55 protein-coding genes (2 of these 55 running past the window's edge) are annotated in these 55,337 nt (G+C 69.2%); 26 read left to right on the top strand and 29 right to left on the bottom strand.

Annotated features, from left to right (window positions below; translation table 11 throughout):
• A protein-coding gene (locus JOD51_RS10820; protein WP_204608275.1) for an NADP-dependent oxidoreductase crosses the window boundary here: on the top strand, window positions 1-113 show its final stretch. It extends 820 nt beyond the left edge of the window; 113 of the gene's 933 nt are visible here — the last part of the coding sequence; the start codon falls outside the window, past its left edge; it ends in the stop codon at window positions 111-113.
• Window positions 114-215: 102 nt separating this feature from the next.
• Here the strand turns inward: JOD51_RS10820 and JOD51_RS10815 are convergent, their stop codons facing one another.
• The 5 genes from JOD51_RS10815 to JOD51_RS10795 form a co-directional block, all read right to left on the bottom strand.
• Window positions 216-2,639 carry an AAA family ATPase gene (locus JOD51_RS10815; RefSeq protein ID WP_204608273.1) on the bottom strand — a complete coding sequence of 808 codons (2,424 nt, stop codon included), beginning with the start codon at window positions 2,637-2,639 and terminating at the stop codon, window positions 216-218.
• A 129-nt stretch (window positions 2,640-2,768) separates the two neighbouring features.
• Entirely contained in the window at window positions 2,769-3,395 is a 627-nt protein-coding gene (locus JOD51_RS10810; protein ID WP_204608271.1) for a response regulator transcription factor, read from the bottom strand.
• Complete coding sequence (locus JOD51_RS10805; protein ID WP_204608269.1) at window positions 3,392-4,642, bottom strand: sensor histidine kinase; 1,251 nt, start codon at window positions 4,640-4,642, stop codon at window positions 3,392-3,394. Before JOD51_RS10805 ends, JOD51_RS10810 begins: the two co-directional genes overlap by 4 nt.
• A 74-nt stretch (window positions 4,643-4,716) precedes the next feature.
• Complete coding sequence (locus JOD51_RS10800; RefSeq protein ID WP_204608267.1) at window positions 4,717-5,556, bottom strand: ABC transporter permease; 840 nt, start codon at window positions 5,554-5,556, stop codon at window positions 4,717-4,719.
• Complete coding sequence (locus JOD51_RS10795) at window positions 5,553-6,395, bottom strand: ABC transporter ATP-binding protein (RefSeq protein WP_204608265.1); 843 nt, start codon at window positions 6,393-6,395, stop codon at window positions 5,553-5,555. The genes JOD51_RS10800 and JOD51_RS10795 overlap by 4 nt, the downstream gene beginning before the upstream one ends.
• Window positions 6,396-6,571: 176 nt before the next feature.
• Here JOD51_RS10795 and JOD51_RS10790 point away from each other — a divergent pair, with 176 nt between their 5' ends.
• From JOD51_RS10790 to JOD51_RS10775, 4 genes are all read left to right on the top strand, one after another.
• Window positions 6,572-6,949, top strand: a complete 378-nt coding sequence (locus tag JOD51_RS10790; RefSeq protein ID WP_204608264.1) for a lactococcin 972 family bacteriocin — start codon at window positions 6,572-6,574, stop codon at window positions 6,947-6,949.
• Window positions 6,946-8,865 (top strand): bacteriocin-associated integral membrane family protein, encoded by a 1,920-nt coding sequence (locus JOD51_RS10785; protein WP_204608262.1) that lies wholly within the window; start codon window positions 6,946-6,948, stop codon window positions 8,863-8,865. Before JOD51_RS10790 ends, JOD51_RS10785 begins: the two co-directional genes overlap by 4 nt.
• The gene (locus JOD51_RS10780; protein WP_204608260.1) at window positions 8,862-9,524 is read left to right on the top strand and encodes an ABC transporter ATP-binding protein; all 663 of its coding nucleotides are present in this window, start codon (window positions 8,862-8,864) and stop codon (window positions 9,522-9,524) included. The genes JOD51_RS10785 and JOD51_RS10780 overlap by 4 nt, the downstream gene beginning before the upstream one ends.
• 98 nt (window positions 9,525-9,622) lie before the next feature.
• Window positions 9,623-10,894: an exonuclease domain-containing protein gene (locus tag JOD51_RS10775; protein ID WP_204608258.1), complete on the top strand. Its 1,272-nt coding sequence runs from the start codon at window positions 9,623-9,625 to the stop codon at window positions 10,892-10,894.
• A gap of 11 nt (window positions 10,895-10,905) precedes the next feature.
• Here the strand turns inward: JOD51_RS10775 and JOD51_RS10770 are convergent, their stop codons facing one another.
• On the bottom strand, window positions 10,906-13,599 hold the full coding sequence (locus tag JOD51_RS10770; RefSeq protein ID WP_204608256.1) for a DEAD/DEAH box helicase: 2,694 nt from the start codon (window positions 13,597-13,599) through the stop codon (window positions 10,906-10,908).
• A gap of 383 nt (window positions 13,600-13,982) precedes the next feature.
• On the opposite strand from JOD51_RS10770, the gene JOD51_RS10765 reads away from it, so the two are divergent.
• From JOD51_RS10765 to JOD51_RS10745, 5 genes are all read left to right on the top strand, one after another.
• The gene (locus JOD51_RS10765; RefSeq protein ID WP_204608255.1) at window positions 13,983-15,245 is read left to right on the top strand and encodes a hypothetical protein; all 1,263 of its coding nucleotides are present in this window, start codon (window positions 13,983-13,985) and stop codon (window positions 15,243-15,245) included.
• 122 nt (window positions 15,246-15,367) lie between these two features.
• Window positions 15,368-16,930 carry an ATP-binding protein gene (locus JOD51_RS10760; RefSeq protein WP_204608254.1) on the top strand — a complete coding sequence of 521 codons (1,563 nt, stop codon included), beginning with the start codon at window positions 15,368-15,370 and terminating at the stop codon, window positions 16,928-16,930.
• Window positions 16,927-17,592 carry a hypothetical protein gene (locus JOD51_RS10755; protein WP_204608253.1) on the top strand — a complete coding sequence of 222 codons (666 nt, stop codon included), beginning with the start codon at window positions 16,927-16,929 and terminating at the stop codon, window positions 17,590-17,592. Before JOD51_RS10760 ends, JOD51_RS10755 begins: the two co-directional genes overlap by 4 nt.
• 101 nt (window positions 17,593-17,693) lie before the next feature.
• Window positions 17,694-19,148 (top strand): Z1 domain-containing protein, encoded by a 1,455-nt coding sequence (locus JOD51_RS10750; RefSeq protein WP_204608252.1) that lies wholly within the window; start codon window positions 17,694-17,696, stop codon window positions 19,146-19,148.
• The gene (locus JOD51_RS10745) at window positions 19,148-20,122 is read left to right on the top strand and encodes a PD-(D/E)XK motif protein (RefSeq protein WP_204608251.1); all 975 of its coding nucleotides are present in this window, start codon (window positions 19,148-19,150) and stop codon (window positions 20,120-20,122) included. Before JOD51_RS10750 ends, JOD51_RS10745 begins: the two co-directional genes overlap by 1 nt.
• Before the next feature lie 317 nt (window positions 20,123-20,439).
• Here JOD51_RS10745 and JOD51_RS10740 read toward each other — a convergent pair whose 3' ends face one another.
• Window positions 20,440-21,819 (bottom strand): DNA cytosine methyltransferase, encoded by a 1,380-nt coding sequence (locus JOD51_RS10740; protein WP_204608250.1) that lies wholly within the window; start codon window positions 21,817-21,819, stop codon window positions 20,440-20,442.
• Between the two features lie 236 nt (window positions 21,820-22,055).
• The gene (locus tag JOD51_RS10735) at window positions 22,056-22,700 is read right to left on the bottom strand and encodes an NUDIX hydrolase (protein WP_259557254.1); all 645 of its coding nucleotides are present in this window, start codon (window positions 22,698-22,700) and stop codon (window positions 22,056-22,058) included.
• A 94-nt stretch (window positions 22,701-22,794) separates the two neighbouring features.
• Here JOD51_RS10735 and JOD51_RS10730 point away from each other — a divergent pair, with 94 nt between their 5' ends.
• On the top strand, window positions 22,795-23,742 hold the full coding sequence (locus JOD51_RS10730; protein ID WP_204608248.1) for an ADP-ribosylglycohydrolase family protein: 948 nt from the start codon (window positions 22,795-22,797) through the stop codon (window positions 23,740-23,742).
• 58 nt (window positions 23,743-23,800) lie between these two features.
• On the opposite strand, the gene JOD51_RS10725 is transcribed toward JOD51_RS10730, so the two are convergent.
• The 3 genes from JOD51_RS10725 to JOD51_RS10715 all read right to left on the bottom strand — a co-directional run bounded on the left by JOD51_RS10725 (window position 23,801) and on the right by JOD51_RS10715 (window position 25,447).
• Entirely contained in the window at window positions 23,801-24,433 is a 633-nt protein-coding gene (locus JOD51_RS10725; RefSeq protein WP_204608247.1) for a uracil-DNA glycosylase, read from the bottom strand.
• Between the two features lie 73 nt (window positions 24,434-24,506).
• Complete coding sequence (locus JOD51_RS10720) at window positions 24,507-24,986, bottom strand: DUF4395 domain-containing protein (RefSeq protein WP_204608246.1); 480 nt, start codon at window positions 24,984-24,986, stop codon at window positions 24,507-24,509.
• Window positions 24,983-25,447 carry a thioredoxin family protein gene (locus JOD51_RS10715; RefSeq protein WP_204608245.1) on the bottom strand — a complete coding sequence of 155 codons (465 nt, stop codon included), beginning with the start codon at window positions 25,445-25,447 and terminating at the stop codon, window positions 24,983-24,985. Before JOD51_RS10715 ends, JOD51_RS10720 begins: the two co-directional genes overlap by 4 nt.
• A gap of 134 nt (window positions 25,448-25,581) precedes the next feature.
• Between JOD51_RS10715 and JOD51_RS10710 the strand changes: the two genes are divergently transcribed.
• Both JOD51_RS10710 and JOD51_RS10705 read left to right on the top strand, forming a co-directional pair.
• Entirely contained in the window at window positions 25,582-25,911 is a 330-nt protein-coding gene (locus JOD51_RS10710; RefSeq protein ID WP_204608244.1) for a hypothetical protein, read from the top strand.
• A 4-nt stretch (window positions 25,912-25,915) separates the two neighbouring features.
• Window positions 25,916-26,395: a hypothetical protein gene (locus JOD51_RS10705; RefSeq protein ID WP_204608243.1), complete on the top strand. Its 480-nt coding sequence runs from the start codon at window positions 25,916-25,918 to the stop codon at window positions 26,393-26,395.
• A gap of 42 nt (window positions 26,396-26,437) precedes the next feature.
• On the opposite strand, the gene JOD51_RS10700 is transcribed toward JOD51_RS10705, so the two are convergent.
• Window positions 26,438-27,001 (bottom strand): hypothetical protein, encoded by a 564-nt coding sequence (locus JOD51_RS10700; protein WP_204608242.1) that lies wholly within the window; start codon window positions 26,999-27,001, stop codon window positions 26,438-26,440.
• A 135-nt stretch (window positions 27,002-27,136) separates the two neighbouring features.
• Here JOD51_RS10700 and JOD51_RS10695 point away from each other — a divergent pair, with 135 nt between their 5' ends.
• Complete coding sequence (locus tag JOD51_RS10695; protein WP_239539844.1) at window positions 27,137-27,361, top strand: DUF1653 domain-containing protein; 225 nt, start codon at window positions 27,137-27,139, stop codon at window positions 27,359-27,361.
• 11 nt (window positions 27,362-27,372) lie between these two features.
• Here the strand turns inward: JOD51_RS10695 and JOD51_RS10690 are convergent, their stop codons facing one another.
• Window positions 27,373-27,936, bottom strand: a complete 564-nt coding sequence (locus JOD51_RS10690) for an excalibur calcium-binding domain-containing protein (protein WP_204608241.1) — start codon at window positions 27,934-27,936, stop codon at window positions 27,373-27,375.
• A 169-nt stretch (window positions 27,937-28,105) separates the two neighbouring features.
• Between JOD51_RS10690 and JOD51_RS10685 the strand changes: the two genes are divergently transcribed.
• Together JOD51_RS10685 and JOD51_RS10680 are read left to right on the top strand one after the other, a co-directional pair.
• Window positions 28,106-31,591 (top strand): TM0106 family RecB-like putative nuclease, encoded by a 3,486-nt coding sequence (locus JOD51_RS10685; RefSeq protein WP_259557248.1) that lies wholly within the window; start codon window positions 28,106-28,108, stop codon window positions 31,589-31,591.
• A gap of 82 nt (window positions 31,592-31,673) precedes the next feature.
• A complete protein-coding gene (locus JOD51_RS10680; protein WP_204608239.1) occupies window positions 31,674-32,516 on the top strand; it encodes a hypothetical protein in 843 nt (280 codons plus the stop codon).
• A gap of 31 nt (window positions 32,517-32,547) precedes the next feature.
• Here JOD51_RS10680 and JOD51_RS10675 read toward each other — a convergent pair whose 3' ends face one another.
• The 4 genes from JOD51_RS10675 to JOD51_RS10660 all read right to left on the bottom strand — a co-directional run bounded on the left by JOD51_RS10675 (window position 32,548) and on the right by JOD51_RS10660 (window position 35,426).
• Entirely contained in the window at window positions 32,548-33,201 is a 654-nt protein-coding gene (locus tag JOD51_RS10675; protein ID WP_204608238.1) for a GOLPH3/VPS74 family protein, read from the bottom strand.
• Window positions 33,202-33,203: 2 nt separating this feature from the next.
• Window positions 33,204-33,632, bottom strand: coding sequence for an SseB family protein (locus tag JOD51_RS10670; protein WP_204608237.1), 429 nt, complete (start codon window positions 33,630-33,632; stop codon window positions 33,204-33,206).
• 86 nt (window positions 33,633-33,718) lie between these two features.
• Window positions 33,719-34,489, bottom strand: coding sequence for a GOLPH3/VPS74 family protein (locus tag JOD51_RS10665; RefSeq protein WP_204608236.1), 771 nt, complete (start codon window positions 34,487-34,489; stop codon window positions 33,719-33,721).
• A gap of 118 nt (window positions 34,490-34,607) precedes the next feature.
• A complete protein-coding gene (locus JOD51_RS10660; protein ID WP_204608235.1) occupies window positions 34,608-35,426 on the bottom strand; it encodes an SDR family oxidoreductase in 819 nt (272 codons plus the stop codon).
• A 214-nt stretch (window positions 35,427-35,640) separates the two neighbouring features.
• On the opposite strand from JOD51_RS10660, the gene JOD51_RS10655 reads away from it, so the two are divergent.
• Window positions 35,641-36,039: a hypothetical protein gene (locus tag JOD51_RS10655; RefSeq protein WP_204608234.1), complete on the top strand. Its 399-nt coding sequence runs from the start codon at window positions 35,641-35,643 to the stop codon at window positions 36,037-36,039.
• An 89-nt stretch (window positions 36,040-36,128) separates the two neighbouring features.
• On the opposite strand, the gene JOD51_RS10650 is transcribed toward JOD51_RS10655, so the two are convergent.
• Window positions 36,129-36,935, bottom strand: a complete 807-nt coding sequence (locus JOD51_RS10650) for an HNH endonuclease family protein (protein WP_204608233.1) — start codon at window positions 36,933-36,935, stop codon at window positions 36,129-36,131.
• A 101-nt stretch (window positions 36,936-37,036) separates the two neighbouring features.
• Here JOD51_RS10650 and JOD51_RS10645 point away from each other — a divergent pair, with 101 nt between their 5' ends.
• Window positions 37,037-37,816 carry an aldo/keto reductase gene (locus JOD51_RS10645; RefSeq protein ID WP_204608232.1) on the top strand — a complete coding sequence of 260 codons (780 nt, stop codon included), beginning with the start codon at window positions 37,037-37,039 and terminating at the stop codon, window positions 37,814-37,816.
• A 110-nt stretch (window positions 37,817-37,926) separates the two neighbouring features.
• On the opposite strand, the gene JOD51_RS10640 is transcribed toward JOD51_RS10645, so the two are convergent.
• Window positions 37,927-41,235, bottom strand: coding sequence for a DEAD/DEAH box helicase (locus JOD51_RS10640; protein WP_204608231.1), 3,309 nt, complete (start codon window positions 41,233-41,235; stop codon window positions 37,927-37,929).
• A gap of 104 nt (window positions 41,236-41,339) precedes the next feature.
• On the opposite strand from JOD51_RS10640, the gene JOD51_RS10635 reads away from it, so the two are divergent.
• Entirely contained in the window at window positions 41,340-41,783 is a 444-nt protein-coding gene (locus JOD51_RS10635; RefSeq protein ID WP_239539842.1) for a BLUF domain-containing protein, read from the top strand.
• 325 nt (window positions 41,784-42,108) lie between these two features.
• A complete protein-coding gene (locus JOD51_RS17110) occupies window positions 42,109-42,762 on the top strand; it encodes a M15 family metallopeptidase (protein ID WP_239539841.1) in 654 nt (217 codons plus the stop codon).
• A 108-nt stretch (window positions 42,763-42,870) separates the two neighbouring features.
• Here the strand turns inward: JOD51_RS17110 and JOD51_RS10625 are convergent, their stop codons facing one another.
• Both JOD51_RS10625 and JOD51_RS10620 read right to left on the bottom strand, forming a co-directional pair.
• Window positions 42,871-44,289, bottom strand: a complete 1,419-nt coding sequence (locus JOD51_RS10625) for an amino acid permease (protein WP_204608229.1) — start codon at window positions 44,287-44,289, stop codon at window positions 42,871-42,873.
• A gap of 109 nt (window positions 44,290-44,398) precedes the next feature.
• On the bottom strand, window positions 44,399-44,734 hold the full coding sequence (locus JOD51_RS10620) for a hypothetical protein (RefSeq protein WP_204608228.1): 336 nt from the start codon (window positions 44,732-44,734) through the stop codon (window positions 44,399-44,401).
• Between the two features lie 102 nt (window positions 44,735-44,836).
• On the opposite strand from JOD51_RS10620, the gene JOD51_RS10615 reads away from it, so the two are divergent.
• Together JOD51_RS10615 and JOD51_RS10610 are read left to right on the top strand one after the other, a co-directional pair.
• Entirely contained in the window at window positions 44,837-45,265 is a 429-nt protein-coding gene (locus tag JOD51_RS10615) for a DUF6264 family protein (protein WP_204608227.1), read from the top strand.
• A gap of 92 nt (window positions 45,266-45,357) precedes the next feature.
• Window positions 45,358-45,798: a hypothetical protein gene (locus tag JOD51_RS10610; protein WP_204608226.1), complete on the top strand. Its 441-nt coding sequence runs from the start codon at window positions 45,358-45,360 to the stop codon at window positions 45,796-45,798.
• Between the two features lie 42 nt (window positions 45,799-45,840).
• Here the strand turns inward: JOD51_RS10610 and JOD51_RS10605 are convergent, their stop codons facing one another.
• Entirely contained in the window at window positions 45,841-46,461 is a 621-nt protein-coding gene (locus JOD51_RS10605) for a hypothetical protein (protein WP_204608225.1), read from the bottom strand.
• Window positions 46,462-46,631: 170 nt separating this feature from the next.
• On the opposite strand from JOD51_RS10605, the gene JOD51_RS10600 reads away from it, so the two are divergent.
• Window positions 46,632-47,600, top strand: a complete 969-nt coding sequence (locus tag JOD51_RS10600) for an ADP-ribosylglycohydrolase family protein (protein ID WP_204608224.1) — start codon at window positions 46,632-46,634, stop codon at window positions 47,598-47,600.
• A 126-nt stretch (window positions 47,601-47,726) separates the two neighbouring features.
• Here JOD51_RS10600 and JOD51_RS10595 read toward each other — a convergent pair whose 3' ends face one another.
• Window positions 47,727-49,187, bottom strand: a complete 1,461-nt coding sequence (locus JOD51_RS10595; protein WP_204608223.1) for an APC family permease — start codon at window positions 49,185-49,187, stop codon at window positions 47,727-47,729.
• Between the two features lie 96 nt (window positions 49,188-49,283).
• Here JOD51_RS10595 and JOD51_RS10590 point away from each other — a divergent pair, with 96 nt between their 5' ends.
• Entirely contained in the window at window positions 49,284-49,718 is a 435-nt protein-coding gene (locus JOD51_RS10590) for a DUF6892 domain-containing protein (RefSeq protein WP_204608222.1), read from the top strand.
• Window positions 49,719-49,774: 56 nt separating this feature from the next.
• Here JOD51_RS10590 and JOD51_RS10585 read toward each other — a convergent pair whose 3' ends face one another.
• From JOD51_RS10585 to JOD51_RS10575, 3 genes are read right to left on the bottom strand one after another with little or no spacing between them, the layout of a single operon-like run.
• Complete coding sequence (locus JOD51_RS10585) at window positions 49,775-50,416, bottom strand: uracil-DNA glycosylase (RefSeq protein ID WP_204608221.1); 642 nt, start codon at window positions 50,414-50,416, stop codon at window positions 49,775-49,777.
• Window positions 50,417-50,427: 11 nt separating this feature from the next.
• Window positions 50,428-51,627 carry a glycosyltransferase gene (locus tag JOD51_RS10580; protein WP_204608220.1) on the bottom strand — a complete coding sequence of 400 codons (1,200 nt, stop codon included), beginning with the start codon at window positions 51,625-51,627 and terminating at the stop codon, window positions 50,428-50,430.
• Window positions 51,628-51,636: 9 nt separating this feature from the next.
• Window positions 51,637-52,470: a DUF429 domain-containing protein gene (locus JOD51_RS10575; protein WP_204608219.1), complete on the bottom strand. Its 834-nt coding sequence runs from the start codon at window positions 52,468-52,470 to the stop codon at window positions 51,637-51,639.
• A 113-nt stretch (window positions 52,471-52,583) separates the two neighbouring features.
• On the opposite strand from JOD51_RS10575, the gene ligD reads away from it, so the two are divergent.
• Entirely contained in the window at window positions 52,584-53,603 is a 1,020-nt protein-coding gene (ligD, locus tag JOD51_RS10570) for a non-homologous end-joining DNA ligase (RefSeq protein WP_204608218.1), read from the top strand.
• A gap of 19 nt (window positions 53,604-53,622) precedes the next feature.
• On the opposite strand, the gene JOD51_RS10565 is transcribed toward ligD, so the two are convergent.
• From JOD51_RS10565 to JOD51_RS10555, 3 genes are all read right to left on the bottom strand, one after another.
• Window positions 53,623-53,772, bottom strand: a complete 150-nt coding sequence (locus JOD51_RS10565; RefSeq protein ID WP_204608217.1) for a hypothetical protein — start codon at window positions 53,770-53,772, stop codon at window positions 53,623-53,625.
• Window positions 53,769-53,930, bottom strand: coding sequence for a hypothetical protein (locus JOD51_RS10560; RefSeq protein WP_204608216.1), 162 nt, complete (start codon window positions 53,928-53,930; stop codon window positions 53,769-53,771). Before JOD51_RS10560 ends, JOD51_RS10565 begins: the two co-directional genes overlap by 4 nt.
• Before the next feature lie 143 nt (window positions 53,931-54,073).
• Complete coding sequence (locus tag JOD51_RS10555) at window positions 54,074-55,120, bottom strand: ATP-dependent DNA ligase (protein ID WP_204608215.1); 1,047 nt, start codon at window positions 55,118-55,120, stop codon at window positions 54,074-54,076.
• 116 nt (window positions 55,121-55,236) lie between these two features.
• On the opposite strand from JOD51_RS10555, the gene JOD51_RS10550 reads away from it, so the two are divergent.
• Window positions 55,237-55,337 carry the start of an MBL fold metallo-hydrolase gene (locus JOD51_RS10550; protein WP_204608214.1) on the top strand. The gene runs 919 nt beyond the window's last position, so only the first 101 of its 1,020 coding nucleotides appear in the window; it begins with the start codon at window positions 55,237-55,239; the stop codon falls past the right edge of the window.

Raw genomic sequence — 55,337 nt, 5'->3', positions numbered from 1 at the left:
GCGGAACGATCGTCCCGCGTGTGGCCGAGGTGCTCCCGGCGTCCCGGGCCACCGAGGCGCACGAGCGTCTCGAAGCGGGCGGGACCCGCGGGCGCTTCGTGCTCACCTGGTGACCGCCAGGTGACGGACGTCATCACCTGACGCACGTCACCACCTGACGGACGGGAGGCCCGGGACCAGCTGGTCCCGGGCCTCCCGTCCGGTGTGTGGGCCGGTCAGTGGCCGAGTTCGGCGCGCAGGTAGGGAGCCGTGCGGCTGTCCGGGGACGCCGCGACCTCTGCCGGTGTGCCCGCCGCGACGACCTGACCGCCGGCGTCACCGCCGGACGGGCCCATGTCGATGACGTGGTCGGCCGCGGCGACCACGGACATCGAGTGCTCCACGACGACGACCGTGTTGCCCGCGTCGGTGAGTTGCGACAGCTGTTCGGTGAGGCGCTCGACGTCGGCGGGGTGCAGACCGGTGGTCGGCTCGTCGAGGACGTAGAGCGTGTGACCGGAGCGGGCACGCTGGAGTTCGGTGGCGAGCTTGATGCGCTGGGCCTCGCCGCCGGACAGCTCCGGTGCGGGCTGGCCGAGTCGCAGGTAGCCGAGACCGACCTGGCCGAGGGCCTCGAGTGCGCGGGCGGCGGCCGGGATCGGGGCGAGGAACGGGGTGGCTTCGTCGACGGTCATGCCGAGGACGTCGGCGATGGTCGAGCCGTTCCAACGGACCTCGAGCGTCTCGTCGTTGTACCGGGAGCCGTGGCACTCCGGGCAGGGCGCCCAGCTCCCCGGCAGGAACAGCAGTTCCACGGAGACGGACCCCTCGCCCTGGCAGACCTCGCACCGGCCGCCGGCGACGTTGAACGAGAACCGTCCGGCCGTCCAACCGCGGGCCTTCGCGTCGTCGGTCGCCGCGAACGCCGTCCGGACCGCGTCGAAGAGCCCGGTGTACGTGGCGAGGTTCGACCGGGGCGTCCGACCGATCGGCTTCTGGTCGACCTCCACCACGCGGCTGACCGTCGGGTGGTCGGCCGCCAGGGCGGGCAGTACTCCGCCGACCAGTGAGGACTTGCCGGAGCCGGAGACGCCGGTGACCGCGGTGAAGACGCCGAGCGGCAGGTCGACGTCGAGCCCCCGGAGGTTGTGGCGGGTGACGTCGCGCAGTGCCAGGGTGCCGATCGGCGTCCGGGTGGGGCGGGCCTCCCGGTCGGTGCCCCGCGGCTGCAGGAAGCGGCGTGTGACCGACGCCTCGACGTCGGCGAGGCCGTCGACCGGGCCGCTGTACAGGACGGTGCCGCCGGCCGTGCCGGCGCCGGGTCCGACGTCGACGATCCAGTCCGCCTGGCGGACGATGCGCATGTCGTGCTCGACGACGAAGACGCTGTTGCCGCTGGCGCGGAGGTCCTCCAGGACCTGGATCAACGGCTCGGCGTCGGCGGGATGCAGGCCCGCGCTCGGCTCGTCGAGGACGTACACGACACCGAACAGGCCGCTCCGCAGCTGGGTCGCGATCCGGAGACGCTGCATCTCGCCGGGGGAGAGCGTCGGCGTCGCACGGTCGAGGCTCAGGTAGCCGAGGCCGAGACCGGTGAGGACCTCGACACGGCCGAGCAGGTCACGGGCGATGGCGACGGCGACCTCGGTGCGCTCACCCGAGGTGGTGCGTGAGGTGGCGGCGGCAGCGTCGGTCAGCTCGGCCGTGGGGCGGAGGACCGCGGCGACGTCGGACAGCGGCAGGGCGTTGAGATCGGCGATCGTCATCCCGCCGAACGTCACCGCGAGCGCCGCCCGCGTCAGCCCCGAGCCACCGCACAGCGTGCACGGACCCGACTCGACGAACTGCAGGACCTTCTTCCGCTGCGACTCACTCTGCGAGTCGGCGAGGGTGTGCAGGACGAACTGGCGCGCGCTCCAGAACTTCCCCTTGTACGGCTTCGCGACCCGGTCGCGCTTCGGCTGCACCTGGACGACCGGCTGCTCCTCCGTGAACAGCAGCCAGTCACGGTCCGCCTGCGGCAGCTCACGCCAGGGCCGCTCGATGTCGTAGCCCAGGCCGGCCGTCACGTCACGCAGGTTCTTGCCCTGCCAAGCGCCCGGCCACGCCGTGATCGCGCCGTCGCGGATGCTCAACGACGGGTCGTGGACGGCGGAGGCTTCGGTCACCTCGTGCGCGACACCCAACCCGTGGCAGCGCGGGCACGCCCCGGCGACGGTGTTCGGCGAGAACGAGTCCGAGTACAGCTGCTCGGCACCATCCGGGTACGTTCCGGCGCGGGAGTACAGCATGCGGGTCGAGTTGCTCAGCGTCGTGAGCGTCCCCACCGTCGACCGGGAGCTCGGGGCACCGCGGCGCTGCTGCAGGGCCACAGCCGGGGGCAGGCCCGTGATCGACTCGACGTGCGGGGTCGACCCCTGCGCGATGAGACGACGGGCGTAGGGGGCGACGGACTCCAGGAAGCGGCGCTGCGCCTCGGCGAACACCGTGCCGAACGCCAGCGAGGACTTGCCCGAGCCGGAGATCCCCGTGAAGGCGACGATCCGGTCGCGGGGGATGTCGACGTCGACGTCGCGGAGGTTGTTCTCGCGGGCGCCGCGGACGCGGATGAAGCCGTCGCTCGTGGCAGTGGGGTCGAGGGTCGTACGTGGTGCGGGCATCTCTTCGAGCGTAGGCGGGTCGGGGCGGTTCGGTCACGCGGTCGGGTGGTGAGCGAGACGAGCGGGCAGCCCGTCGTGGCCCGTGCAGCTCCCAGGCGCAGAGTTCCGCCGCTGCGTCCCGCCGTCGGGTCAGGCGAGCAGACCCAGCTCCATCGCGCGGGTCACGGCGCGGGTGCGGTCGTTCACGCCGAGCTTCTCGAACACGTGGCCGAGGTGCGTCTTCACGGTCGTCTCGCTGAGGAACAGCACGCGGCCGATCCCCGGGTTGCTGTTGCCCTGGGCGACCAGGCGCAGGACCTCGAGTTCGCGCGGGGTCAGCGACGGCCCGGCCGGTGTCGTCCCCACCGCGCGTCGGACCAGTGCCGCAGCCGCCGAGGGAGCGAGGGCCGTCTCACCCCGAGCGGTCGCCCGGACCCCGGCGAGGATCTCGGACTCTGGGGCGGCCTTGAGCAGGTATCCGGTGGCTCCGGCCTCGATGGCGGCGAGGATCTGGTCGTCGGACTCGTAGGTGGTGAGGATCAGCACGCGGACCTCAGGTGCGGTGGCGAGGATCTCCGCCGTCGCCGCGTCGCCGTCGAGCACCGGCATCCGCAGGTCCATCAGCACGACGTCCGGCCGCTCCGCCAGCACGATCGACACCGCCGCGGCGCCGTCAGCGGCCTGCCCGACGACCTGGATGTCGTCTGCCGCCTGCAACAGCGCGACGATGCCGGACCGGACGATCGGGTGGTCGTCGGCCACCACGACGCGGATCATCGGGACACCACCGGCGCGGTTGCGGTTGCGGCTGCGTGCGGTCCGGCCGGGAGGCTCGGTGCGGCTCCGGCAGGCTTCGGTGCGCCGGTCGGCAGAGTCGCCGTGACGGTCGTCCCGCTGCCGGGGGTGCTGGCGATGACGCAGGTCCCTCCCGCGAGGGCGAGCCGCTCACGCAGTCCGCGCAGGCCGTGCCCACCGGTCGGCACCGCCGGGTCGAAGCCGACACCGTCGTCGGCGATCCGCAGCACCGTCTGGTCCGGCTCGTGCAGCAGCGTGACCGTCACCTCGGCCGAGGCAGCGTGGGCGCGGACGTTCGACAGGGCCTCTTGTGCGACCCGGAGCAGGACCACCTGGGCGTCACGGTCGAGGGTGCCGTCGGCAGCGGTGACCGTTACCGGGGTCCCGGTCTCGCGGGTGTGGCGCTCGCCGAGGCGGTGGAGTGCTCCGGCCAGGCTGTCGCGCGTGGTGCCGGCCGACCCCGCGGCGACGAGCACGCGGGACTCTTCGAGCGCGGCGCGGGCGGACTCCTCGAGCACGGTCAACCGTTCGTCGAGGGCGTCGGGGCGATCGTCGGCAAGGTCGTTGCGGGCGCGCTCGGTGAGCATCACGATGCCGGCGAGGTTCTGCGCCACGGTGTCGTGGATCTCGCGGGCCAGGCGCTCCCGTTCGCTGGCGATGCCCGCGGCCCGGTTGGCGTCGGCGAGGGACTGCTGCGCGGCGCGGAGGTCCTCCACGAGCTGCCGTCGTTCTTCCGACAGCGCGGCGACGCTGGAGATCCAACCGCCCATCGCGCAGGATCCGATGACGCTGATGCCCTCGATGAGGAGCGTCGACACCAGGGCGTCCGGACCGCCCGACACCATCAGACCCACCGCGCTGAGCACACCGACGGCGACGGTGAGCAGGACCGCTGTCCGGGTGCGATCGACCTGACACCACACCAGCGGGAACAGGATGCACTGCACGAACGCGGTGCTCGGCGCGACCGCGGGCAGGACGAGGGCGGCGACGAGCACGAGCGGCAGGAACGCTGCAGCCATCCGCGGTTCGTCGTACCCGAGACGTCCGTAGGCCGCGTAGGCGACGACCAGGACGGCGATCACCAGGTACGCCGGCCAGCGGCTGGTCCACGGCGACCAGCCGAACACGGCGATCACGAGCGTCAGCGCCATCGTGGCAGCGAAGAACACGTGCAACCACCGGTTGCGCACCCACGTGGGGGTGGTCGTGACCTCTGCTGCTCGCATGCCCACAGCCTCCCACCTCCGCACGCCGATCCGAGAGTTCTCCACAGGCCGTACTCCACGAGGCGACATCGGCGTCAGCCGTCCTCGCGGTTCCAGCGGAAGGTGACTCGGCACGCCACCAGGCCGAGGACCAGCCACGCTGCCAGGACGAGCGCTCCGAGACCGAGGTGCCACGAGCCTCCCGGCTCACCCGTCTCGAACGTGCTGGGCAGGAACACGGACCGCATGCCGGACGCCATCCAGCGCAGGGGGAAGACGGACGCGACGTCCTGCAACCAGGTCGGCAGCTGCATGAAGGGCAGGTAGACGCCGGAGACGAACTGCAGGACCAGCACGATCGGGACGATCGTCGCGGTCGCGCGGCGCCCCTCGCGGGGCAGGGCCGAGATCGCGATGCCGAGCACGCTGCTCGTCGCGATGCCCAGGAGGAACACGCCGGCGAACGTGCCCCAGCGGCTCAGGTCCGTCGGGAGTGTCACCCCGAACAGGAGGCTCGCCACGGCCAGCAGGATCGCCGTCTGCACCAGCGTGGTCACCAGGACCATCCCGATCTTGCCGACGAAGTACGACATCACGGGAAGGGGCGTGCCGCCGAGGCGCTTGAGCGTGCCGTCGCTGCGTTCGCCGGCGATGTCGACACCGAGCGCCTGCACGCCGGAGAGCAGGATGCCCGTCGCGACGAGGCCGGGCAGGTAGTAGGTGGCGTAGTCGACGCTCGCCGGGCCGGCCTGGATGGCATCGGCGCTCGCGAAGGCGACCGAGAACAGCGCCAGCATGACGACGGGGAACAGGAACGTGAAGAAGACGGAGTCGGGGGCGCGGAAGTACGACCGGACCTCGTACCGGACGCGGGCTGTGGCGATGCGGGCCGTGCCGATGGGTGCAGTGCTCGTGCGTGCGGTGCTGGTGCTCATGCGTCGGCCCCCACCATCTCGAGGTAGACGTCCTCGAGGGACGGGCGGATGACCTCCAGGTCGTGCATCGGCGTGACCGTGCTCCGGACCAGGTGCTGCGGATCGGTCGTGCGTTCCTCGTGCCGGAGCCCGTCGTCGTCACGCCACCGGACCCGGGGTGTCCGGGCCTCGGCGCCGCCGAGCTCGTCGATCGGGGCCAGCGCGCGGAGCTCACCGTTCGCGATCACCGCCGCCCGGTCCGCCAGGTGCGCCGCCTCGTCCAGGTAGTGCGTCGTCAGCAGGATGGTCGTGCCCTCGCGCTTGATGCCGTTGACCAGGTCCCAGAACTGACGCCGGGCCTCCGGGTCGAAGCCCGTCGTCGGCTCGTCGAGGAACAGCACCTCCGGGTACCCGATCACACCGAGGGCCACGTCGACGCGACGCCGCTGCCCACCGGACAGACGGCTGATCCGCGTGTTGCGCTGCGCCTCCAGGCCGGTGGCGGTGAGGAGTTCCTCGGTGCTGCGGGAGCGGGGGTAGAAGGTGCCGAAGTGGGTGAGCTGCTCGGCGACCGTGACGTTCGGGGCCTCGGCGCTGGTCTGCAGGACGATGCCGACCCGGGCCTTGTGCGCCCGGGTGGCGCGTGCCGGGTCGGTGCCGAGGACGCGGACGTCGCCGGAGGTGCGGGAGCGGAAGCCCTCGAGGACCTCCACCGTCGTCGACTTGCCGGCGCCGTTCGGGCCGAGCAGGGCGACGGTCTCGCCGCGGGCGATCGTGAGGGAGAGGTCGGACACGGCGGTGTGGCCGGTGGCGTAGCGCTTGGTGAGGTGCTGGACCTCGATGGCGGGGGTGTCGGGCATGCCTCCAGCCTGGCGGGAGGGCGTCCACTGGGGGATCGGGGGAGCGGGTGGACGTGGGGTCCTCCGATCGGAGGATGCCGTTTTGCGAATACGAAATATGTGGAACTTCCGATACTGCTCTCTGGTCGGTACCGTTCCCTCGCGGCCGAGATGGCCGATGACGAAGGGAGATCTGCGTGCAGAAGAAGATGATCGCGGCCATCGGCTCAGCGGTGGTGCTGGCCGTCGGATGGGGCGCCTGCTCGGCCGCGGCGGCTGAACCGGTCGGTTCCGTCAGTGCCGTCGGAGCGGTCCGCGAGGGAGTCGCATCGGCGGACGAGGGCAACGCCACGCGCAATGGTTGGGCCGTTGTCGGCGGCGGGACCTGGTCGTACGGTGTCTGGGACGGTGAAGTGCACTCGGTGTACGCGAATGATCGGTCGACGCACCGGGCATCGGTGAAAGCCCGCGGCACGCTTGTCCGCACCGCCTGGGTACCGCCGGGAACCATTGCCTATGCCCATGCGCGGAAAGGTACGTCCGGGAACCAGGCGTTCTGGGCGACTCGGGGATGAGGAACTTCGCGGTCGCAACGGTGCTCGCAGTGGCGACCGCGGTCCTCGTAGCGGGAGCGCTCGTCGTCACAGTCGTGGGCAGCGTCGAATCGCTCGGTGCACTGAGCGGACGGACGAGCATCGCGCTGACTGACCTGCCGGTCACGCAGAGCAAAGCGACGCAGGTCGCGACGATCGAGCGCCTGGCCCACAGGTCGGCGGTGTCCGTGTCGGTGCTCGTGCCGGACCGTGACGGCCGCGCTGACGTCTGGAACGCGTACTCGTTCCGCGGGACACCGAGTCCGCCGGTGTTCCGCGGAACGATCTCCGTTGCGCCCGTGGGTGACGGCGGTGAACTCAGTTTGGCTGCGACGTACATCGTCGACGGTTCTGCGTCCGACATCGCTGAGTTCCTCGACGGAATCCGACGGTCCGGCTACAAGTACGCGGACATCTCTCCGCACGTGATCGAGGCGCTCGCCGCGACGCTCGAACAGCCCGCGACGCTCGCGGCGGTGCTCGCCACCGCGCTCGGCGTTCTCATCGCGCTCGTGGCTGAGTCCGCCCGCCGTGCTTCTCGGCAGCGATTGCGGGTCGCCACCGGGTGGTCGCAGCGCGCTGTGGCTGCGAGAGAAGCCCGAGAGGTGGGTGCCCTCGTGGGGTTCATGGTCGTCGTCCTCGGGGTGGTCGTCGGGACCGTCTTCGCGGTACGCCACGCGACCGGCCCGGTCCTGCGGTTCACGGCGATCGAGCTCGCCGTCGTGTTGATCCCGACCGTCGGACTGCTCGTGGCACTCCACGTCGTCCTCGCCCTCGTGACATGCCAGAAGCCAGAACCGGGCGCGGTGGCCCGATGGCCGGCCGTGATCGTGGCCACCGCGGGCATCGCGCTCGTGGTCCTCGGGACCGCCGATCTCCAGACGACGTCGGAGCGCCGAGCGCAGTCGAGGTCGTTGGAACAGACACTCGTCCGTGAAGCAAGGCACGGCGACGATGTGGTCCTCGGAACGAGCTCCACCGAGTTCGACCAAGACGTCGCACTCGGACGGATCGCGCTCGGGCCGCTTCGTGACGGTACGGCGAGCATGGCGCAGGTGTCCTTCGTCGACGAGCTCACGCTGGTCGGAGACGCGTCTGCCGCCCTCGAGGAGTACGCCGATCGGATCGCAGCGGGGAACGGCGACCCGGTCCTGCTCGTCCCCGGAGAGCTGGCAGCGCACACTCGGGCGCTGCAGCAGGCCGCCTCGGAAGAGCTCGCCGAGAGCTGGGAGGTGGAGGGCCTCGAATCACCGCAGCAGCAGAGTGTGCGTGCCGCCGTGGTGCCGTCGACCGCGTCGATCGCCCGCGCCGTGCTCGACTGGACGTCGGCCCTGACACCCGAGATCCCGACGTGGCCCGAGGCGCCGGTGCTGGTCGTTCCCGATCCTGCTGACATCGCTCCGAACCGTTTGGGAACGACGGTCGCGAACGGCGAAGTGCGGTTCAGTGATCGAGCGGCGCTGGAGCGCGCGGTCCACCGCGCTGGTCTCGACGACATCGTGCTGCAGTACCGGCGCGTAGGGGCGACGGTCGAAGGACAACTCACTGCCCTGCGGAGCGAGCGACGTACCGCAGAGGTCGCGCTCCTGGCCACCGTCTTCGCCGTCGTCTTCGCCGGGTTCACGCTCACGGTCGACCACCGCACACGGACACGACGAGCGGCCCGGTTGCGGTTCCTGACCGGGCGGCACCCGATCGTGCACCACTGGCGGTTCGTCATCACCGGTGCCGTGCTCGCCGCTGGTGCTGCGGCGGCGACCTGGGCACTGCTCGAACCGGGAAGCACGCCCTCGCTCCCGATCGCCGCGATCACACCGGTCGCAGTCGTGCTGGTCACCGTTGTGCTGCTCATGGTGATGCTCGTCGTCACTGCACGAGAAGGAAGGAGGGAGCGATGACGAACGAGGTGCTGCTCCGCGCCGACGGGCTCGGGTACGACGTCGCCACCCGGACACTGTGGAACGACCTCCATGTCGTCGCCGAGCCGCACGCCGCGATCGCCGTCCGCGGAGTGTCCGGGCAGGGCAAGACGACGCTGCTCCGATGCCTCGGCGGGCTGGAACGACCGACCCGGGGGATCGTGCGGGTCCTCGGCAACGACATGCACGCCGCAGCGCGGCGTGAGCAGCGACGTCTGCGCCGTGATGTCGTCGGGTTCGTCACGCAGGACCACGCGGTCGTCCCCGAGTGGTCGGTGCGGCAGAACCTCCGGGTCGTCCGCCCTCGTGGGGTGACGAGCCAGGAGCTCGACGTCCGGATCGCCGCTGCGCTCGAGGTCGTCGGGCTCGGTGGCCGGCAACGGATGCGCTCTGGGCTGCTCAGTGGTGGGGAGCAGCAGCGCGTCGCCGTCGCCCGGGTCCTGGTCCAGCAGCCGCGGTTGGTCCTGGCCGACGAGCCGACGGCATCACTCGACGACGTGAGCGCTGCCCGCGTGCGTGACGGCTTGGACCTGATCCGCGAGAGCGGAGGCGCTGTCGTCGTCGCGACGCACGACCCGGAGTTGTTGGCGTGGTGTGCGACGGAGGTCGACCTCGTACCACAGACCGTCGTCTCCTGAGAGGTTCGACCCCTCGAACAGGTGGTCGCAGCCGGACCGGAACACGGTGAGGATGGTCGAGCGCTGAGCAGTGCTCATCCGCATCAGGAGGGACTGACATGCACAACGGCTACGCGGTGATCGACCTCGAGACGACCGGGCTCGCTCCGTCGTACGGACACCGCATCATCGAGATCGGGATCGTCCACGTCACGCCCGACGGCGAGGTCGAGCAGACCTTCGAGACCGTCGTCAACCCGAACCGCGACCTCGGCCCGGTGCACATCCACCGCCTCCGTGGCGCCGACATGGACGGTGCTCCGAGCTTCGCCGACGTCGCCGGGGACCTGGCAGACCGTCTGCAGGGCCGGGTCGTCGTGGCGCACAACGCCTCGTTCGAAGCTCGGTTCCTGCACGCCGAGTTCGAACGGCTCGGACACCGCTCACCGCTCAAGCAGGCGAGCAGTGCGCTCTGCACGATGCGGCTGGCACAGGAGTTCCTCCCCGGCTCCGGCCGGAAGCTCGCGGACTGCTGCAGCGCCTACGACATCGACCTGGTCGACGCGCACGAGGCGCTCGCCGACGCACACGCCACCGCTCGCCTGCTCGGCGCCTACATCGGCTCGTCGCGACGTGACCCGCGGTGGGCGACCTGGGGCACCCTGGCTGACGGACAGCGTTGGCCCGGAGTCCCGCGCAGCGGTCGGGCATGGACCGCTCGACGCCGCACGGACGCAACCGCGACCCGCACACGGGTCGACGTGGCGACGGACCGTCTGCCCGCCGTCGGTGGCACCGCGGAAGCGACGCTGTACGCCGCCGTCCTCGACCGCGCCGTCTCCGAGGACCTGCTGGCCGCGAGCGACGCCGACCAACTCGCCGGGTACGCGGCCGAGTTCGGACTCGACGCCGCCAGCCGCGCGGACCTGCACCGCCGGTACTTCGGCGACCTGGTCGAGGCCGTGTGGGCGGATGGTGTCCTCACCATCCAGGACCACATCCAACTCGAACGCGTCGCACGGCTGTTCGGCGTCACGGACGACGAGCTGGAACACGCGGTCCACAGCCGCCAGCCCGCGCGCATGGGCGCGCGGTCGTTCTCCGCAGCGACGCAGGCTGCGCCCGCAGCTGTCGAGGAAGAGCCCGCGATCGACCTGGGCGAGGGCAGCATCGTCACGCTGACCGGGGAGATGCGGCGGAGCCGGCCCGAGATCGAGGCGGACCTGGCCCGGCTCGGCATCCGGTCCGCGCCGAACGTCACGAAGAAGACGGCCGTGCTCATCGCGGCCGACGTCGACAGCCTGTCCGGCAAGGCGCGGAAGGCCCGCCAGTACGGCATCCCGATCATCGAGGAGGACGTCCTGGAGGCGGCGCTCGCCGCCGCCAGGTAGGGGTCAGCCCGTCAGACGGCCGGTTCCGACGTCGCGGCTCCGGCGGTCCGCCCGTCCGCCGTCTGCGCTCGCTCGGTCGCCAGCCGCGCTCGCTCGTCGGCGAGCACCTGCGCGATGAGCTGCGACTCGGAGATGTCGACCGCCTGCACCGACGCACTCGCCGTGTCACTGACGGCCGCGAAGTCCGCGAACGTGCGGGTCTTCCGCGCGAGCATCCGGACGAGGGCTGCGTCGACGCCGTCCTCGGACAGCAGCCGGTGCACCTGCACGACGTCGAGCTGCCCCATGCGTCGGGCTCGGGCGATCGCCTGCCACTCCGTCGTCGGCTTGAGCTGCGGCTCGCAGATCACCACGACCGACGCGGCCTGGATGTTCAGGCCCACGCCACCGGCGATGATCTGCGCGACCAGCACCGATCCCGGGGCCGCGGCGGAGAACTCGTCGATCATGTCCTGCCGCCCGGAGGGCGACGTGGAACCGCTCAACGGACCGAAGACGGTGCCGTCGACGGAGGCGAGCACCGCCTCCAGGACGGCGCGGTAGTGGGAGAAGACGATGGTCTTGCGGCCGGTTGAGCGGGCCTCGGCGACGACGTCGCGCAGCGCGGCGATCTTGCTCGAGGTGGCGCCGTCGAGCATCGCGAGCTGCCGCATCGTGTGGAAGCTGTCGGTATCGACCGCGGTGGCGTAGCGCTCGGCCTCGGCGGGGGTGAGGTCGGTCCACTCCTCGACCTCGACGAGTTCGGGGAGCTCGGTGAGGACGTCCTCCTGGCTGCGGCGGAGGTACACCGGCGCGATCTGCTTGCGGAACGCCAGCGGGTCGTCGTCGTCCTGATCGACCATCAGGTCCGGGCGGATGTGGTCGATGAGGACCCGGAACTCCTCGACCTTGTTCTCGAGCGGGGTGCCGGACATGAGCAGGGCCCGGTCCGAGCGTTCCAGGATCGCGCGGGTGTGCTTCGTGCGCTTCGCGTCGGGGTTCTTGACGTAGTGCGCCTCGTCGACGATGACCGCGGCGAACCGCTGCTCCTCGGGCACGTGCGCGCGGAACCACTCGAGCGTCTCGAACGTCGTGACGGCGACCCCGCCGTCACGCAGCCAGCCGCTGATCCCGCGCACCCGCTCGGCGCCGTGGATGCGGAACGCCGGCACCGACGTGTGCTTCTCGGTCTCGCGCAGCCAGTTCGCCACCACCGCCGCCGGGCACACGACCACGAAGCGGGGCATGCCCTCGGTCGCAGTGGCGGCCACGTGCGCGATCGCCGCGAGCGCCTCCACCGTCTTGCCGAGGCCCATCTCGTCACCGATGACGACCCGCTCCTGCACGAGCGCGAACGCCGCACCGAAGCGCTGGTACCCGCGGAGCGACGCGGACAGGAGGGACGTGTCCAGGTGGAACTGCTCGATCTGCTCGATCAGGCCCTCGGGCAGCGACCCGCGGCCGGCCGTCGTCGAGTCGGTGAGCCCGACCTCGTCCAGGAGGGCGAAGTAGCTGGCCGGGCGGTCGAGGAAGTCGCTCCAGTCGTCCGTCGTCGCGATCCGGTCGCGGTCGCCCGCTGCGCGGACCGCGCGCTGGCGGGCGTCGTCGACGTCCGCCTCGATCCGCTCGACGGCACCCTCGGCCGGGTTGAACGACCCGGAGGCCCGTGCGCCCGGCTGGTGCACGATGCCCAGGACCGCTCGCTGCGCGACCGCGTCCGCCAGGGGAGCGAGCTCGTCGACGAGGACGGCCGCACGGGGGCCGCCGCCGTTCTTCGCGGCCTCCCACTGCCGGAGTGCTGACACCAAGGCCACGCTCGCGGTGTCCTGGCGACGGGCGTCGATCTGGATGGCGGCGTCCTCGCGAGCCGCGTCCTGCATCGACCGGGCGGCGGCGTTGATGCGAGCGGCCGTGGTCTCGCCGATGCCCGGCAGGTGGCCCGCGACGATCGGAGCCCGCAGGAGCTCACCAACGGTCTGGATACCGGCGTCCCGGACCGCGCCGAGGCGGAGCTGGTCGCGGGTGACCTCGCGGAGCCGGTCGATGTCCATCGTGTTCAACTCACGCCGAGCCGCGACGTCCCGCACACGGTGGCCGGCGTCGAGGACGCGCGCACGGGCCTCCTGTTCGGTCTCGACCACCGACCGGAGCGTCGCGATCGTGGTGGGGAGGTGCGCCATCGGGGCGAGGTCGATCAGGGCGACCGGGCCGAGGTGTGCGGTCGCGGTGAGGAGCGGGCCCTCGGTGTCGAGGAGCGCGTCGAGCGTGGCGTCGTGGCGGGGGACGTGGCGGGTGTCGATCGCCTTCAGCGCGGTGAGGGCGCCGTTGTCGAGCCACGCGAGGGTGTTCGTCAGGTACTGCTCGGCGCGTGCTGCTGCCTCGCGGCGCTCTCGGCCGGCGAAGATGCCGGCGATGCCGGAGGCGGCGTCCTCGTCGGCGAGGGCCACGGGGACGTCCTTCGTCAGGACGGTGAGGACGTCCTCGGCGGCGCGGTCGGCGTGGGGGAGGGTGACGGCGTGCTGCATCGCCGACGCCCGGGTCGTGTCGGTGAGGCGGAGGGGGAGGACGGAGCAGGAGAGGGCTGGGCCGGTGATCGTCAGACGGCGGGTGAGGAGGGCGTCCTTCGCCGACGTGGCTGCGTCCTGGATGGAGGCGCGGTGATGGCGGACCTCGGTGGCCACCTCGGACAGTGTCTGCAGGCGGTCACGGAGTGCTTTGTCGACCATTGGTGGCCCCTCCCTGGGTCGTTGGACCATCGTGGCATGGGGGTGGGTGACGGCGGGCAGGGCTGTCCGCTGGCATGGCACCAGTTCGAGGGGCGAGGTGGCTGCGCCTTCCCGCAAACTCGGCGCAGGACTCGAGCTCGCTTCAATTTCGTCCTCCGGTGGTTGCGTTCGGCTGCCTAGACTCGCGGCAGGGATGAAAGGCCGTACATGGACGTGCGCGACCCGATATGACTGCGAGCAGTCCTCCGTCGTACTACGACGGACCGCGGTCCAGTGGCCGGTGGCCATCGAGCAGGCTCGCGCAAAGCAGGCGCCGCCTCCGACGCTTGAACGAACCGGAACCGGGTGCATCACCGCCCAGCGAGGACAGCCAGGAGAAGTCCATGGATGACAGCATCGAGATCATCAGCGACGAGGACGGTTTCGTCGTCATCGGCGAGCCGAACGCCATCGAGCGGTTCCTGCACCGCGAAGGTCTGGCAGAAGAGCCACCCGCTGAGGCCGCAGACGCGTCGCTTGCGGCGCTCGGCGTACTCGGTCAGCTGGCGGGCGCCGGCATGGAGAGCTCCGGCCGATGGGTCAAGTTGACCAAGGAGTCGGCTGCGATTGCTCGGAAGTACCCGCTCATGAAAGACAGCGTCACCGGTCTGAGCATGGGAGTCGCACGGACTACGGGTGGACAAACCGGCCACCTGCTGCGGTTCGCCTCGGTGGGCTCGATGCTCAACCCGACGACCATCGCGAGCATCGGCACGATCATGAACCAGATGGCGTTGCAGAAGTCGATCGACCAACTCGGGGAGTACCTGGCCGAGATCGACGAGAAAGTTGAGGACCTCCTCCGCAACCAGCAGGACGCTGTCCTGGCAGACATGATCGGCGTCGACTTCGTCATCGAGGACGCGATGACCGGTCGTGCGTCGTCCGGACGGGTGGACGAAGCGACGTGGTCGAAGGTGCAAGGCACATCGGCAACCCTCGCTCGGACTCAGGGATACGCCCTTCGTCAGTTGGATGGACTGGTGCAGAAGCTCGAGAAGAAGATGAAGCTCGGCGAACTCGCCGACGCAACGCAGGCCATCGAGCCGAAGGTGCGCGAGTGGCTCGCAGTCATCGCGCATTGCCTTCAGCTGCAGGACACCCTCGATGTCCTCGAACTCGATCGTGTTCTCGATGCGGCTCCGGAGGACGCAAACCAGAAGCGCCTTGCACTCCGTGCCATCCGCGAGAACCGCATCGAGCGGATCGCCGGCAGCACCAAGAAGCTCATCGAGCGCATGGATATCGCGGTGACGCGCGCCAACGGAAAGGTACTGCTCCAGCCGATACCGGCTAGGGCGGTAGTGCGAGCGAGCAACGGAGTGGGCGAGGCAGTTCGGCAGTTCCACGAGCGAGTGGGCGTCGCGCACGAACACGCCAGCACGGACGCCAAGCGGTGGCGAGTGGCGGTAGGTGAGTTCCGCGAGAGAGCGATCGAGGAAGGAACGGAGGGGCTGTCCTCTGCGGTTACCCTGAGCACTTCAGCCGTGAGGAACGCGCGCCTCGCAGCCGGTCGGGTAGCGGCTGGCTTTGCGGAGCGAGCCCTGCGTGAGACGGACGGGGCAGCGGCGCTCGAAGAGCGGCAAGCGGGCGAAGAGCAACCATGACGAAGTTAGTTTCAGCTATGGTGCGACAGGGCCCTGTTGTCGACTACTGATGATCGGTTTCGGGGCTCCGGGTGAGAAACTTCCGCGCTGGGCAGAACAGATAGAGAAGGTAATCGGAGTCCTTGTCAGAGATCAATATTGAAATTCGACCGGACGTCAATATTCTCGGCGTTCTTCGGAATCTTAATTACAAACCTTGGTTCGCCCTCGCCGAGTTCGTCGACAATGCCGTACAAAGCTTCTTAGAACATAGGAGTTCGGGCGATATTCTTGAAGTGAGCATACAACTTCAAATAGCAGGCGGGGGTCGAATTGTAATCACGGACAACGCGTACGGCATCTCACGCGAAGATTTTCCGCGCGCCTTCAGAGCTGCTGAAGTTCCGCCCAACAGAGCCGGCCTCTCCGAGTTCGGCATGGGCATGAAGAGCGCGGCGACATGGTTCGCACAAAAATGGTCGGTCAGGACGTCCGTGGCTGGTGAGGCAGTCCAGCGCGTAGTCGAGTTCGACATGTCCGACATCACTAGCAGGCGGCTTGACGTTTTACCAGTTCAAGAACTTCCAGCCAATGCCGCTGACCACTTCACGATAGTGACGCTCGAGAACCTGAATCAACTTCCTCGAGGCAGAGCCATCGAAAAAATCAAAAATCATCTAACGAGCATCTATCGCATGTTCCTTCGGGATGGCGATGTCCGGATAACGTACAACGGCGACAAACTCGAATATCGAGAAGTCGAAGTGCTGAAAGCCCCTCCATCATCGAATTCTGGGCCAACGTCGGTCCGATGGATTCAGGATGTTGATTTGAGGTTAGATGAGACCCACAAGGTCGAGGGCTTTGTTGGAATTCGCGCCAAGGGCAGTACCAAGACTGCCGGGCTCGCTCTCTTCCGCCGGAGACGCTTGATTGTCGGAAGCGACGACGAGACCTACCGTCCGGAAGCCATATTCCGAGGCAGCAATTCTTTCGAACATCAGCGAATATTTGGTGAACTTCGCCTAACCGGATTTGACGTTTCGTACACCAAGGATGGCATTCAATGGGGGCAATACGAGGACATGTTCCTCGACGAACTGATCAAGAGTTTGCGCGAGGGCGACCATGATCTGTTGAACCAGGCCAGGAATTACCGAGCCACTGAAGTCCAAGCGACCCAGCGAAGCGAGATCCAGAAAGGTGCGCAATCAGCAGCCATCGAACTCGCGCAGCGCATTGTGAAAGTCAGCAACACTGAGGGCAGTTCGCCAGCAGCAGGAGAACCAAGCCGGCCTGAGCCTGAACTCCTCTCTGTCAACTCGGTCGCTTCAAATGAAGAAACAGTTGTGTCAGTAGAAGCTCGGATCACAACTGCAAATCGCATGTGGCGGGTGAAGATCAACGCATCGACTGATCCTACCGTCGCAGAATGGTTGCGGGTGGACGACAGTGAAGAGGATGTCTGGGATGCCGAGGCGAACCGTCCTTCGACCAGGGTGACGCTGGATGTTGCTATGGCCCACCCCTTTTCCTTGCATTACATAGGAGCCCTTGGTGAGTCCTCGCAAACTATTCTTGCTTTCGCTGGCGCCATCGGATCAGCATACGTCATGTCAAAGCAGGCCGGCGTGAAGGTTTCTATTTTCCTGCATCACTTGAATAAGATGTTAGGCCAGTCAATCGAATTGGAAGATGTCAAATGAATAGCGATCTAGAGCCCGTTGAGGGCATTGGCCTGGAGGGTGAAGGCCAAATGCGGTGGGCGCCGATTGTCGGACCTGCTACCACTTCATTCGTCCGCCGGAGCGTCGAGGGAGGCTTTTCCGAGACGGCGGCAGCAAGCGTTGTTGGCGAAGCAAGAGAGATTCTCGGAAATTGTGTCGACCCCCACTTGTCTGCACAACAAAGCGCACTTTTAGCCGTGGGCCGAGTGCAATCCGGCAAGACGCTTTCGTTTACGACGGTGACGACGTTGGCCCGCGACAACGGCTTTGGCGTCGTCATCCTCCTTACGGGCACTACCGGTAACCTAAAAGCCCAGTCCGAGGACAGGCTTCGTCGAGACCTCCAGCTTGGCGTGTTGAAAGCTCACGCTACGTGGACTCACATGTCCAACCCCTCAATTGCGAACAAGTTAGCTGTCGACCAGGCAGTGGCGGCATGGCGTGCATTTAAGAACGGGCAAAAGCCGAAAAAGCAACCGACTTTGGTAATCACCGTACTCAAGCATCACCAACGGCTGAGTGCGTTGGCTGAAGTGATGTCACAAGTCGCGCTCGTGGACATACCGGTACTCGTTATTGACGACGAGGCTGACCAGGCGACCTTGAACACTAAAGCGGCGTCCAACCTAAAAAAGGGCTGACCGATGAGAGCGGTACCTATGCGTCTATTGCCAAGTTGCGTGGTGCCCTTCCGTTCCATTCTTTCCTACAATATACGGCAACGCCGCAAGCTAATCTCCTGATGGCGATTGCGGACCAGTTGAACCCTGACTACGCGAAGGTGTTGACTACTGGAGACTCTTATACCGGCGGCGAGTTCTTCTTCGAGGAAAAAACCAATTTACTGCGAGATATTCCGGACATCGAAGAAGAATTTGATGACGATGAGGCACCCGAATCACTTCAGGAAGCGGTCAGATCGTTTCTCCTCGTCTGCGCTGTTGCGGAAGCCGAGGAGGCGCTCGTTAACCGTTCGATGTTGATACAGGCCTCGCAGTACCGTGATCGGCACGACATTTATGCGGAATGGGTGCAGGGGCTCATTTCGAGTTGGCAGGCCCTCGTCGCCGACAACGAGAGCACTACTCGAGAGTCTTTTGAAATGACATGGAAAGATCTTTCGAAAACTTGGCCAGACATCCCGACCTTTGAGGAACTCTGGTCACACCTTGAAGACGTGTGCGGCGACGTCCGACTCGTGGTCGTGAACTCGGGCGGCGAGGAGGTTGACTGGGGAGCGAAGCGGTTCTGGATTCTCGTCGGAGGGCAGAAGCTTGACCGAGGTTTTACGGTGGAGGGGCTTGTAACCACGTACATGCCGCGGCCAAAGGCTCTTACTCCGGACACCTTGCAACAAAGGGCTCGATTCTTCGGTTACCGCCGCTCCTATGCGACTGGCATTCGTATCTACTTGCAACCCGAGGTCCGAATAGCGTACGGCGAATACGTGAAGGATGAAGGCGTTCTTCATCGCGCGCTCCGGGAACACAGTGGGCGACCGCTGTCCGAGTGGAGAAGATCATTCTTGCTGAGCGGCGGCATGAAGCAACTTGTCCGATCAAATGTTATAGGCCGTAGTACTGTGAATCTCGATTTCAAAGAGGGATGGGTGCAGCAGCGAAATTTGCCGAAAACTTCAACTCAATCGTCGAGTAACTTGGAACTTGCCGAAGCTTTCATGTGGGAGCTAGGGGGTGAGTTGAAGGACGTGCGACAGGTTCTTCCTGAATCGCGCTTCAAGGACGAGCGAATGAATCGGCCGATTACAACCTTCGCGGCTGGTCGAAATTCGGAAGACGTCGTCAGGTTTCTCTTGTCGCTGAGTGTGGAAGGAAACGATCATCTCACTGTGACCGCCATCTGCGCGTGGCTTTCGTCACTTCCCGAAGAGCAGGAGGTTGACGTAGTGTTCATAGACTCTTTGGATTCGCAATCGCAGACTGGCCGAACCGCCTCGGGACTAGCGACGAACGTCTTCACTGGTCGTTCCCCAGCGAAGGTGGGGAGTGAGGATATCAGCAAGTTGACTTACACCGGGGATCGGTCGGTTCACGCGGGAAACCCGACTCTTCACGTGCGAGCCTTCAAAGTCACTGATGCGCCGTTCTCGGCTCCGGAGTCAGATCGTGTTGTGTGGTTCGCAGTTTGGGTACCGTCGGACCACAGAAAGAACGTCGTGCTGGAGGTGCTGCCCTGATGGTCAGCGGCAATGCCGAAAACATGATGAGGATCCTCAAGAAACCCTCTTCGGCGGCGGCATCTGGGTCCTTCAACGGCGTGCGGTGGCCCGGGCGAGACGACCTGTTCTTGGCTGTTGATAAACAGAGTCGCTACTGGGTGCTCATCGGCCCGAGTAGCAGTCAGATTGAGGCTGCCGATGCCTTCGTTGGAGCTGCGGTGTCTGTCGGAGCTCGTCGCGGTCTGAGGATCCGTACTGATCAAACGGAGCAACACGGTTCGTTCATTGCGGTCTGTCTTATGCAGGATTCCGTCGGTTTGCTCTCAGAATTCTGTTACTTAGTCGAAGTTCTAGCTGAAATAGCTCCTCCGGGTTGCACATTGAAAGAGGTGCTGGCCATTGTAGTGCGCTTCAGCATCCTCTTCGTCGAGGGCCAGGGGGCTAGCGTTGAGAGTGCGGTAGGGCTGTGGGGTGAATTGTGGGCTATACACAACTCGTACGACCCTCAGCGCTGGATTGCCGCGTGGCATCCGTCGACCCGTGCGCTGTTAGATTTCGAAACAGGGGAGTGCGCGGTAGAGGTGAAGACCACTCTCCATGAATCAGCAGTGCACCATCTTCGACAACGGCAGGTCGAGACGCGTTTGCACGACGGGTGGCTGCTGTCTCTGCGGATTTATTCTTCGTCAAGCGGATTGAGCATAGGCGATCTAATGGACGCAACTGTCGGGCGTGTAGACGCAAGCTCACGAAGTCATCTCATGGACAAAAGCCTGCGTGTTATGAGCGGTGACCTGCAGGCTTTACGTGAATGGAAGTTCGACCTGCAAGACGGGGGCTGTCGTGCATTGCTAATGACAGACGTTCCTCGCATCCTCGGTCAGCAGTCGCCTGCGCTTCGGGCTGTCGCGTTCGAAGTTGATCTGGACGAGGTGCTGTCTAAGCGCGGCCGTACTTTCACCTCGGTTGACGAGAAGTTACTTGAACGTTAGATTGCGGAATCCGCAAAGGTGCTTCGGATAAATCGGACTAGGGCGTCAGCTGCTTCCGCATCGAGTTGTATGGTCTGGCTTTGTTTTTCGTGAGAAGCGCGATCTGAAGAACCGAGCGTCGTGATCTGGACGAATCGTTTCCCTCCCTGCGCTGCAACTTCTCGCAGCTCCATCGGGGCTCGGTAGGATGAATTCGCGAACCGGGAGGCAACATCCGTATTTCCTTGATTCGTGCCATTTGCTTCCCCTTGATACTCGTAATTCCAATCATCGCCACGATAAATTGAATGTGCTAGTAGAACCTTCAAGCCTGTTCGTTAGGCTGCAGCGTGGCGCACGTAGGAGTCAGAAAGCTCTGCATGCTCCATTTTATTCAAGTCAATCAATCGCTCGGCAATCTTGTTCACAACTCGAGCGTTCACGGCGTTACCCAGAGCTTTATAAGCACTCTGGCTTGCGTTAGGCAGTTTGATGGCTCCTAAACTTTGTAGCTCGGCGCATTCTGCGGGAGTCATGTAGCGACGCCGCCCAGTCAAGTTCTTACCGAGAATTGGTACCTGAGTTTGAGTCATGGCGATCAGGCTCGGCGCAGTGTTCGTCCGTTTCACTCTGACCCCGGAAGCTCTGATCTGGACCACGTAGTTGTCAATGTCGCGCTCTGCGCCTTGCGCGTTCCACTCGAACTTTTGTAGACTCGATGGCAGGTTCCACGGCTGCCATTCGTTCAACCAGTCTTGAAGCCAGCTATGGTTGTCCAGGAAGAACTTCCGATTCTGAGCAATGAACGTCTTTTTCCAAACTGGAAACTCGAGGTCCGCACTCCGTCGCGCGTGGCTTGGTAAGTGTTCGTGCTGCTCCTCGCGGCGCAAACCTAAGAGTGGCGTGCCGAACGTGCCCTGAAATGCGTCGAGTGCCTCGGAACCTACTGATTCCCAGAGTGACGCGGGAGTTCTGTCTTCATACGGGTAAGTCGCCCCAAATTCCATAGACCAGATCGGGAACGACGGAAGCTTTAGATCCTCAGGGGCGCGATTTAAAAAATCGCCCCACATATCAATGGCTCGAGAAGTCTGATCTGGAATTTGCCGGGCGTCAGTCGGGATCTCACGCAATACCATCCGGATGTCCGTAGAGGTGGTTTCGGGAGTTGGCCAACTGAAATGATTGAGGCCGTCGAGTGAGCCGACGAAGTATGCTCGTTCGCGGATCTGCGGTATGCCAAATTGGTGGGGGGAAAGCCGATGAATCTGTACCGAGTAGCCGATAGCTTCGAGCATGCGAAGCATCGTTCTCTGAGTAGCGCCACCTTGGTGGCGGAGTATATTCGGGACGTTCTCAAGAATGAAGTATTGCGGCTGTTTTGACTTCAAGATGTCGTGGACATGGAAGAACAGTTGCCCCTGCAGTGTGTGTTCGAAACCAAGTTGCTCTCCCGCCTTTGAGAACGGCTGGCATGGAAAGCCAGCGGTTAGGACGTCATGATCCGGAACGGTGTCGAGTATCACAGCATCTGAGTTGAGTTCTGATACGTCCCCCCAGGGCTCGATGCCGAAGTTGTCTCGGTAGAGCGCGTTGAGGCTAGGCTCCCATTCGGCCGCGAACACTGCCTGCCCTCCAAGCTGTGATAACGCAACGTGGAAGCCGCCCAGCCCGGCAAAGAGGTCAATGAATTTGAACCTAGGCGTCTCGTGGTTCACAGCGGTCCTTTCGCGTCCCGCCAACGATACCGTCCTGGACCGACGACTTCCTCGCGCCTCGCGGTCCGTGCTGCGCCGCTAGTCGACCCTCCCGAAGGACATGGGCCGGAGGGTTGCCGAGTTCGGGACGGAGGGCGGGCGGTGGCTCATCGTGACCGACGTGGAGGGCGTCAAGAGGTGCCGGAAGCGGCCAGATCTGGGCGCAAGTTCGAAGTGGTGTACTCGCTCGGAGCGTCTCACCCCCGCCGGTACAACCCCGCCGGCTTCCCCGGCCCCTCTGCCCGCTTCCCCTCGGCCACCACGAGCCGCCCCACCATCGCCCTCCGGAACGTGTCCGGCTGCAACTCCGCCCCGAGCACCACTTCGTGCAACCGCCGCAGCTCCGTCATCGTGAACGGCTCCGCCAGCAGCCCGTGCGGGTCCGGCCGCTCCCGGTGGTCCTCCCGCAGCTGCGCCACCGCGTACTCGAGGATGTCGTCGTGCGCGTGCACCATCGCCCCCGCGGCCGCGATGGGGACCAGGCGCGCCCGCCCGGAGTCGATCGCCAGGGCAGCGGCGGGCACGACGTCGAGGTGCGCCACCGACAGCACCCACCCCCGCGAGTCCCGCGCCGGGTCGTCGAAGACGTGCAGCTGCCGTGGCGCGAGCCCCTCCACGCCGGCCTTCTCGCGCAGGGACCGCAGCACCGAGTCAGCGAGGCGTTCGCCCTCGTGCACGAACGTCCCCGGCAGCCGCCAGTCACCGTCGACGGCGTCACGGACCTGCAGCACCGACAGCTCCCCGTCGACGACGGTCATGACCGCGGTGTCGACGGCCACGGAGGGGTGCGGGTAGTCCGCCAGATGCTTGCCGCTCGGGTCGCGGTACTCGGTGTCAGCCACGGGCAGGAGTTTACGCGCACTTGCGCTAATCATCGGATCGGTGCAGGATCGGGTTAGCGCGGAACTGCGCTAACCTGCATCCGGAGGTCTCGCCATGACCGAGCACACCACGATCCTCGACCGCGCCGTCGGCGCCGTCCTCGGCTCCGCTGCGGGTGACGCCCTCGGTGCCGGCTACGAGTTCGGACCGCCCGTCCCGGAACCGACGCCGATCCTGATGCAGGGTGGCGGCTCGTTCGGGTGGCGACCAGGGGAGTGGACGGACGACACGAGCATGGCCGTGCCGATCCTCCAGGCCGTCGCCCGAGGCGACGACCCGGCTGCCGAGGCCACCCTCGACGGCTTGGTCGGGGCCTGGGGGCAGTGGGCGCTGGATGCGCCCGACGTCGGCATCCAAACCCGAGAGGTCCTGTCCGGACTGGAGGCCCATACCGCCGCCGCCAGTCGGCTCGCTGCCCGGCGGGTGCACGAGTCGACCGGCCGGTCGGCCGGCAATGGGTCGCTGATGCGGACCGTGCCGCTCGTCCTCGCGTACCTGCGCGGCGACGACGGTGAGGAGGAGCGGCTCGCCTCGGCGGCCCGCGCCGTCAGCGACCTGACCCACCACGAAGCGGACGCGGGGGACGCGTGCGTGCTGTGGTGCGTCGCGATCCGGCACGCGGTGCTACACGGCGAGCTCGACGTCCTGCGGGGGCTGGACCTGCTCGCGCCGGCGGCTCGACGGACGTGGACCGAGCGACTCGTCGCAGCGGAACACGCGGAGCCGGTGGCATTCACCGCGACGAACGGGTGGGTCGTGTCGGCGTTGCAGGCGGCCTACGCGGCGGTGCGCTCGTCGACCTCGCTCGAGGACGCCCTGGTCCGCGCTGTCCGGTCGGGCAACGACACCGACACGGTCGCGGCGATCGCGGGTGGCCTGGCCGGGGCGCTGTACGGTGCTCCGGCGCTGCCGGAGGAGTGGCGAGCCGTGCTGCACGGGTGGCCGGGGCTGCGAGCGGACGACCTCGTGGCGATGTCGGAGCAGGCGGTCGGCGGTCGCTGACTGGTTGCGCCGGAGTCGGCGTCGGAAGCTGCCGTGGGGGGAGTTTCCGACGCCGGGCTCAGCGCACGAGTTCAACAACCTTGTTCAGGGTCGCTTTGAACCGCTCCCGAGCACCGACCTGCGCAAACGACTGTCCGGCGGGATGCACCGTACGGAGTACCCGAAACTGGCCGCCGAGTTCGAGATCGAGGTGGGTGTCCCAACCGTCCTGTGCCTTCCGCCCGGCGAGGACGATGACACGGAGCTCCGGCAGCAGGTCCAGCAGCCCCCGCAATTCGCCCGCCCCTTGCTCGATCTCCTGACCGGTCGGCTTCACCGACGCCCGACCGAGCACCCACGGCACGATGTTCCATGCGAGCACGTGCTCGTGGAGACCCACAGCGTTGCGAGTCGTCCAGACGTTCTGGGCTGTCGGGTCGTCGTTGTCGACCGAGATGAACCCGGACCCGCCCCAGCCGGGCACCGTCTTCGGCCCCGGCGCTTCGAGGAGCACTAGTGCTCGCGCCTCAACGCCGGCCTCCGCCGGGTCGAAGTGCGGTAGGACGATGTCCGGCTTCTGCGAGCGGCGCGTCTCCTCGACCGAGCGCGCCCAGGCCTCGAGCGGCAGGGTGCGCTCTGCCGTGGCGAGCATGTCGTTCCGAGTGGCGAGCACTGCAGGATCGCGGAAGCCGCGCGGTGCGTCGAGGAACATGCCGCGAGAGTACCCATCTTCGATCAGCTGAGGAGCGCCGGCAGAGGAGGGTGCTGCACGACCTCAGCTCGTGTCACGCGACGCTGCTGCGGCTGCGGAAGACGCCGAGGCGCACGAGCCAGACGTACATCAGGCACCCGATGCAGACGTCGAACGCTGCGTTGAGGAACGCGGCGACCAGGGCGACGGCAGCGCCGACCGGGGCGGCGTACGGGACGCCGATCAGCGCCAGGACGAGGGCGACACCGGTGACGACGAGGCCGACGCGCTGGGCGAAGGTCGGGGGCTCGGGTGCCTCGAGTTCGGCGGGCGGGCCGATCCGGGGGCGCACCAGGCGGCGGAACACGGCGCCGTACGGGTGGCGGGCGATGCCGGCCAGGCCTCCCCAGGCGAAGAGCGCGGCGATGACGGCGAGTAGGACGATGCCGATCGTCCGCGTTCCGTCGTTGAGGGTGAGGACGATGTCGAGCGCGAGCAGGACCGTCGTGATCGCGGCGCCGAAGCGGGGCGAACGGGGGTCGATCCCTCGGGAGGGCGCGGGGCTGGTGGTCATGAGTGCTCCTCGGTGAGGACGGCGTCGAGCGCGGCGATGAGTTCGGGCTGTCGGGGCGGTCCACCGAAGCGGGCACGGACGGTCTGCGTTCCGTCCACGAGGAGCACGGTCGGGGTCTGCATCACGTCGAAGCGCCGGGCGAGCTCCGGGCGTTCGGCGAGGTCGATCTCGAGTCGGCGGACGCGGACCGGACCGTCGGCTGTCGACGACTTCGATGCGGCGACCGCGTCGAGTTGCCGCGCCGTGGCGGGGCAGCGTGCGCACGTGGGTGTCGAGAACTGGAGGAGCGTGGCGGCGGTGCCGAACGCCTCCCGGTCGGCGAGGTCAGCCACCGTCGTCGCGTCGCTGACCTTGGACGTGACCACTCGTGCTCGGCCGGTGCGGCTGCGGAGCAGCAGGCCGAGGGCCGTCGCGAGGGCGAGGACGCCGGCGACGATCGCGAGCGAGAGGGCGACGGTCATGCGAGGACCCTATGTCCCGTGAGTGATGACCGCGAGGGTGTTGAGCCCTGTGACGCGGCCGTTATGAACTGTCCGCAACCAGACTGTTACGTGATGTTGATACACCACCTGCTGGTGATCGGCAGCTTGGACGCATGAAGAACAACACGAGAAAGCGCAGTGTCTGGTTCCGGTCCGTGCTCACGCTCGCCGTGGTCACGGCCGCAACCGGCGTCGTTGCCCTCGAGCCAGTTGATGCAGCCCACGCGGCGCCAGCGTCCTCCGGATCGGCGGCACGCGAGATCACGCTGGACCGCTGGTCCTACGTCTGGCAGCGCTGGGACGGCACCACCTATTCATCGCAGGCCGCCTGCCGGGCGCGAGGACGCGCCATCAAGCAGCACTACCGGGACGTGAAGGACTACTCCTGCCGGAGGCCGTGCGGCAAGTGGTGGTTGTACACGTACCGGCAACAGTGGGTGTGAGCGCGTGGCGCTGATGCTGGCCGAGGTGTTCTTCGTGCGCCGGAGTGGCAGGTTGTTCGCTGAGCCAACCGGCGGAACTGAACGGTACGTACCGTGTGCGGATCCGCAGTGCTGGTGGGCCGAAACAAGTCCTGATCTCGAAGTCACGGACGCGGACCAACGCCATCTCGTGCAGATCGACGCAATGAACGCCTACCCAGATCACGGAAGCATCGGGAACGTGATGCAGGTTCACGGCCGTGTCGGAACGTCGAACGCCGATCAGCGGGAGCTGCCGTCGGACCTGGACGCCGTGTCCGACTGCCTCGACCGGGTTCCGGAGTCGTGGCTGCCGTACGAGGTGCGGCTGAGCGAGCGGCCGGGGCAGCGATGGGACGCGTTCGTCGGCACGCTGCTCCCGGTGCCGCCGCAGGAGCTCCGCGCCGTCCTCGGCGAGGGCTGGGATGAATTGATCCGCATCGAGCCGTGGCTCAGGCCGTGCTGAGCCCTCGGCGAGATCTCCAGAGAGGGACTCGACGTGGCTATCTCACGCCGATGCGAGCCGGACATAACGCCGAGCTCTCCGTGAACTCCGCATGAGGACCGGAGTCGTCACCACCGCCACCACGACCAGCAGCGAACACAGCGTGCGGCTGATCCAGACGGAGGACGGATCGTCGCGAACCAAGTGCGGCAACTGCTGCCCGATGAGTCCGAGGTAGAGCAACAGGAACTGCCCGAGCGCCAGTGGCTGGTACACCGCCATCACGCGAGCCTGCTCGACAGCGCGCGACCCGAGTTTGGATCCCACCGGTTCGATCGGCGCGCTCGTCTTGATCGCTCGTCCGATCGTCCGGCGATCAGGGCGCGGGAGGCCCTGCATCGGAGCTCGCACCTTCGTCGAGATGCCGATGCTCGAGACGACGATGGAGACAGCGCCCGCGAACCCTCCGAACGAAAGCGCGAAGCCGACGGTCGTAAGCGCTCCCAGCAGGGGGGAGTCGTCATGTCCGATGACCCAACCGACGAAACCGCCGACGATCAGACCGACAACGGCAATGACCGCTGTCCGACGCCACGTTCGCCGGGCGATTGCCTCGCGCTCATCCATTTCTCTAACACTAGGAGAGGACGCGGAACTGCGGCACTCAGGTCATGTCCGTGGACATGGTGAGCGCAGGGCCGATGGCTAGTCGGGTATTCCGAGCCGCTCGACTGGTATGACCTGTCTCCTACGATCGGGAGGATGAGCGACGACGTGACCCCTGGGCGGTACCGGCACTTCAAGGGCGGGGAGTACCAGGTGGTGCTCCTGGCGCAAGACGTCGAGACTGAGGAGCCGGTGGTCGTGTACCAGGCGCTGTACGGCGAGCACGGGCACTGGGTGCGAGGTCTCGCGGACTTCACCGCGCACGTGTCGCGTGACGGGTACGACGGACCGAGGTTCGTGCGACTCGCGCCGCAGGTCTGAGGCCGCAGCGCTCAGACCTCGCAGCCGACCCCGTCTCCGTCCCGGTCGAGCTGACGCGAGTACCCGGGCTGGCCGACGGTGATCGGCGCAGCACCGGCAGCCCGGACCGCGTCGCAGTTCTCGTAGTAGGAAGCACCGCCCGCCGGCGCCGGCGGTGCGGCAGCCCGAGCAGCGGCGTCAGCAGCAGCCTGGGCGGCAGCCGCGTCAGCCGCGGCCTTCGCATCCGCGGCGGCCTGGGCAGCCGCTGCATCTGCCGCTGCCTTCGCGTCGGCAGCCGCCTTCGCCGCAGCCGCGTCTGCTGCAGCTTTGGCGTCCGCCTCGGCCTTGGCCTGCGCCGCGGCGGCTTCCTCGGCCGCTTTCTTCTCGGCTGCTTCCTTCGCTGCCGCCGCTTCCTTCGCGGCCGTCGCTCGGAGTGCGGCAGGCGTCGCGGATGCCGAACTGGTGGAGGTCGGCGTCGTGGTGCCGGCAGCCGCGTTCGTCTCGCCCCCGGAGCTGCAGGCGCTGAGCGCGAGGATGACGGCGAGGGCACCTCCGGCGATCACAGCTGTGCGACGGTGCTTCAGGTTCCTGATCACGGAGTGCTCCCCAGAGTTGGTGTGACCCTAGTTTCGGAGCTTCAGTCACGTTTCGTCCAGGCCCCGTTCGAGGGTTGCGCGATCACGCACGATGACGGCGGTCGTCCGTGGCGCCGAGCACGTCGGTGCCCGCCCCTACCCTGGTCAGACCACGACAGCAGGGAGCGCAGTGCAGATCACCGAGGACGGCCGAGCCCTGCTCAGCCCGAGCGACCTCACCACGTGGGCGACCTGCGAGTGGGCGTTCCTCCGCCGCCTCGATGCAAAGCTCGGCCGCGGCGAATCCCTGCCCGACGAGCACGACGACATGCTCGACCGGACGGCCCGCCTGGGGGACCAGCACGAGCTCGACTACCTCGAGATCCTCAAGCAGTCCCACGACGTGGTGGAGTTCGACCGCCCGGCCCCGCCGCAGTACCGACAGGTGGCATCGGCAGCGCTCCAGGCCATGCGGGACGGCGCCGACGTCCTGTACCAACCGACGTTCCACGTCCCCGCGTCGGCCGACGGCACCGGCTTCATCGGCTTCGCGGACTTCATCATCCGCAACGACCGCGGCGAGTACGAGGTCTACGACACCAAGCTCGCCCGGCACGCCAAGATCAGCGCCCTGCTGCAGCTCGCCGCCTACGCCGAGCAGATGCGCGCGCACGGGATCCCGACCGGGCAGCAGGTGCACCTGGTCCTCGGCGACCGTACGACGACCACGCACGAGTTGGCCGACATCGTGCCGGTGTACCGCACGCAGCGGGTCGAGCTGATCCGGGTGATCGCCGAGCGGATGGCCGCCCACGAGCCGATGCAGTGGGGCGACCCTCGGTACTCCAGCTGCGGCCGGTGCGCCGCCTGCCAGCAGGAGGTGCAGCGGCACCGCGACCTGGTCCTCGTCGCCGGCATGCGCCTCGACCAGCGGACGAAGCTGATCCGGCAGGGTGTGCGGTCGATCGACGACCTGGCGGTCCGGACCGCACCGGTGGCGACCATGTCGAAGACGACGCTGGATCGTCTGGTGCGTCAGGCGAGCCTCCAGATCGAGACGGAGCGCGCGGCCGGGCAAGCCGAAGAAGCAGGACCGGCTTTCGAGGTCCTCGACCCACGGGCCCTCGACGCGGTCCCCGCACCGGACCCCGGCGACGTCTTCTTCGACTTCGAGGGTGACCCGCTGCACACCGAGGACGGCGTGCACTGGGGCCTCGACTACCTGTTCGGCCTCGTCGACGACCAGGCCGCGTTCCGGGCGTTCTGGGCGCACACGATCCGCGACGAGCGGCAGGCGCTCGTGGACTTCCTGGCGTACATCGCCGAGCGCCGCGAGCAGTACCCGGACATGCACATCTACCACTACGCCGCGTACGAGCGGACACACCTGCTGTCCCTGGCGGCCCGGCACGGGGTGGGCGAGGACGCGGTCGACGACCTGCTGCGCGCCGGCGTCCTCGTCGACCTGTACCCGATCGTGCGGAAGGCCCTGGTCGTCGGCAGCCGCAGCTACTCGATCAAGAAGCTCGAGCCGCTGTACATGGGCGACGACCTCCGGCTCAGCGACGTCACCAACGCGGCCGACAGCATCACCGCCTACGTCGACGCCATCACCGAACTCCGGAGCGGTGACGCCGTCGCGGGCCAGCGGCAGCTCGACCAGGTCGCCGACTACAACGCCTACGACTGCCGGTCGACGCTGCGCCTGCGCGACTGGTTGCTGGGCCTCCGCGCCGAACACGCTCCGGACGCCACGAGGACGGTCGAGCTGGAGGGACTGCCACCCCTCCCGGTCGAGCGTGAGCCGAACCCGGTGTACGTCGCGCTCGCCGCAGAGACGGCGGACGTCGACGCCCTCGACCGCACACCCGACCAGACCGCGCTGGCGCTCGCCGCAGCCGCCATCGACTACCACCGCCGCGAGGCGAAGACGTTCTGGCAGGACCACTTCGACCGGCTGCGGAACCCCGTCGACGAGTGGGCTGACGCACGCGACGTGCTCGTCGTCGAACGCGCCTCCGTCGAGCGGGACTGGGCGACGCTGCCGCGCGCCCGCTCGCAGTCGCGGGAGATCCGGTTGTCGGGGACGCTCGCGCCCGGTTCCAGGCTCCGGCCGGGAGGCGCGCCCCACCTCGTGTACGACGACCCACTCCCGGCATCGATCACCGCCCCGGGCCCCGGCTCGAAGGGCGCCACCGACCGCGCCACGATCCTGGAGGTGTGGGACGACGGCGACGCCACCGAGGTGCTCGTCCTCGAACGTCTGCCCGTCGGTGGTGGGGAGCCGCACTCCGGCTTCCCGGTCGCGCTGGCGCCGTCGTCGCCCCCGCGGGCGAAGCCGCAGCCCGAGGCGATCGCCGAGTGGGGTGCCGAGGTGCTCGACGCGCTGCCCGAGATGCTGCCCGACCCAGCGCTCGACCTGCTGCGTCGGGTGCCTCCTCGCGGGCCCCTCGTACCGGTCGTGGGGGACGACACGGTGGGCGCCGTGGTGGCGACCCTGCTCGGACTGGACCGGTCGTACCTGGCGATCCAGGGGCCTCCCGGCACGGGCAAGACGTACGTCGGGTCGAACGTCGTGGCGAAGCTCGTGCGCGAGCACGGGTGGCGGGTCGGCGTCGTCGGGCAGTCGCACGCGACCAGCGAGAACTTCCTCGACGCGGTGATCGCCGCCGGCGTCCCCGCGGACCGGGTGGTGAAGCAGCCGAAGAGCGGCGCCGACCCCGAGGACGTCGAGGCCGCCGCGTGGACGCCCGTGAAGAACGGCGCGGCGATCGCGGCGTTCCTGCAGTCCTGCGCCGACACCGGCACCGGGGGAGTCGTCGGCGGGACGGCGTGGACCTTCGCGAACGAGTCGACCATCGGCCGGCACTCCCTGGACCTGCTCGTCGTCGACGAGGCGGGGCAGTTCTCCCTGGCGCCGACGATCGCCTCCGCCATCGCCGCCACACGCCTGCTGCTGCTCGGCGACCCGCAGCAGCTGCCGCAGGTGTCGCAGGGCTCGCACCCGGAGCCGGTCGACGAGTCCGCGCTCGGCTGGCTGGCGGACGGGGAGCACGTGCTGCCGCCGGAGTTCGGCTACTTCCTCGCCCGGACGCGGCGGATGGAGCCGGCCCTGACCGCGGCCGTCTCCGGGCTGTCCTACGACGGGCAGCTCGCGTCGATGGTGTCCGGACGACACCTCGACGGGATCGACCCCGGCGTGCACCCGGTGCCGGTCGTGCACGTGGGGAACACGACCTCGTCACCGGAGGAAGCGTCGCAGGTCGTCGCCCTCGTCGCCGACGTCGTCGGCCGCACCTGGACCGACGACCACGGCACCCGCCAGCTGACCGACGAGGACGTCATCGTCGTCGCGCCGTACAACGCTCAGGGTGCGGTGATCCGCGACGCCCTCGACCGGGCCGGGTACACCGGCACGCAGGTCGGGACCGTGGACCTGTTCCAGGGCCGGGAGGCGGTGGTCTCGATCACCTCGCTGGCCGCGTCCTCCGCGGCGGACATCCCGCGCGGACTCGACTTCCTGCTCATGCCGAACCGGCTGAACGTGGCGCTGTCGCGGGCGAAGTGGGCGGCGTACCTCGTGCACTCGCCGGCGTTGACCACGGCGCTGCCGCCGTCGATCGCGGGGCTGGCGTTGTTGTCGCGGTTCATCGAGTTGGTCGCACCGCGGGAGTGACGAGCCGCGGCCAGGATGTCGGTCGGAATGCGGACTTGCCGGGCGGGGCGGCGCTCGACATCATCTGGGCAGGGGGGATGTTGTGTTCTTGTACGCGATCGTGTGGCTGCTCTTCGTTCCGATCCGCCTGTGGTGGCGGTGGGTGGTGATCCCGAGCCACAACTGGATGTCCAGGTTGCTGCAACCCCGCGTGCTTGCGGCGTCCGACCCCGTGAGTCGGCGGCTGAACCTCGCCCGGACGATCCTCGTCGCGGTCGGCGCGTCTCTCGCTGAGCTGCAGTGGCGTTGGGGGACGGCCGACTTCGGGGCGTCTCTGGGCGAGTGGTTCGAGGGGTTCTTCACGGGTCCGGTCGCACTGGGTGTTTCCGTCCTCGTGTTCGCGCTCGTGTTCCCCGCGTGTGCTCGCCGTGGTGACCGGCTGCTGATGATGAAGCGGATGGGGATCCCAGTGCTCGTCGTCCTGGGCTCCGCCGCGATCCTCGCTGCCCTACCGCTCGTCACTGCTGCGTTCAACTGGCTCGAGTCAGCGCGCACCAGCTCGTTGGCCTGGGCCTCGGACGGGCTCTACGGGGCGTTGATGGTGCTCGCCGGCGTGGTGCTCTTCGCGACGCTGCTGTACTTCCCGCCCGTGCTGGTCATCGGGGCGTGGCTCGCTTCTCGCGGGAGTTTCCGAGCCGGGGACGCCCATCCGCTGATGCCCGCGGCCTCGTCGATCCTCGCCGGCACGCTCTTGGCGATCGGTCCGGTCGGTGATGTGATGCGTGGCGCACAGGTGGAGCCCGACTTCCCGGTCTGGGCTGCGATCGGCCTCGCTGTCGTGGTCCCCGTCGTCACCGTGGTGCTGGCCCTGGTCCAGTTGGTGCGACTGATGACCGTCGGGGGCTGGAGCTGGAGGTCGCCGTACCGACCGGTGTCGACCTCCTGAGCTCCCGACCGAACGCCGGGCGCTGCAGCTCTCAGCTCGACGCGGCAGCTGCGCCGGCGCCGCTGGCTCCTGCGCTGGCCGCAGCCTGCCGGCTCTGGATGACCTTCTTCACGGCGTCTGCCACCCAGTCGCCGCGCGTCATGTCCTTGACGCGCTGCCGGTCGACCTTGCCGAACTGCCCGCGCAGCGTCCCCGTGGCGTGCAACAGCCCGATGAGCGCGACCGCGAACGGCGACGGCGCGACGCCGAGGTGCAGGACGTCGCCGATCTCACCGCGCAGGAGCTTCGCCGGCCCGCCGTCGCGCTCCGGCCAGCGTGCGGACGGGAAGATGCCGAGGACCCGGTGCTCCTCCCGCGTCACGAGCCGGCGGTCGACGAGCCCGGCGAGCACGGCCTCCCGCAGGGCACCGTTCGCGTTCCGGGACACCCAGGACGACGGGCGTCGCGGCGCGGCCGCGAAGTCGATCTGTTCCTTCATCCCGTCGAGCACCGGGTCACCGAGCGGAGCGGACTTGGCCGGGACCACCTTGTGCCCGTCGAACTGCAGCAGCCCGCGGAGGGCCAGGTCACCGAGGACGGCGCCCGCAGCACCGGGGTCGAAGGCCTGCGACGAGACGGCGAGCTTGCCGTCCGGACGCAGGAGCAGCAGCGCGTAGGCCTGCGGCAGCGTCAGTTGGGCGGACATCGTCAGTTCTCGTCGGCCGCGGGCGGTACGGCACCGATGCCAGCGCGCAGTCCGGCGACGACGTCGGCCTGCAGGAAGTTCGCCGCTTCGGCGCTGGTCGGGTCGACGACGATCCCGAACTCCTCGGGTAGCGCGGTGACGAGTTCGGCCATCGGCATCGCACGTGCTTCCAGGCCCGGGAGGCTCGTGGCCAGCTGGGTGGGATCGGTGAAGACCGGCACGAACGGACGGTCGCGCAGGACGACGTGCGCGACGCTGCCGTCCTCGGGCTCGCCGCTCGTGCCGGCGGTCTTCCACGGCACCCAGGCGGCGCTGCCGAGGAACCCCTCGGCCGATTCGCCCATGCGGCGTCGCAGGTCACCGGCGGCGTCGGGTCCGGTGTGCTCGGCTCCGGGCCCGAAGCCGGACCCTGTCGTTCCGTTGGCGCTCATCGCGTTCCCCTCCACGGTCGTGTCACCGGCCATGCTGCCACGCAGGACGGGCGGAGCGGGTGGGGCGCGCCTCCCGTCCGGGGCGGTCAGTCACCGCCGCCTCCGCCGTCGCCACCACCGCTGTCGCCGCCGCCACTGTCGCCGCCGTGGTGACCGCCGCCGTCGCTGCCGCTGAAGGCCCAGTCGCCGCCGTCCGAGCCGCTGGCGACGAACCCGCCGCCGGTGAAGCCGTCGCCCCGGGACTGCGTCTGCTTGACGACGACCCGCACGGCCGCTGCGACCCAGTCGTCGCCGGTGATCGAGCGCACCCGCGTCCGGTCGTGCGTCCCGAACTGCTGTCGGAGGGTCCGGGTGGACCGCAGCAGGCCGATCAGCGCCGTCGTGAAGGGTGTCGGGGGAGCCTGCCCGCGCAGGACGGCGTCGACCTCGGCACGCAGCGCCTGTTCGGGGCGGGGGTCCCGTTCGGGCCAGACAGTCGTGGGGAAGAACGCGCGCGCCCGGCCTGGCTCGCGTCCGAGGACGCCCCGGACGACGAGCCCGCCGAGCACGGACTCCCGGAGTGCCCGGTCGGACAGCCGCCTGACCCACGTGGCGGGCTGCTGCGGCGACGGCGCTGCCGCGAGGAAGCTCGTGAACCCGTCGAGCGTCGGTTCGCCGATCGGCGGGGCCGTCGCGACGGCGACACGGCCGTGGTCGAGGGTGACACGGCCTCGGAGCGCCAGGTCACCGAGTGCGGCTCCGGCCAGGCCGAGGTCGAACACCCTGCCGGCGGTCGTGATCCGACCCTCGGGCGAGATGAGGAGGAGCGCCAGCGCCTCCGGCAGCGTGAGCTGGCCGACCCCGGTTCCACGGTTCATCTGCATCGCGTTCCCCCCACGCTCGTGACAGCGGCCATGCTGCCACGCAGGACGGGCGGAACTGGCGGGGCGCGCCTCCCGTCAGGAAGGCGCGCCCCGGTGACACGGACCGTGAGGGTCAGTACTTGGCGGACTGCCCGCCGTCGATCGGCACGACCGCGGCGTTGATGTACGACGCGTCGTCGGAGAGCAGGAAGGCGACGACCGCGGCGATCTCGGGTGCCTCGCCGTAGCGCTTCGTGGGGTTGATCTGGATGAACTCCTCGGCGGCCTTCCGCGGGTTCTCCGCGTCGATCTGCTTCATCGAGTTCTCGACCATCGGCGTCCAGATGGCGCCCGGTGCGATCGCGTTGATGCGGATGCCGAACTCGCCGTACTCGACGGCCGAGTTGCGGGTCAGGCCGACGACGCCGTGCTTGGCGGCCGCGTAGCCGGACTGGTTGCCGACGCCACGGATGCCGCCGACGCTGGCCGTGTTGACGACCATGCCGGAGCCCTGCTCGCGCATCACGGCGAGGACCTTCTCGAGGCCCAGGAACACGCCACGGAGGTTGATCGAGACGACCTTGTCGAACTCGGCGGCGGTGAACGACTCGGTGAGGTTCTGCTTGCCTTCGATGCCGGCGTTGTTGAAGAAGCCGTCGATGCGGCCGAAGCGGTCGACCGTGGCGGCGACGTACGCCTCGACCTGGGCCTCGTCGGCGACGTCGGCGATGGTGGTGAGGATGTCGGCGTTCGGAGCGACCTGGAGCACGGCGGTCTTCGTCGCCTCGAGACCCTGCTCGGAGACGTCCACGAGGGCGAGCTTTGCGCCCTCGGTGGCCAGGCGGACGGCGGTCGCACGGCCGAGGCCGGAGCCGCCGCCGGTGATGAGGACGACGCGGTCGGCGAAGCGGGTGCTGGTGGTGCTGGTGCTGGTGGAGCTGGTGTCGGTCATGTGGTGGAGGCCTCCTGCGGTCTTCGACGATGAAGGGCTCGGGGTCCGGGGAGCGTGCGTGTGACGGCGCGGCGCTGAGCGGCGAGTCCGGTCCGACGGGCGTCCGCCGGACGGCACTTACGCTACAGGTGTTGTCTGACCGCGAGCGGTGCGGACGTGCTGGCCGCTGCCGTCTAGGCTTGCGGAGGCCGAGGGGGCCGGGGAAGTGGGGAACATGTCTGACGAAGTGACCGAGCAGCACGCGATGGCGGAACCGCAACCGCAACCGCGGTCGGTCGCGTCGACGATCGACCTGGTCGTGACGATCACGGCGTTCGTCCTCCTGGCGATGGCCGCCGGTGCACTGGTCGTCCTCAGCTGGTTCGTCGCGACGCTGTCCCAGTACGGCTGCGACTGGGAGAGCTCGACGCGCGAGTGCCGGCCCTCGATCGGCGTCGAGACCGCCGTGGTCGACGGCATCGTGCTCGCCCTCGTGCTCATCGGCGGCGGGGTCCTGGCCGCGTGGCTGCGACGCACGCGGCCGCTGGGCTGGACCGTCGCGCTGGCGACGTCCGGAGTCATGTTCCTGGTCGTGCTCATCACCTTGGGAGCAGTCGGGGCCTTCGGGCACTGAGGCGGTTCGCCTGACCGGGCGCGCCCGACCTGGCGCGCCCGACCTGGTGTCCCTGACCCGGTGCGCCTGACCTGGTGTGCCCGACCCGCTCAGCAGGTGCTGAGGACCCGCTCCATCGCGTCCCGCTCGGCCGGGACGACCCACAGCCGGTACTTCGCCTTCACCGCGACCTGGTGCTCGACGTACTCGCACCGGAACCCCGTCGCCGCGGGCAGCCAGGTCGCGGCGTCGCCCGAGCGCTTCTGCGAGTTCGAGTGCCCGTCGACGGCGAACAGGTTCTCGGGGTCGTTCGCGAGGGCCTGCCGCTCGGCCTGGGACAGCTGCTGCGCCCCGGTGCGCCAGGCGTTCTCGAGTGCGACGACGTGGTCGATCTGCACGAGGGTCGAGGTCGAGTTCCCCCGGACGAACGCGATCGCACCGCCCGTGTACGGCGAGACGAGGTCTCCGGACACCACCTTGCAGGGGCCCTGCCGGACGACGTCGGTCAGGTCGCGGGCCAGCACGTCGTTGCGGGTGTCGCAGCCGTTGTGGTCGACGTCGAGCCAGGCGGTGCCGAAGTCGGCCTCCCGGTCGTAGCCGGTCGCGGGTGCCTTCCCCTTCACCGGAATGCCGGCGAGCGTCGCGCGGGCCGAGGCGGCCTCCTGACTGGAGGCGCGGCTCGGCCCCGACATCGCGGGCGCCGGTGTCGACGTGGTCACGGTGGGTCGGGTGGTCGTGCCGCTGCTGGCGGCGCCCGGGGTGCTGGCGGTGCCCGGGGTGTGTGCGGCGCTCGTCGTCGCGTCTGCTCCGGTGGAGAGCACGCCGGACGAGAACAACGCCCACACCCCCACCGCGAGGACGAGCGTGACGATCGAGGACTGGACGGTGGCGCGGGTGCGGCGTCGGCGGGACGTCATGTTCGGTGGTGCTCCTGGCGGTGCTCGGGGGACCCGTCGATCCTGCCGGAGGCCGCCGACACCCTGGGACGCACGCGCCGCAGTCCGCGTAGGCAGGAACCATGACCGACTACGCCCAACCGTCCGTGCCCGTCACCGGAGGCTCGATGCCGCTCCTCGGCTTCGGCACCTGGCAGATCGAGGAGTCCGACGCTCCCGCCGCGGTCGCCGCCGCCCTCGAGGCCGGCTACCGCCACATCGACACCGCCACCGGCTACCGCAACCAGCGCGGTGTCGGCAAGGCGATCGCCGACTCCGGTCTGGCGCGCGAGGACCTGTTCGTCACGACGAAGCTGCCGCCGGACAACGCCGACCGCGTCCGCGAGACCATCGAGGAGAGCCTGGACCAGCTCGGCCTCGACCACCTCGACCTGTGGCTCATCCACTGGCCGCCGAACGGTGGGGCCAGCCCGGAGGTGTGGCAGCAGCTCGTCGAGGCGCAGCAGGCCGGCCTGACGAAGGCGATCGGGGTCAGCAACTACTCGCTCGACCAGATCGACGAACTCATCCAGGCGACGGGTGCGACCCCGGCCGTGAACCAGATCCGCTGGAGCCCGGTCGAGTTCGACCGCACGGTCGCCGACGGACTCCGCGACCGTGGTGTCGTGCTCGAGGGCTACAGCCCCTTCAAGGCGAGCAACCTGCAGGACCCGACGCTCGTGGAGATCGCCGAGGCCCACGACGCCGATGCCGCGCAGGTCATCGTCGCCTGGCACGTCGCCCACCAGTTCGTGGTGATCCCGAAGTCGTCGAACCCGGACCGCATCCGGTCGAACGCCGCCGGCGCGACCCTCGAACTGAGCGCCGACGAGATCGCCCGGATCGACGGCCTGGCCGCCTGACCCACGCCGAACGGCCGAGACGCCGCCGAACCCCCGAAACGCCGCCGAACTCAGCGGTGTCTCGGCCGTTCGGCGGCGTCTCGCGCTGACGTGGGCGTCTCGCCGTCCGGTCAGGCGAGCAGCGATCGGATGTCCTCCGCGCTCAACCCCTCGGCGAACAGCGCGTCGTCGTCGATCATCGTGGCGAACAGCTGGGCCTTCCGCTGCGCCAGCGCGAGCACCTTCTCCTCGATGGTGTCCTCGGCGATGAGCCGCTCGACCGTGACGGACCGGGTCTGCCCGATGCGGTGCGTGCGGTCGACGGCCTGGTTCTCGGCGGCGGGGTTCCACCACGGGTCGAGGACGAACACCGTGTCCGCCTCGGTCAAGGTGAGCCCGAACCCGCCGGCCTTCAGCGAGATGAGGAACGCCGGCGCGGTGCCGTTCCGGAAGCGGTCGATGACGTCCCCGCGACGCCGGGTGGAGCCGTCGAGGTACTCGTACGCGACCCCGCGTGCGTCGAGGGCGGCGGACACCATCCGGAGGAACGAGGTGAACTGGCTGAACACCAGCGCCCGACGCCCCTCGGCCGCCAGGGTCTCGAGTTCGTCGAGGAGCAGGTCGAGCTTGGCGCTCGGCACGTCGCCGTGGTCGTCCGACACGAGTGCGGGGGAGAGTGCGAGCATCCGGAGCAGGGTCAGCGAGCGGAAGACGATCATCCGGTTGCGGTCCAGGTCGTCGACGAGGTCCAGGACCTTCAGCCGTTCCCGGTTCAGGGTCTTCTCGTACAGGTCGCGGTGCGCGGGGTCGAGGGTGACCCGGACGACCTGTTCGACCTTCTCGGGCAGGTCCGCGGCGACGCTCTCCTTCGTCCGTCGGAGCATGAGCGGTCGGATGCGTCGCCGGAGTCGGTCGGTCAGTTCCTTGCGGGCGGCCCCGCGGAGTTCGGGTGACGCGAGCGGCTTCACGTAGTCGTCGCCGAACCGGGTCCACGACGACAGCAGCCCGGGCGCGACGACGGCGAACAGCGCCCAGAGGTCGGCGAGCCCGTTCTCGAGCGGCGTCCCGGTGATCGCGATCTTCACGGGGGCACGGAGTTCGGCGGCGACGCGGTGGGTCTGCGACTGCGGGTTCTTCACGAACTGGGCCTCGTCGAGGAGCAGCGCCGACCAGCTGAGGTCGAGGTACGCGGTCGCGTCGAGCCGGAGCAGGGCGTACGAGGTGACGACGACGTCCGAGGCGGCCGCGGTCCGGGCGACCCGCGCGGGGTCCTTGATCGACGTCCCGGCGATCGTGGTGACCCGCAGCGACGGGACGAACTTCGCCGCCTCGTCCGCCCAGTTGCCGACGACCGAGGTGGGCGCGACGACGAGGAAGGGTGGCGCCTCCGGGTCGGCGGCCCGTCGGTCGGCGATCATCGCGAGCGCCTGCAGGGTCTTGCCGAGCCCCATGTCGTCGGCGAGCACGCCGCCGACGCCGTGTTCGACCAGGAACGTCAGCCAGGCGTACCCGTCGCGCTGGTACGGCCGGAGGTCGGCGTGCACGGTCTCCGGCACGACGGCGTCGGCCGGGGCGGTGACGTCGAGCAGGCGGGAGGCGATCTCCTTCCACCGTTCGTCGTGGTCGGTCTCGTCGGCGAGCTGGTCGAACTCCGACCAGAGCGCAGCCCGGTACGGCGTCACGGTGAGCGGCTGCTCGGGCTCCCACTCGTCGAGCTCGCGCGCTTCCTCGATGACCGCCTTCAGCCGGTCGAACGCGGGGTCGGCGAGCGACAGGTACGAGTTGTCGACGAGCTTCATCCGGCGGTCGCGCTTGGCGAGGGCCCGGAGCAGCGGCGTGAACGGGATCTCCTTGCCGTTCACGCTGACGAAGATCCCGAGGTCGAACCAGTCGTGCTTGTCGGACGGCATGGTCGTGACGCGGATGTGCGGCCGCCCGGTCAGGCGCTCGTAGTCGACGCGCTCGCCCTGCACGACGACACGGACCCCGCGTGCGGGCAGAGCCGGCAGCAGCTCGTTCGCCAGGACGGCGACGTCGGCCCCGTCGATGGTCCCGTCCTGGAACCACGCGAGTCCGCCACCTGGGCCGGGAGGCTCGGACGCCTCCGTCTCGTCGTCCGCCGCGAGCACGCTGCCGAGCTCCGGCAACGGTCCGTGCAGCGACACCGGGTCCTTCCGGCCGTCGACGCTCCAGCGCCACTGCAGGTGCGCGCGGTCGTCGGTCCGCGGCGCCCGGGCCGGTTCGAAGGTCACGGTGAGCACGAGCTCCGGCGGGGTCCGTTCCGGGAGCGCGAGCGACCCGTCGGAGCTGACCAGGCCGAGGGAACCCCGGAGCTTCGGCGACCAATCCGCCAGGAACTCGTCGACCTCGTCCACGGGCACGGTGATCCGCGTGGCCTCGACGAGCATCCTCCGCTGGTCCTCCGGCACGGGAGCGGGCGTCGGGGCGAGCACGACGTGGAACTCCGGCGACTCGCGGAACGCGTACACGCCGTGGTCCCCGACGACGCGCGCAGTGCCCTCGGCGAGCGGGTGCCCGTCGATCACCGCGCTCGCCCCGATCAGCAGCCCGTCGGCGGTCCGGGCCGCGTCGAGCAGGACCCGGGCGTCGACGCCGAGGTCGACCCCGCCCTCCCGTTTGCCGGTCACGAACGCGATGCCGAGTGGCCCGGCCTGCCGCAGCAGCGGCCAGAGCAGCGGACTGCGGAAGTCGTCGAGGTGGATCCAGTCGCTCTCGCCGGGCAGTCCCGCCAGCACGCCGGCACGGTGCAGGGCAGCGAACTGCATGAACCACGCGTGCTGGTCCGGCTCGAGTCCGAGCCGGTTCATCGAGTAGGGGAGCGCACCCCACGTGAGCTGCCCACGCACCCAGTTGCCGGCCGCGCTCCGACTGACCGGTCGCACCCCGAGCCGGACCGCCCGGCTGGCGACCGGCAGCGTCCGGCCCGCAGCACGGGCGCGTCCGGCGAGTCGGGCCGGTACCGCGTCGCGCAGTTCGAACTGGAGGCCCATCCCACCAGTCGCAGGCGCGTCGGCGGAGCGGGTGGTCTCGTCGTCGTCACCGGCGAGGCGGGCGAGGTCGCGCCTCCAGTCCGGGGTCGGCGGGGTCGGTGCCTGCGTGCGCGGGCCGGCCTGCGCGGCCAGGGCACGCGCGTTGATGGTGAGGAGCGCTGCGGCGACGTGCTTGCACTCGCCGCCGAGGGGGCAGGTGCAGCGGCTGCGGACGGGGCGGACGAACTCGCCGCGGGCGATGGTCGTCTCGACCTGGACGTCGTACGGGTCGGCGGCGCTGCCGCTGACCGCCGCGGTGATCGTGCCGTCCTCGTGCCAGGCGGCTTCCTCGACCAGGCCGGCGCGGACGACGTCTCGGGCGCGGCCGAAGGTCTGCGGCCCGACGAAGCGGATGACGTCGACGGCGTCGATCATCGGGGCTGCTGGCACAGGGACATCGTGCCAGTCCCCGCCGACGCTCGTCGTCCGCAGGGGGTCAGTCCCGTTCGGGGGCTGGCCCGGACCCGCGTGGATGAGACATCATCGAGACCATCATGCTGCAGTCACTCGTCTACATGAGCTCGGCCGCCCAGCCGTTCGACGACGCCGACCTCGACGAGGTCCTGGCGTACGCGCGGGCGCGGAACAACGCCGACGGTCTCACCGGCATGCTCGTCCACCGATCCGGTCGGTTCATGCAGCTGCTGGAGGGTCCGCCCGACGCCGTCATCGCGACGTACGGCCGGATCGTCGCGGATCCGCGGCACGACGAGGTCCGGCTGCTGGTCGAGGAGTCCATCCACACCCGTCGGTTCCCCGACTGGACGATGGCGTTCGACCGTGACGAGCAGGCGTCGACGCCCGAGGGGTTCAACGAGTTCCTGACCGCCGGTGACGTCAGCGCCGATGCCAGTCGTGCGCGCGAACTGCTGCGCTGGTTCCGGAACCACCCGATGGCAGCGCCGACCGCGTCGCTCGGCAAGCACCGGCGCGACTGACCCGGGGGCGGATGCCCCCCGTTGTGGGGATGCCTCGGAGCGGGGCAGAACTGCCAGTCTGCTCCCGGGGGGACACGAGGGGCGTGCCCTCCCGGAAGGGGGCACAGTGACGAACGATCCTGACCGGTCCGAGGGGGAGGGACCTCCGGGCGAGCGGCGCGGAACGAGCCGCCGGTCCGTGTTGCTGTTCGCAGCGGCAGCAGCTGCCACACTCGGCGCAGCGACGCTGACCGAAACGACCAGAGCCGACGCCGCAGGACCGACCGGGCCGCTCGGTCCGTCGTACCCGGAGTCGGCCCCGGCCGCCGGAGCACGGTCATCTGCCATGCGGGCGGCCAGTGCCTACGCGAACGGGAAGATCCCGACGTCGGAGCTGGTGCTCGTCGCCGTCTCGACGCTCGGACTCGGCAACCAGTACCTGCTCTCGGGTGCCGCCGCGTCCTACCGCGCGATGAACACGGCCTTCAAGAAGGCCCTCGACAAGCCGCTCACGATGGCTGAGGCGTACCGGAGCCTCGAGCGGCAGCAGTACCTCTACGACGGGTGGAAAGCCGGGAAGCCTGGCTTCAACGAAGCGGCGACGCCCGGGACCTCGATCCACGGACTCGGTCTCGCCGTCGACTTCAGCGCAGGGGTCGACAGCTACGGCACGTCCGCGAAGAACTGGATGAACGCCAACGGCCCGAAGTTCGGGTGGCAGCCCAAGGGCGACGGATTCGCCTCCCGCGAACCGTGGCACTTCGAGTACGACGGTTCGTACACATCGGACGACGCAAACCAGACCAATTCAGGAGAAGACGACTTGTTCAAGATCATCGAGGCCGCAGAGACCGACAACATCTTCATCGTCGGGCCGGCCGGCCGGGCGACGGTCTCCAGCCCCAGCCACGTCAGCCTGCTCCGCCGGTTCCAGAAGCAGGACTCCCTGCTCACCGTCGAGGTCGACATCTGCATCAGCTACATGCGCAAGGTGTACTGAACCTGCTGGATCCCCGGCACCGTCTGCAGCGCTGACGGACAGCGACCCGGCCGCCTCCTGGGCGGTCGGGTCGCTGTGGTCTGTGGCTGCGCTACCCGCAGCGCGGGGTCAGCGCTCGCTGGGCTGCGCGAGCTTGCTGTGCTTCCGCGAGTAGCCGAAGTACACGCCGAGGCCGATCGCGAACCAGACCGCGAACCGCACCCACGTCTCCCACTGCAGGAACGAGACGAGCCAGAGCGACGCGAGCACCCCGATCGCCGGCACGATCGGCATGAAGGGGAGCCGGAACTGGCGGTCGAGGTCGGGCTGCCGGTAGCGGAGCACGATGACCGCGGTGCAGACGACGACGAACGCCAGCAGGATGCCGATGTTCGTCAGTTCGGCGACGACCCCGATCGGCAGCACCCCGGCCAGGACGGCGGAGGCGATGCCGAGGATCCAGGTCACCCGGGTCGGCACGTGGCGCTTCGGGTCGGTCTTGGCGAACCACTTCGGCATCAGGCCGTCGCGGCTCATCGAGAACCAGACGCGTGAGGCGCCGAGCATGAACGTGACCAGGACGGTGATGATGCCGACGATGGCGCCGATCGCGATGACGTTCGCGACGCCGCCGAGCCCGACCGAGGCGAACGCCGACGAGAACCCGGAGGCCGGGTCGATGTCCTTGTAGTCCTGCATCCCGGTCAGGACCAGGGTCGCGAGCACGTAGAGGACCATGGAGATGCCGAGCGACAGCAGGATCGCCTTCGGCATGTGCTTCCGGGCGTCGACGGACTCCTCGGCTGCGGTCGACATCGCGTCGTAGCCGAAGACGGCGAAGAACACGGTCGCGGCACCGGTCATCACGCCGCCGAACCCGAACGGGAAGTACGGCGAGTAGTTCGCGCTGTCGATGTGGAACACCCCGAGCACGACGATCAGGACGACGAGGGCGACCTTGATGCCGACGGCGACGAACTCGAAGCGGGCGGCGCTCCGGATGCCGCGGGTCAGGACGAACGCGGTGAGCAGGCAGAGGGCGATCGCGAAGACGTCGACGACGTGGCCGTCACCTGTTCCGGGTGCGCCGAGCATCCAGGCGGGCAGGTCGATGCCGAACTGGCCGACCAGGAACCCGACGTAGCCGGAGATGCCGATCGCGACCACCGCCACGATCGCCGTGTACTCGAGCAGCAGGTCCCAGCCGATGAACCAGCCGACGATCTCGCCGAGCACCGCGTAGCCGTACGTGTACGCGCTGCCGGCCTTCGGGATGAGCCCGGCGAACTCCGCGTAGGACAGCGCTGCCGCCGCACTGGCGACGCCGGCGACCAGGAACGAGATGAGGACCGCGGGGCCGGCGACACCGTTCGCGACCGTGCCGGCGAGGGTGAAGATGCCGGCGCCGATGATGCCGCCGATGCCGATCGCGGTGAGCTGCCAGAGGCCGAGGTGGCGCTTCAGGCCGCCCTCACCACCGGAGTCGTCGTCGATCGTGTCGATCGGCTTCCGTCGGAACAGGGTCGAGGGGTTCGACGTCGTTGCCATGCGGCCATCCTGCACCCGTTCCGGCGGAACCGTACCGATCGTTCCAGGTGCATGGAGTCGGACGTGGGGCGGGCCTCCCGGTCGGCGGGCCTTCCCGTCTGCCGGACCGTCAGCGACGCGCGTACGGCCACCAGAACGGCGGTGGCAGCGCCCCGCCGGTCAGGATGACGAGGCCCTGGTAGCCGAGCATGCCGACGCCGACGAGACCGAGGACCGCCGCAGCCCATGCCCACCGTCGAGCGACGCGGTGTCGATGGCCCCGGCCGGTCGTGATCGCACGCCACGAGGACAGCAGTCCGAGGCCGCCGAAGAGGAAGCCGATCGCCAGGTGTCGGCCGACCGCCTCCGCAGGCAGGATCAGCCCCTGCAGGAACGCGAAACCCGCCAGCAGCAGGGCCCCCGTGGCGGGGGCGGCGGGCGGTTCGTGGTCGCGTGCGCGGGCCATGTCCCGACCGTACCGCCGGACGGGCGGCGCCGGGACGAGGCACGATGGGGTCATGCGTTCCCTGATCTGCGTCCTGGCCGGTGCCGCTGGTGGAGGCCGGTCGTGACACGCGCGGGCGACGACGGCCCGTCCGGTCCGGCGGCGGCGTCGGCGTCGGCCGCTGGCCGGGAGGCCCGTCCCGGCCTGCGCGGCGGCCGTCGCGTCGCCGACGTGGTCACGACCGTCGTCGTGCTGCTGCTCGGCGCCGTCACGACGATCGTGGCGGGCCGCGGGATCCAGTTCATGGCGCTCTCGTTCGGGTCCTGCAACGCGCCCGGGAACCGTTGCGACGAGGGGCTCGGCAGCACGGTCGTGACGCTCGGTCCGGTGGTCGTCGCCCTGGTGTTCCTGGTCACCCTGGTGCTGTGCCTGTTCCGGCTGGCGCGGCGCCGGCTCAGCTGGCCGGTCGCGTTCCTCGGCCTCGGGGTGCTCGTGCTGGTCTTCGTCGTCGCTCGGCTGCTGGCCGGCGAGGCGGTCTCGATCGGGATCTGATCGGTCCTGCACAGCCCTGGTCGGGGTGGTTGTTGTCCACAGAGTCGTGCTCCGCTGCCCTGGGGAGCGGAGCTGGCGGCGACGCTGAGGGCATGCCAGACACCGACGTGCTCGAGCGACTCGAGCGAACAACAGTCCGTACCGACGACGACGTGGTCGACCTCGTCGTCGCCCTCCTCGAGACCCCTGTCCGACGGCAGTGCTGGGTGCTGTTCCTCAGCGACCGCGGCATCCCCGTGCAGCTCGTGCTGCCCGTCGCCGACCTGCCGTACCAACCCGACGACCAGGTCGAGGACTTCGGCGCCCTGGTGGAGGACGTCGTCCGACAGGTCGGCGCGGCCGAGGTCGTCCTCGCCTGGGAACGGCCGGGCGCCACCGGGCTGTTCCCGGTCGACTGGGAGTGGGTCGACGCGATGGCCTGCACGCTCGACGAACACGGCGTCCGACTGCGCGGGCAGGTCGTGGTGCACGACGACGGGGCCTCGATGGTGGAGCTCGACGATGACGAGCCGGTCGCCACGGCAGCGGCGTGAACCCGTCGCTCGTCAGCGCTGCGCTCGTCAGCGCTGCGCTCGTCAGCCTTGGGGCGCGGTGTCCGGGACGGTTTCGCCGGTCAGGCCCTCGACCACGCGCTTCGCCGTCGGCCAGTACTTCGCGTAGTGCTCGGGGTCCTGGTTCACCTGCACCGCGTGCGCCATCTGCGTCGGTGTCATGGACTTCCAGCCGGGCACCTTGATCAGCTTCGCGTAGAACATCGACGCCGCCGTGTACGGGTCCATCCGCTGCTCGTACGTGCCCCACGCGCCGTTGTCACGCTGCTGGAAGATCCCACGGCTGTCCGGGCCGACAGTGTCGCCGCGGTCCAGGTTCACCAGCCCGGACTCGCCGATCGCGGTCATCACGCCGACCGCCTGGGTGTGCGGGCCGATGCCCAGCTCACGGGCGGCGCGGATCACCTGTGCAGCGTTCACCAGACGGTCCTGGCAGAAGCCACCGATCGGTCCGGCCGGCACCACGACGCCGCCGATGGTCTGCGACGCCGCGGCGGGACACGTGAGCGCCCGGGGCGTGGCCGAGGACGACGCGATCCCGTTCAGGGAGTTCACCGCGACGACGATCAGGACGACGACCCCGATGACGGCAGCGACGACACCGACGCCGAACACCGACGCGAGTGCGATGCCGGCACGGCGCATGGTGCGGTCCTTCGTCGGGAGGGTGGCGGTGGGAGTCGGCAGCGCCCCGACCGGGGGCAGACGCCGTCCGGACCGAGGCCCGGTACGTCGAGGCTAAGCGACCCGGCTGGACGACACGCCTGCCGACATGCCCCCGGTTCGCGGCACTAGCGTGGAGCGCGGAGGGAACGATGGACACAGCGATGCAGGACCGGGCGCTCGGCGCCGTGTTGGCGAGTGCGTGCGGCGACGCCCTGGGCGCACCGTACGAGTTCGGCCCGGCACTGGCCGCCGACCATCCCGTCGAGATGCGCGGCGGCGGACCGTTCGGCTGGGAGCCGGGCGAGTGGACCGACGACACGAGCATGGCGATCCCGGTGCTCGAAGCCGTCGCGAACGGTGCCCGGTGGGACGAACCCCGAACCCACGGACGGCTGCTCGCGGCCTGGTCGGACTGGGCCCAGGACGCCCCGGACGTCGGAGCACAGACGCGGGCGGTCCTCGGACGGATGACCGCCAACACCGAAGCCGCCGCGAAGGCCGCCGCCAAGGCCGTGCACGAGCAGAACGGGCAGTCGGCGGGCAACGGGTCCTTGATGCGGACGACGCCGCTGGCGCTCGGGTTCCTCGGTGACGGAGCCCGGAAGCCCCTGGCGGTCGCCGCACGCCGGGTCAGCGACCTCACCCACCACGAGGACGACGCCGGGGACGCCTGCGTGCTCTGGACCATCGCGATCCGGCACGCCATCCGCCGCGGCAAGCTCGACGTCCGCCGCGGCGTGCCGATGCTGCCGCGGGAGCGCCGGACCCTGTGGCTCGACCGGATCGCCGCAGCCGAGTCCTCCACACCGGAGCAACACACCGCCGACAACGGGTGGGTCGTCGCGTCACTGCAGGCCGCCGTCGCCGCGATCACCCTCGGCGACGGCGTCGTCGACACCCTCGAACGAGCGGTCCGCGGCGGCGGGGACACCGACACCGTGGCCGCGATCACCGGTGGACTGGCCGGGGCGCTCGCCGGGGCGTCGGCCCTGCCCGAGCAGTGGACCGTCCTGGTGCACGGCTGGCCGGGCAAACGGCTCGACTGGGTGCGGACGCTCGCCGTCCGTGCGATCGAGCGCACACCGGGGCCGCTCGGCATCCCGGCGCGACGGAGCTGACGCCCGCAACGGAACGCCGGGCCACGACAGGAGGCCCGGCACCCATCGGGGGTGCCGGGCCTCCTGACACCGTGCTCGGCGTCGGCGTCGGCGTCGGAGCTCAGCGCTCGAGCTCAGTGCTCGTGCTCAGCGGTCGTGGTCGTGGTCCTCGGCGGCCCGCTGGACGGCCGTCGGCTCGGTGACCATGCCGGTCGGAGCCTTCTCGGCGGTCTTCCGGCCGTGCGTGAACCACGTGACGACCCAGAGCAGGATGCCGAGCGCGAGCAGGGCTCCGGCGATCTGGTACTGCTCCAGGGCGCGGCCGGACGAGAACGGCAGCACGAGCCACAGACACGCGATGACACCGATCACCGGGATCACGACGCCGGCCCTGAAGTGCCGGTGGTCGACCTTGTCGCGGCGCAGCACCAGCACCGAGGTGTTCACGACCGCGAACACCGCGAGCAGCAGCAGCGAGGTCGTCCCGCCCAGGATCACCACGATCGGCGACTCCGGGTCGAGCGACACCCAGCCGATCAGGGCCAGCGAGATGATGGTGGTGAAGACGATCGCGTTCGACGGGGTGCGGCGGGCGGGGGAGACCCGTCCGAGGAAGGCCGGCAGCACGCCCTGCTTGCTCATGCCGTAGAGCAGCCGGGATGCCATCATCATGTTGATCAGCGCGGTGTTGGCGACGGCGAACATCGAGATGAACGGCAGGATCGCCCCGATCGGGAAGTCCGGCGCGGCGGTCTGCACGACGGTCACCAGCGGCGTCTCGTTGCCGGCGAGCTCACCGATCGGCACGACGGCCACGGCACAGATCGACACCAGGACGTAGATGACGGCGGTGATGCCGAGGCCGGTGAGCATGACGCGGGGGAAGATCCGCGAGGGGTCCTTCGTCTCCTCGGCCATGTTCACCGAGTCCTCGAAGCCGACCATCGCGAAGAACGCCAGCGACGTCGCCGTCGAGATGCTCAGCAGCAGGCTCTTGTCTCCCGGCGTCTCGAACATCACCACACGCGAGAAGTCCGCGTTGCCGCCGGCGATCGCGGTGAAGCCCACCAGGATCACCAGCACCAGACCCGAGAGCTCGACGAGGGTCAGCACCACGTTCGTCTTCACGCTCTCGCTGACGCCACGGAAGTTCACGGCCATGACGGCGAGCATGAAGCCCATCGCGATGAGCATCACGACGGTGTTCGGCAGCTCCAACCCGAAGCCGACGCCGAGGTTCGCGGCGAACGCCCGGGACGCCGTCGACGCCGAGGTGATGCCGGAACACATCACGATGAACGTCACGATGAAGGTGACGAAGTGGACGCCGAACGCCTTGTGCACGTACAGCGCCGCACCCGCTGTCTGCGGGTACTTCGTCACGAGCTCCAGGTAGGAGAACGCCGTCAGCAGCGCCACCGAGAACGCGATGAGGAACGGCAGCCACGCGGCACCACCGACCTCGGCCGCGACCTGCCCGGTGAGGGCGTAGACGCCGGTGCCGAGGATGTCCCCGACGATGAACAACAGCAGGAGTTTCGGACCGATCACACGACGGAGCTCGGTCTGCTGCCCGGGGTCGCGTTCGGTCTTCGTCGTTGTCGCCATGCATCACCCTGTTCCTGCCGAGCCGTTCCTGTCCAGTCCCACAGCAAAATCCGTCGGAGCGGGCGGCCCCGGCGGGCGGTCGATACGCTTCCCTGCATGGACGAGGAGTCGACGACCACCGAAGAACCGATCGAGTTCGCTGACTTCAACGCGAAGCTGCTCGTCCTCGACGTGCTCTGCTACGACCTGGACGTCATCGAGCCCTACGACGGGGACGACGACGACGAGGACGCGGTGGTCGACGACGAGGACGTGGAAGGCCAGGACGACCGGGCTCGTGAGTACTACGACGACCTCGACCTGCTGCCCTCGCAGCTCGACCTGGTCACCGAGGTGACGGTCGACTCGGACCTCGAGATCCTGCAGGACCTGCACCCCGGGTGGGACGGCTCCGACGACCGCTACGACCCGCAGAACTGGGACGACCTGGTCGACCTGCCCGCGCTCAGGGTCGTCTACGCGGCGGCCCCGCTGCCGGCGCACGTGTCGGACGCCCTCGAGGCGAAGGGCGTCGAGGTCCGCTCGGCCTGACGGGCACGATCCCGCCCGCCGTCAGCGCAGCGCGGCCGTCATCCCAGTGCGGCCGGTCAGCGCAGCGCGGCGATCTGCTGCGTGAACTGGGCCGCGCCGCCCTGCGCCGGGTGCCGCACCGCGACGGCGTCGATCCCCGCGCTGGCGAGCGCTCCCTGAGCCTTCCGGCCGACGGCGACGAACCGCCGGGCGCCGACGGCCTCGGCCAACGCGAGGGCGACGGGCGCGCCGGCGCGGACCTCGGCGGGCCGCGGGGTGCGGTTCGTCAGCCGGTCCGGGGCCGCGAACGGGTGGTGCGGGAACACCGCCCAGAGCACCGGCAGCGGGCCGTGCCAGTCGCGGAGTGCCGCGTGCACGACGCGCGAGGACGCCTCCCACGGTGCCGTCGGTTCGGGCGGCACCGCGAAGGACACCCCGGCGAACAGCCCGTCGGGGTCCTGCAGCTCGCGCATGCTCGTGAACGGGATGCCGGTGTTCGTCATGCCGCGCCAGCCCGGTGCCTCGGCGACCAGGATCGTGTCCGCCTTGGGCCCGGTGTGCTGCAGGTAGCGGTCGAGGTTCCGCCGCCGCAGCGCTCCGGCCGCACGCGACGCCGGGTCGGGACCGCTCGGGTCGAACAGCGCCTCGGCGTCGGCCGACGCAGGGACCGCGTCGAGGGCGTCCCAGAACGCGGTGAGGTCGAGCGCGGATCCCGCCACCGGTCGCTCCGTCAGTGTCCGAGGACGCGGAGGTAGACCTGCTCGAGCCCGGCCGCCGACCGCTCCCAGCTGAGGCGTTCGGCGTGCTCCCGCCCGGCCGAGGCCAGGGCAGCGGCGTAGTCCGGCTCGGTCAGGATGCGCTGGATCTCCGTCGCCCAGACCGCGGGGTCGCGGGACTCCAGGACCACCCCGGTCTCACCGTCGACGACGGCTTCGCGGAGGCCCCCGGCAGCGGCGGCCACGACGGGCACCCCGGACGCGGAGCCCTCGAGCGCCACGAGCCCGTACGTCTCGGAGTGCGACGGCACCAGCACGGCCGCCGCGCCGCGGAACAGGAACGCCAGGTCGGCGCGCGACTGCGGTCCGATGAACGTGACGCGGTCGGCGATGCCCCGAGACGCGGCGAGCCGACGCAGTTCGGTCACGTGGTCGCCCGCTTCGCTCGAGGCGTCCCCGGCGATGACGAGGGTGGGGCGGGCCTCCTGGTCGATGCCGGCGATGGCTTCGATCGCCAGGTCGAGGCCCTTGAGCGGCTGCACGCGGGCCGCGGCGACGACGTACGGGGCGCTGGCGCGGCGGGCACCGACGCTGGCCGGGCGGAACACGGAACCGTCGACCCCCGGCGGCACGATCCAGACGCGCGACGGGTCGCCGCCGAGTCGGGCGCGGACGGTGTGCGCCTCGGCCTCGCTGACGACGACCACGGCGTCGGACTCGCGCGCGAGACGCTCCTCGCCGGCCATCCGACCGGCGGACTCAGGACGTTCACCCTCGGACAGCGGTGTCGCGCTGTCCGCTGCGATCGAGTGGAACGACTGGACGTGCGGGATGCCACGGTCGCGGGCGACGGGCAGGGCCGCGGCGCCGGAGAACCAGTGGTGGGAGTGCAGGACGTCGTACGGTCCGAGTTCGGCGAGGCCGCGGCGGAACGGTTCGATGAAGGCGTCGTGTTCGCCCTTCGGCACCGGTTCGGCGGGTCCGGCGGACAGGAACCGCAGGCACACGCCCGGCACGAGGGCGACGGAGTCCGGCTGCGTCGGTGCCGAGCGGCGCGTGATGATGTCGACCTGGTGGCCGCGGTCGGCCAAGGCCTCTGCCTGGTGGCGGACGACGACGTTCATGCCGCCGACCTCGCCGGATCCGGGCTCGTCGCCGGGGGAGGTGTGCAACGAGACCAGCCCGATGCGCAACGGTTCGGTCGTGGTGCTCACCGGCCCAGCCTAGCGAGCGGGACGCTGCGACCGGCGCGCGGGGGCGACGAGGGCCGGCAGCCGGCCCTGCGCGTCGAGCGGGTCGGACGGGAGGCCCGGATCACCACCCAGCACCTGCACGCGTTCGTCGCCGTGCCGCTCCCAGAACGCCGCCGTCCACGCGCAGAGGACGCCGTCGAGCAGGTCCTCGCGGTGCTTGTGCGTCGGCCCGTGCAGCACCGACGGGTCGCGGAGGGCCCGGGTGAGCGGGTGCGCGTCGAGGTCGAGGGGCGGGTCGAACGCCGTCGTGCGGATGCGTCGGACGAGCTCGTCGAACGCCTCCGCCCGACGCTGGCGCGCGACCGCCGGGGGCACGGACGTGTCGAGGCGCTTGTACCGGGGACGCTCGACGTCGTAACCGAACTCGGCCACCCCGACCAGGGTCGTGTACGGGTAGCACTCGAACACCGCCGGTCCGGTCCGGGCGTGCATCGCCCGGGTGTCGCTGACGTACGTGACGCCGAGGGCCGTCAGTCGGTCGAGCAGCCGGGCGCCGGCGCTCGCGGCCGAGGCCAGGTTCGTCGGGTTCGCGGCGACCTTCCACCGGCCGTAGCGCTGCCCGACCTGCCGCTCGGACTCGCGGATTCCGGTCGGGTTCGTGACGACGAGCGACGCGTCCACCGCGACGAGGGTGCGCGGCCCGAGCCGTTCGGCGATCCAGGCGGTGACGTCGTCGACACCGCGGGCCCACCCGGCGTCGGTCACCCGGCCGGCGTCGTCGAGGGCGGCGAGTCCGGTCTCGTTCGGCGCGCGCTGTTCGGTGCCGAGCCCCCAGGCCAGGTCCACCCCGAGGTACGCGGTCACCGGTCCATCCTGCCGGGTCCGGCCGCGTCGCGCTGCGGTGTCCGTCGCGCTGCTCCGCGCGGTGTGCGTCGCGCTCCACGCCGGGCCCCGGCCGTCGGAGTACGTTCCGCTGCATGGCGACACCGGCGACGACGCTCACCGTGCCCGGCCCCGACGGCGACCGGGAGGTCCGGATCTCCAGTCCGTCCCGTGTGCTGTGGCCGGACCTCGGCATCACCAAGCTCGACCTGGCCCGGTACCTGGTCGACGTGGGCGGCGCCTTCGTCCGCGCCAACGGCGACCGGCCGATCTCGCTGCAGCGGTTCCCGGACGGCGTCGACGGCGAGCAGTTCTTCTCGAAGAACCCGCCGAAGGGTGCCCCCGAGTACGTCCGCGCGGTCACGGTCACCTACCCCAGTGCCCGGAGTCACCCGCAGCTCGTGGTCGACGAGCCGGCCGTCGCGGTGTGGGCTGCGCAGATGAACACCGTCGTGTTCCACCCGTGGGCCTCCCGGGCGGATGACAGCGACCACCCGGACCAGCTCCGCATCGACCTCGACCCGCAGCCGGGCACCGACTTCCACGACGCCGTCCCTGCCGCCCACGAGCTGCGGAAGGTCCTGGCCGAGGTGGGTCTCGAGGCGTGGGTGAAGACCAGCGGCAACCGCGGTCTGCACGTCTTCGCGCCGATCGAGCCCGCGTACGAGTTCCTCGACGTCCGCCACGCGGTGATCGCCGCCGCGAGGGAACTCGAACGACGGATGCCGGAGCAGGTGACGACGGCCTGGTGGAAGGAGGAACGGGGCTCCCGGGTCTTCGTCGACTTCAACCAGGCGAACCGCGACCGCACGATGGCCGGTGCCTACAGTCCGCGTGCCCTGCCGAACGCCGCCGTCTCGACGCCGTTGGCGTGGGACGAGCTCGACGGCGCCGACCCCACCGCCTTCACGATCCTGACCGTGCCGCAGCGCCTGGCCTCGACCGGCGACGCCTGGGAGACGATGTCCGCCGAGCCGGGCAACATCGACCCGTTGCTCGACTGGTGGCGACGCGACCTGGAGGACGGACTCGGCGAACTGCCGTTCCCGCCGGACTTCCCCAAGATGCCCGGGGAGCCGCCGCGCGTGCAGCCGTCCCGGGCCAAGAAGGCCTGAGCGAGCAGAGCCCAGACCCTCAGACGAGCGCGGAGGTGTCCTCGCGACGCAGGTCGTCGTCATCGACGCGCGAGGTCTGCAGCGGCAGACCGACCGTCGCCGTGTGCAATCGGGTGAGGCGGGACCAGGTGCGGCGGTTGTCCTGCGTGATGCCGTCGAGGACGATCATGCGCCCAGTCCGAACGTGATGACGGCGAGCGCAGCGGCGGTGACGCCGGCGATCCCGCTGATGATCGCGCTGGTCTGCAGGGCACGCTGGTGACGTGCTTCGCGGACCTCGCTGAGAGGGTTGCGCTGTGCTCGGCGAACGAGGACGTCGTTGCTCATTTCCACTCCGATCCGTGACCGCGGGGGAGGTGGAGAACCACCGTTTCCCTGATGCCTCGAATGTTTCCACAAGATCACTAGTTCGGCTAACTACTGATGGCGGACGAGCGTCAAACGGACAAGCCGTCACCCGTTCGGGGGCGTCAGCTCAGCACGTCGCTGAGGTCGTACGCCGCGGGCACCTCGAGCTGGTCGAACCCGCACGAGCGAGCCTCCCGATCCGGACGCCAGCGGGAGAACTGCACCGTGTGCCGGAACCGGGTGCCCTCCATCTGGTCGTACCGCACCTCGAGCACCCGCTCCGGCGCAAGCCGGACGAACGACGTGTCGCGACCCGACGAGAACCGCGACCGTTCGCCGTCACCGGTGACGGGCCTCCCGTCCGCGTCCCGCTCCACGAGCGGCTCCAGCTCGTCCACCAGCTCCCGGCGCCGCTCGTCCGTGAACGCGGAGACGCCACCGACCATCCGCAGCTCGCCGTCGGCGTCGTACAGCCCGAGCAGGAGTGAGCCGACACCGGTGCCGCTCTTGTGCACCCGGTAGCCCACCGCGACGACGTCGGCCTCGCGGTGGTGCTTGATCTTGAGCATCGTGCGCTTGTTCGGTTCGTACGGGCGCTGCCGCGGCTTCGCGACGACGCCGTCCAGGCCAGCGCCCTCGAACGTGGTCAGCCACCGGCGCGCGGTCTCCACGTCGAGCGTGGTCCGGGTCACGAACAGGGGAGCGGCCAGGTCGGCACCGAGGGTCTCGAGTGCTGCCCGCCGGTCGTCGAACGGGCGGGAGGTCAGGTCCTCCCCGTCCAGGAACAGCAGGTCGAACGCCACGAACTGCGCCGGCGTCTCGACCGAGAGCGTCTGGACGCGTGAGGCCGCCGGGTGGATCCGCTGCGACAGCGCCTCCCAGTCGAGCTCCTCGTGTCCTGGTTCCCCGGAGCGGACGATCACCTCGCCGTCCAGCACGACCCGTCCGGGACGCCCGCCGAACCGGGTACGGAACGCCTCGACCAACTCCGGGAAGTACCGGGTGAGCGGCTTCGCCCCGCGGCTGCCGATCTCGACGTCGTCCCCGTCGATCGTCACGATGCCGCGGAAGCCGTCCCACTTCGGCTCGTACCGCAGGCCCCCGGCGACGCTGTCGGGTTCCGGCACGGTGGCGACGGCCTTGGCGAGCATGGGCGCGATGGTCTCCATGCCGACTGTCTACGCGCTGCCCGGCCCGACGGCCTGGAGGCACGGTGTCGGCCCGCCCCGCCGGCCCGCCCCGCCCCGCCCCGCAGGCTCGGCCCGCCGCTCAGTACGCTGGTCGCGTGTCGAACCCGTCGCCCGTCAGCCCGGTCCAGGCCGCGGCGCTCGCCGCCGGTGCGCTGCCGCCCGTCGAGGAGGTCCGCCCCGGCATCTGGACACTCGC

Source organism: Curtobacterium herbarum (assembly GCF_016907335.1).
GTDB lineage: Bacteria > Actinomycetota > Actinomycetes > Actinomycetales > Microbacteriaceae > Curtobacterium > Curtobacterium herbarum.
Note: the sequence above shows the minus strand (reverse complement) of the source record. Positions and strands in the feature narration are given on the sequence as shown.

Bases quoted from the DNA above. Each gene is read 5' to 3' on its own strand.
- JOD51_RS10635 (WP_239539842.1), top strand. From the start codon at position 41,340: ATGCTGCAGTCACTCGTCTACATGAGCTCGGCCGCCCAGCCGTTCGAC.
- JOD51_RS17110 (WP_239539841.1), top strand. From the start codon at position 42,109: ATGCGGGCGGCCAGTGCCTACGCGAACGGGAAGATCCCGACGTCGGAG.
- JOD51_RS10765 (WP_204608255.1), top strand. From the start codon at position 13,983: ATGGATGACAGCATCGAGATCATCAGCGACGAGGACGGTTTCGTCGTC.
- JOD51_RS10595 (WP_204608223.1), bottom strand. From the start codon at position 49,187: ATGGCGACAACGACGAAGACCGAACGCGACCCCGGGCAGCAGACCGAG.
- JOD51_RS10655 (WP_204608234.1), top strand. From the start codon at position 35,641: ATGTCTGACGAAGTGACCGAGCAGCACGCGATGGCGGAACCGCAACCG.
- JOD51_RS10780 (WP_204608260.1), top strand. From the start codon at position 8,862: ATGACGAACGAGGTGCTGCTCCGCGCCGACGGGCTCGGGTACGACGTC.
- JOD51_RS10560 (WP_204608216.1), bottom strand. From the start codon at position 53,930: ATGAGCAACGACGTCCTCGTTCGCCGAGCACAGCGCAACCCTCTCAGC.
- JOD51_RS10610 (WP_204608226.1), top strand. From the start codon at position 45,358: ATGCCAGACACCGACGTGCTCGAGCGACTCGAGCGAACAACAGTCCGT.
- JOD51_RS10725 (WP_204608247.1), bottom strand. From the start codon at position 24,433: ATGTTCCTCGACGCACCGCGCGGCTTCCGCGATCCTGCAGTGCTCGCC.
- JOD51_RS10800 (WP_204608267.1), bottom strand. From the start codon at position 5,556: ATGAGCACCAGCACCGCACGCACGAGCACTGCACCCATCGGCACGGCC.
- JOD51_RS10785 (WP_204608262.1), top strand. From the start codon at position 6,946: ATGAGGAACTTCGCGGTCGCAACGGTGCTCGCAGTGGCGACCGCGGTC.
- JOD51_RS10775 (WP_204608258.1), top strand. From the start codon at position 9,623: ATGCACAACGGCTACGCGGTGATCGACCTCGAGACGACCGGGCTCGCT.
- JOD51_RS10810 (WP_204608271.1), bottom strand. From the start codon at position 3,395: ATGATCCGCGTCGTGGTGGCCGACGACCACCCGATCGTCCGGTCCGGC.
- JOD51_RS10710 (WP_204608244.1), top strand. From the start codon at position 25,582: ATGAAGAACAACACGAGAAAGCGCAGTGTCTGGTTCCGGTCCGTGCTC.
- JOD51_RS10715 (WP_204608245.1), bottom strand. From the start codon at position 25,447: ATGACCGTCGCCCTCTCGCTCGCGATCGTCGCCGGCGTCCTCGCCCTC.
- JOD51_RS10660 (WP_204608235.1), bottom strand. From the start codon at position 35,426: ATGACCGACACCAGCTCCACCAGCACCAGCACCACCAGCACCCGCTTC.
- JOD51_RS10720 (WP_204608246.1), bottom strand. From the start codon at position 24,986: ATGACCACCAGCCCCGCGCCCTCCCGAGGGATCGACCCCCGTTCGCCC.
- JOD51_RS10670 (WP_204608237.1), bottom strand. From the start codon at position 33,632: ATGAGCGCCAACGGAACGACAGGGTCCGGCTTCGGGCCCGGAGCCGAG.
- JOD51_RS10805 (WP_204608269.1), bottom strand. From the start codon at position 4,642: ATGCGAGCAGCAGAGGTCACGACCACCCCCACGTGGGTGCGCAACCGG.
- JOD51_RS10695 (WP_239539844.1), top strand. From the start codon at position 27,137: ATGAGCGACGACGTGACCCCTGGGCGGTACCGGCACTTCAAGGGCGGG.
- JOD51_RS10750 (WP_204608252.1), top strand. From the start codon at position 17,694: ATGGCGATTGCGGACCAGTTGAACCCTGACTACGCGAAGGTGTTGACT.
- JOD51_RS10795 (WP_204608265.1), bottom strand. From the start codon at position 6,395: ATGCCCGACACCCCCGCCATCGAGGTCCAGCACCTCACCAAGCGCTAC.
- JOD51_RS10590 (WP_204608222.1), top strand. From the start codon at position 49,284: ATGGACGAGGAGTCGACGACCACCGAAGAACCGATCGAGTTCGCTGAC.
- JOD51_RS10815 (WP_204608273.1), bottom strand. From the start codon at position 2,639: ATGCCCGCACCACGTACGACCCTCGACCCCACTGCCACGAGCGACGGC.
- JOD51_RS10700 (WP_204608242.1), bottom strand. From the start codon at position 27,001: ATGGATGAGCGCGAGGCAATCGCCCGGCGAACGTGGCGTCGGACAGCG.
- JOD51_RS10675 (WP_204608238.1), bottom strand. From the start codon at position 33,201: ATGTCCGCCCAACTGACGCTGCCGCAGGCCTACGCGCTGCTGCTCCTG.
- JOD51_RS10565 (WP_204608217.1), bottom strand. From the start codon at position 53,772: ATGATCGTCCTCGACGGCATCACGCAGGACAACCGCCGCACCTGGTCC.
- JOD51_RS10605 (WP_204608225.1), bottom strand. From the start codon at position 46,461: ATGCGCCGTGCCGGCATCGCACTCGCGTCGGTGTTCGGCGTCGGTGTC.
- JOD51_RS10555 (WP_204608215.1), bottom strand. From the start codon at position 55,120: ATGGAGACCATCGCGCCCATGCTCGCCAAGGCCGTCGCCACCGTGCCG.
- JOD51_RS10755 (WP_204608253.1), top strand. From the start codon at position 16,927: ATGAATAGCGATCTAGAGCCCGTTGAGGGCATTGGCCTGGAGGGTGAA.
- JOD51_RS10650 (WP_204608233.1), bottom strand. From the start codon at position 36,935: ATGACGTCCCGCCGACGCCGCACCCGCGCCACCGTCCAGTCCTCGATC.
- JOD51_RS10730 (WP_204608248.1), top strand. From the start codon at position 22,795: ATGACCGAGCACACCACGATCCTCGACCGCGCCGTCGGCGCCGTCCTC.
- JOD51_RS10745 (WP_204608251.1), top strand. From the start codon at position 19,148: ATGGTCAGCGGCAATGCCGAAAACATGATGAGGATCCTCAAGAAACCC.
- ligD (WP_204608218.1), top strand. From the start codon at position 52,584: ATGGCGACACCGGCGACGACGCTCACCGTGCCCGGCCCCGACGGCGAC.
- JOD51_RS10625 (WP_204608229.1), bottom strand. From the start codon at position 44,289: ATGGCAACGACGTCGAACCCCTCGACCCTGTTCCGACGGAAGCCGATC.
- JOD51_RS10645 (WP_204608232.1), top strand. From the start codon at position 37,037: ATGACCGACTACGCCCAACCGTCCGTGCCCGTCACCGGAGGCTCGATG.
- JOD51_RS10600 (WP_204608224.1), top strand. From the start codon at position 46,632: ATGGACACAGCGATGCAGGACCGGGCGCTCGGCGCCGTGTTGGCGAGT.
- JOD51_RS10665 (WP_204608236.1), bottom strand. From the start codon at position 34,489: ATGAACCGTGGAACCGGGGTCGGCCAGCTCACGCTGCCGGAGGCGCTG.
- JOD51_RS10620 (WP_204608228.1), bottom strand. From the start codon at position 44,734: ATGGCCCGCGCACGCGACCACGAACCGCCCGCCGCCCCCGCCACGGGG.
- JOD51_RS10770 (WP_204608256.1), bottom strand. From the start codon at position 13,599: ATGGTCGACAAAGCACTCCGTGACCGCCTGCAGACACTGTCCGAGGTG.